Genomic DNA, 53,867 nt, shown 5'->3' on the forward strand with positions numbered 1-53,867 from the left:
TTTTGCAGACTTCTCTCAGACTACCGTTGCGGGTCAAAACCGCATAGAACATGCAGATAAAATGATCGATCGACTTGAGTTTCTTGTAATACCTGTCTGCGTTTTGCTGCTCTACAACCTCATTAAAAACTTCCATCGGGATCAGCGATAAAAGCTGGGCAATAATCGGATGGCCGGACAAAAAAATATGCTTACTTTGCTTCATATTGTTATTTCTTGGTCGAAACAACAATAGAAAAAAGATGGGACAGCTCCAAAAAGCTTCCCATCTTTCATTTTGGTACTATTCCAAGATTAAATTATTTTGGACTCTCGCGTTCTCGGACGACAGTAACTATCAATAATGAAAACGCCGGCTGCAAAGTCGGCTTTTTTTTTGGCTACTCTCCAAGGGCTTCCAGACCTGTCAGGTTTTCAAAACCTGACAGGTCTCGTTGTTCTGCTTCTCAAGAAGCTGGACTTAGATTATCCTGTTCTTTAGAATATTTTTTCATTCATTCACCATGCGTTCCGATGGAAGGCTTTTCAGATGCCGAACTTCCATGTTTTACCGACCAATTGTCCCGATGGGACATTAAGAAGAGGGTTATTTTTCTTGTTATCCTGCTTTTCCAGAAGCTGGACTAAATCAAATTTTCTTTGCCTGAAAATAAGAATGTAGCATTTTCATTTGATATTTAGTTGAGCTTTAGATTCGGGTTCAAAAAAGCTTCAAATTATGAAATCGAGCATAGCGAAATTTGACACACAGAGGGTTTTTTATCCATCATGCGAGATTCCATATGGCCTTTAAAAAAAATAATAATCATATGAAAAGGGACATTTTTTTTAATTTTTTTTGTGCGTATGAGTTTGTCAGTTTCCTTACAGAAGGACCCGGAATTTAAAGGGCATTCTGGACTTTCAGCTTTCTGATGGAAATAATATCACAGATCAAAGTGGTTTGGGCTATTTGGTAGGACTTGGAGGGAAAGTGCAAAAAGAAAAGTTTTCGTTTTCGCTTTTTCCCAATTACAAAAGACACTGCGTCCTACCTTTTGAGAATAATGGAGATTCAAAAGATATTTTGTGAGAATTTAGGGTTCGACTTGGGTATCGGTTTTAACAGATGACATTCTTTTCTTTTGATGATAACTCCTTTCTATGAAATACATTTGGATTGGGATTCTAGTACTTGTTATGTTTTCTTCATGTAATCGAGAAGAGGATCAGCTGATTATTTCACCTCCTTGTTTTGAGGGCTGTTCTTATATTTTCAAGAAAATTTAGTTTTTCGAAAAGACTTAGTTTACTTTATTCCAATCCACTTTCTCTGCTGAAATCGGCAAATCCCTCACTCTTGTCCCAGTGCCGTTAAACACCGCATTTGCAATTGCCGCAGCAACTGGTCCCTGAGCGGCTTCACCGGCTCCCATTGGTGCAAGTTCCGGTCTGTTGATGATGTGTACTTCCACTACCGGAACTTCCTTTGATCTAAGAATCGGGTAGGAGTTCCAGTCGGTACTCAGTACACCATTTTCATCGAAATCTACTTTTTCCAGCAGAGTCCAACTGGCCGATTGGATCATTCCGCCTTCGGTTTGATTTTTCAGCCCATCAGGATTGATGCATTGCCCGGAATCAATTACTCCGGTTAGTTTCTCTAATTTGAAGGTTTTGGAAGTTTTGTCAACAGTAATTTCAGCTACAACAGCGAAGTAAGAAGCAGAATTTTTATACTTAGAAAATGCGACTCCAAAACCTTTGTTTGCTGCGTTTTGAGCAGAATTCCAACTTGTTTTTTGTCTGACAGCTTGTAAAACTGCCTTTGCACGAGCATCATTTAGATTCTTTAGCCTAAACTCGATTGGGTCCATTTCAGCAGCCAAAGCCAGTTCATCCATAAATGATTCCAGCGCGAAGATATTTCCATAAGCCCCCAATCCTCTCAAAGCTGAAGTTCTGAGTGGACCTTCGTAATTGTGGAGCAAAAGTCGCTTGGAAGGAATGGTATAGAGCGGAATTGCATTCCGATAAGAACCTCCGGAAAATCCTCCCTTTCGAAATTCAAGGGCCTTTTCCAGATGTCGGGCGGAAATGTAATGTCCTCCATTTCCATTGGGTCGGGTGCTGTGGGTGTCCGAAAATAAATTGGTTCCCCAAGCAATAATTTTCCCTTCCTCATCTATTCCTGCCTCAAGCTGTATCACCATGGCTGATCCGTAAGGTTCCCACTGATGCTCGTCTTCTCTCATCCATTGAAGTCGGACGGGTCTTTCAGGGAATGATCGAGCAATTAATGCAGCCTCTGCGGATACATCATCTGCTCCATTGTGTCCATAGCAGCCCGAACCCGGCATTCCGATACAGCGGATTTTTTCGGTTCCGATTCCCAATAAATCTGAAAGGGAATTCTGAAGAGGATAGACTCCCTGAGTAGGTGACCAGACCGTCAGGTTTCCAGACTTCCATTCTGCCACTGCACAGGAAGGTCCGGTAGAGGCATGCATGTGGTAGGGACGGTGATATTCCTGTTTGACTCTTTTGGAGGCATTTTCCAGTTCGGAATTAAAATCAGGGGAATTCTCTATTGTCTCCGGAGACATGGATTTGGCTTTCATGTCCTCAAAAAGCGAATCCTGAGAAACTTTGATTTTTGGAGTTTCCCATTCGGAAATAGCTTTCATCAGCATCCAAGCTTTCACTGCTTGATATTCTCGGGTTGCAATCACTGCTATAAAGCTCCCGTCTCGGATAACTTTTAAAACCCCTTCCAGCTTTGAAACTTCTGAAAAATCATACGTCCGTAGTTTTGCTCCATAGCTGGGTGGATGCAAAACCCTGGCGTGCACCATTCCATCGAGCCGGATGTCATGGACGAAGTGCGCCTTACCTCTAACCAAGTTTTTAATATCATCTCTCGCGATTGGTTTACCGACTAGTCGATGTTCCTCATGGCTTTTTGGAATAGCATTTCCGGTGATTTTTCCTTCGATATGTTTTCCTTCGAGCAGTTTCCAGTAGGAAATCTCCTTGTTCGATTTATTTTTGATTATTCCATTTTCAACGCTAAGATTTGCGACATCCTCTTTCCAAGTTTGCGAAGCCAAAGTGAGCATATAGCGTTTTGCTTCAGCTGCAGCCTGTCTGATGGCTTTTCCGCTTCCTTCCACTGAATTGCTTCCGGCAGTGTAGCCTTCATTAGCGGTCTGCCCGGTATCGCCATTGATGATGTGGCAAATCTCAAATGGCACATCCAGTTCTTCAGCTGCCATTTGGAGGAGAGTGGTTCGGATGCCCTGTCCCAATTCCTGCTTTCCGGTTAGGATAGTCACATGGCCGGCTGCATCCAGTCTGATCCAGGAATCGATCAACTCCTTGTCACCATGAGGCCGAACCGGAATTCCTGAGTAAGTTTCGGGCTGTGATTTGGCGCTTCCGGTACAGGAAAATAAAGGTATCAGTTGAAATCCGAGCACAAGTTGTCCGGATGATTTCAGGAATTTTCGTCTTGAAAAATCCATTGATTTTGTGTTTTCCATGACTCAGAAGGGTTGAGTTGATTCGGCTGCGATTTTCACTGCTTGAATAAACCTGGAATGGGTGCCACATCGACAAATGACCCGCTGAAGGGCCTCTCGTATCTCTTTGTCAGATGGATTGGGATTTTTTCGCAAGAGCGCGACCGCCGAAATTATCATTCCGTTGATGCAGTAGCCGCACTGAGCTGCCTGGGCTTCGATAAATGCCTCTTGAATTGGATGAAGTTTTCCGTCTTTTTCGAGACCTTCCAGGGTTACGATTGATTTGGACTGAGCAGATTGGCAAGATAACAAGCAGGAAGGCTCGGCTTCTCCGTCCAAGAGTACCATGCAGGCTCCGCATTGCTGGAGGCCACAGCCGAATTTTGTGCTGTTGATTCCAAACTCTTCACGGAGAATGTACAGTAAAGGCTCTGAAGGGTCTGTCGAGAAGGACTTATTCTCAGAATTGACATTTAGCTTGATTGGCTCCATCACTTTTTTTTGTGAAAATGGTTGATTTTCAAAGTAAAAAATCAAATCGCCAATAACAATTCAAGAAAGGATTGATGGTTGGGATGGGTTATGAATTACCATCCAAAGCTTGGTAAAGCTGAATAGCGTAGGAATAAAAACAAAAAAAAGCATCCGCTTTGGCGAATGCTTTTTAAAATGAGGTCGAGAGCGGATTCGAACCGCTGTACGAGGTTTTGCAGACCTCTGCCTAGCCACTCGGCCACTCGACCCTAGGTTTTCGGATGGCAAATGTAAGACTATTCTTTACTTGATCAAACAAGGAATTTTTGAAAAATTGTTCCAAGTGATTTTTGGACCCCCCAAAAAATGGGCTGGATAATCTTTTTTCAGGTCGGAAAAGCTGATAATCAGGAGTGTATGAATTGGAATCAAAAAATCCATTATTTATATCAATTCTAAATAAATAAAGCTTTTTAAAAAAATCTATAAACCATTGAATATCAATATTTTAATAAGACATATTTTACCTTTTGGATCATTTATTCCATCGGGAATTCTTATTTGAATAATTAGCGTCGGGTAGTACCTTTGCAGGGGTTAAAGAGAACCTTAAAAACTATTTAATTAGCTAATATATGTCATCTAAACGCTCGTTAGTAGGGATTCTATTGAGTTCCCCGACACTGGCAGTGCTGTTTTTCTTGCTGATTGGAGTTTCAGCGCATGCCGCAGATCCAGCGGTGGTGAATAGTCCTGAGGCCATTGAAGTGGGAAAAACTGTTTTCAATGCTAACTGTAAGACTTGTCACAAATTGGATCAAAAATATATTGGTCCGGCATTACGTGGTGCAACAGATCGGAACAGCGCAGAGTGGGTTAAAACTTGGATAAAAAATTCTGGAGAAGTGATCGCTTCAGGCGATTCTTATGCAGTTGCTTTGTACAAGGAATACAATAATTCCATAATGCCGGCTTATACTTTCCTTAGTGATGCCGAGTTGGATGGGCTTCTTTCTTATATTGAATACGGTGACGTTGTAGATCCTAATGCAGCAGCAGCGACTATTGGAGGAGAAACAGGAGCAGTCGGAGCAGGTGGAGGAATTCCAAGCGAATACCTAACTGTAATTCTGGGAGTTTTGATTTTGGTACTCCTACTCATTTTGGTCGTGCTTGGATTGATCATCTCAGTATTGACCAAGTATATCAACAGGCAAGATCTTCCTGAGGATGACAAAGAATTCGTTTCTCAGAAATTTGAGCTGGGTAAAGTTTTTAAAAGTGACGCCTTTATTATTGTCATAACTGCTCTTGTTATTGCTTTGGTAGCAAAGACCGCGATTGACGGATTATATTCTGTAGGGGTGCAGCAAGGTTACGCACCTGCACAACCCATTGCTTTCTCTCATGCGCTTCATGCAGGACAATACGAGATTGCCTGTCAGTATTGCCACACCGGAGTAGAAATCGGTAAATCAGCCAACATTCCTTCCGCCAATATTTGTATGAACTGTCATACACACATTCAGAATGTGGGGGGTAAAGAAGGAATCTCTCCTGAAATCCAGAAAATCTACAATGCAGTCGACAACAATCAGCCAATCGAATGGGTGAGAGTACACAATTTGCCTGATTTAGCCTATTTCAATCACTCACAGCATGTGGCTGTAGGCGGTATTGAATGTCAAACTTGCCATGGTCCCATTCAGGAAATGGAAGTAGTCGGTCAGCACAGTTCTTTGACTATGGGTTGGTGTATTGATTGCCACAGACAGACTGAAGTCGCTACCCAAGGCAATGCCTATTATGATAAGTTAGTTCAACTTCACTCAGATTCCAAAGATGCTTTGAAAGTCAAAGACATCGGTGGTCTGGAGTGTGCCAAGTGCCACTATTAATTCCTTATCCTATTTGCTAATTCATTCCTAGAAATAAAAATGAAGGAAAATAAAAAAACCTACTGGAAAGGGCTCGAGCAACTCAGCAACGATCCGGAGTTTGTAAAGCATGCCGACGGGGAGTTTGCAGAACTACCTAAAACGCTTGGCGAAGATGGTAGTGCATCCCGAAGAGATTTTCTCAAAGTAATGGGTTTCAGCTTGGCAGCGGCTTCTTTGGCAGCTTGTGAGGCTCCGATCAGAAAGGCAATCCCTTATGTCAATAAGCCGATTGATATCAACCCTTCTATTCCAAATTATTATGCATCGACATTTGCCTCCGGCGGAGACTATGCGGCGGTAGTGGTGAAAACAAGAGAAGGCCGTCCGATCAAGATTGATGGAAACGAGCTTTCTCCCATTAATAAAGGAAAAGTAAATGCAATCGTGGAAGCCTCCGTGCTTTCGCTATACGATAAGCAAAGGCTAGCTGGACCTATGATCGGTGGCGCAGCTGCGGAATGGGCTGCTTTGGATACAGAGGTGAAAAGCAAATTGGCTTCTGCCGGTACTGTCAAGATTGTAGCGAATACCATCCTTTCTCCATCTACCGAAAAAGCACTTCAGGAATTTGCAGCGGTGTTCGGTGGAGCGGAATTGATCATGTATGATCCGATTTCAAATTACGGTATTGCAAAAGCTGCCGAGACCTATTTTGGATCTAGTGTAATTCCTTCCTATCATTTCGATAAGGCTAAGACGATCGTTTCTTTTGGAGCGGATTTCCTTGGAACCTGGATTTCTCCAATCGAATTTGCAGGAGCTTACGCTAAAACGAGAAAAATCAGCAAGGAAAAACCTGAAATGTCCAGGCATTATCAGTTTGAATCCAACTTGTCCATGACAGGTGCAAATGCTGATTACAGAACGCCAATCAAAGCTTCTCAAAGCGGACTGGCTGTTTTGGCTCTTTATAACGCTATCGCAAGTAAGTCTGGTGCAGCTACAGTAAATGCTCCTAAAGTAGAAGTTGCGAACTTGGACAAAGCAGCAACTGATCTCTTGGCTTCAAAAGGAGCTTCTCTTGTAGTTTCCGGATCAAATGATCCAAACGTTCAGATAGTCATCAACGCAATCAATGAATTGCTTGGAAATAACGGTGTAACGGTTGACTTCGCAAATCCTGTTTTCTTCAGAAGAGGAAATGACGAGCGAATGAATCAGTTCGTGACCGAATTGAAATCAGGTCAAGTAGGTGGAGTCGTTTTCTACAACTGTAATCCAGTTTACGATCATGCTCGTGGTGCTGAAATCGCTGAAGGTATTGGTAAGGCAAAAGTTAGTATTTCTACAAATGGAACGTTGGATGAAACCTCATCTCTGGTTCAGATTGTAGCTCCAGATCACCATTTCTTGGAGTCCTGGAATGACTTTCAGCCCAAACAAGGACATTTCTCATTGTCCCAACCGACAATATCCCCACTTTTCAACACAAGACAAGCACAGGAATCCTTTTTGGTATGGGCTGGCTCTACTACCACTTACTACGACTATCTTCAGGCTAACTGGAATGCCACTTTATTTCCTTTAGCGGGAAATGGTGCAACTTTCCAGGAATTCTGGGATCAGGCACTGTATAATGGCGTGGTGTCTGTTGAAACTACGCCTAGTGCAGTTTCAGCAATCGGAGATGCTTCAGTCGCCGCTTCGACAGTTGCTCAAACTTACAAAGCCGATAATGAAGGTCCTGAATTAGTGATCTATTCCAAAGTCGGAATCGGAAATGGTACTTTCGCCAACAATCCGTGGCTTCAGGAAATGCCTGATCCAATCACAAAAGCTACTTGGGACAACTACCTGACTGTATCTCAGAAATGGGCAGCAGATAATGGAGTGACCATGTATGAGGAAAATACCCAAAAAGCTTCCATATCTGTAAATGGTAAATCTTTGGTCGTTCCAATTTTGGTTCAACCGGGACAAGCCAATGGTACTTTCGGTTTGGCGATTGGCTATGGTAGAACCAAAGCCGGTAGAGTAGCAGACGGAGTAGGTGTTAATGCATATGATTTGCTAGATGCCTCCAAAGGTTTTATCAATTTTGACATCACCACCGGAGTCGAAATTGCCGTGACAGGAGATTCTTACAAAATCGCTCGAACTCAGACTCACCAAACTTTTATGGGACGCGAAAATGTGATCCAGGAGTCTGTACTTTCTGCCTACCAAGCCGATGCCTCAGCAGGTCGCTATAAGCCGGAAATCTATAAGGATGGCGAGTTTATAAAGCCGTCTAAGCTTTCCCTTTGGAAAGGTCATCAATATAGCCAGCACCACTGGGGGCTAGCCATCGATATGAATTCATGTATCGGTTGTGGTGCTTGTACTGTTGCCTGCCAGGTAGAAAATAACGTAGCAGTAGTCGGAAAGCAGGAAGTACTCAACAGAAGAGAAATGGCTTGGATCCGAATCGACCGCTATTATTCTTCAGACGCTCCGGCAGACGATCTATCAGGAATGGAAGTAGCAGCGGAAAATCCTGAAGTGACCTTCCAGCCGATGATGTGTCAGCAGTGTAACAATGCTCCCTGCGAGACGGTATGTCCGGTGGCCGCTACAACCCACTCGTCTGAGGGTCTAAACCAAATGACTTATAACAGATGTATTGGTACAAGATATTGTGCCAACAACTGTCCGTATAAAGTGCGTCGATTCAACTGGTTCAAATACCACGACAATAAAGACTTTGCCGGAGTGAACATTGCTCAAAACGATGATTTGGGTAAAATGGTCTTGAATCCGGATGTAACTGTGCGGGTGCGGGGTGTGATGGAAAAGTGCTCCATGTGCGTGCAGCGAATTCAGGCTGGCAAGTTGACTGCAAAACGTGAGAAGCGAACCGTTCAGGATGGAGAGATCAACATGGCTTGTGCTGTGGCCTGTCCGACAGACGCGCTGGTATTTGGTGATATGAATGATCCAAACAGCAAAGTTTCCAAACTTCTGAAGATCGAAGAAACTACTTCCGCATTGAAGGAAGTAGGCGAGGAGCGAGCATATCATGTCTTGGAAGAAATCAACGTTAGCCCTAACGTTTGGTATTTCACCAAGATCAGAAATAAAGAAAAAAACGAAGCGTAATCATAATTTTATAAACTATGCAGGTTACTTCATCCGTACGCCAACCCTTAATTACCGGAGGTAAAACCTACCATGATGTGACACATGATGTGTCCCGTCAGGTAGAGGGAAAACCTTCCATGCTTTGGTTTTTGGCATTCCTCACCGCAGCAGGAGTTCTGGCACTTGGTTCTATCGCCCTCATCGCCACACTCTGGGAAGGGATTGGTATGTGGGGTCTTAATAAGACTGTAGGCTGGGCTTGGGATATCACCAACTTTGTATGGTGGGTTGGTATCGGTCACGCCGGTACCTTGATCTCAGCGGTATTGTTGCTTTTCAGACAAAAGTGGAGAACATCTATCAACCGGGCAGCGGAGGCGATGACTATTTTCGCTGTAATCTGTGCCGCGATGTTCCCTGTGATTCACATGGGTCGCCCTTGGTTGGGAGCCTATTGGGCACTTCCATTACCAAATACCTTCGGTTCACTTTGGGTTAACTTTAACTCCCCGCTTCTTTGGGACGTTTTTGCGATCTCTACTTATTTCTCAGTCTCATTGGTATTCTGGTACATCGGATTGATTCCTGATTTTGCTACCATCAGAGACAGGGCAACAGGGTTAAGAAAAACCATTTACGGAGCATTATCATTCGGATGGGATGGCGCTGCCAAAACCTGGATGCGATATGAGTCAGTTTCCTTGATTTTGGCCGGTTTGGCTACACCACTTGTACTTTCTGTACATACGATTGTATCCTTTGACTTCGCTACATCAGTGATACCGGGATGGCATACCACGATCTTCCCGCCCTACTTCGTTGCAGGTGCGATTTTCTCAGGTTTTGCCATGGTATTGACCCTGATGATCATCACCCGGAAAGTATTCAAACTGGAAGATTACATTACAATTGGGCACATTGAATTGATGAATATTGTCATCATCATCACAGGTTCGATTGTAGGCATCGCTTACATCACAGAATTCTTCATCGCATGGTATTCAGGAGTCGAGGCTGAGCAATATGCCTTTATCAACCGAGCTACCGGACCTTACTGGTGGGCATATTGGTCGATGATGACGTGCAATGTAATTTCTCCTCAACTATTCTGGATCAAGAAAATAAGAACATCCATCATTGCCACCTTCATTTTGTCTCTGGTGGTAAACATCGGAATGTGGTTTGAACGATTTGTGATTATCGTGACATCGCTTCACAGAGATTACCTTCCTTCTTCCTGGGCGATGTTCTATCCAACTTGGGCTGACGTGGGAGTTTACCTTTTCACCTTTGGATTGTTCTTTACCCTGTTCTTCTTATTTGCGAAGTTCTTCCCGGTAATCAACATGGCTGAAGTAAAGTCTGTATTGAAATCTTCATCTGAAAAAGTGCATAAATAATCATGGAAAAAGACACACATTTTATCTTGGGAGTGTACGACGATGAGGACGTATTGCTTCAGGCAGTAGAGAAAGTAAGAAGTACCGGTGTAAAAATTCATGAAGTATTTACTCCTTACCCTGTACATGGATTGGAGGATGTACTTGGATATAAGAGAAGCCGTCTTCCGATTGCCGCCTTCCTATTTGGAATTTTGGGAACATCCCTAGCGATGACCATGCAATTCTACATGATGCGCTTCGACTGGCCAATGATCATCGGTGGTAAGGATTACGCTGCTTTCCCTGATTTTATTCCGGTAGGATTTGAAATGACAGTTCTCTTAGCTGCATTCGGGATGGTCGGTGTATTTATGATCAGCTCCAACCTGAAGCCTTGGGCTCAGCCTAGAATCTTTGATGAAAGATCCAGTGATGATAAGCATATCATGGCGATCGATCTTGCGAATAACAGTACGATGGAAGAGGAAAAGATCAGAGAGATCCTTGCTTCATCCGGTGCTACTGAGATCAATAAAAAAAGTTTTGAATAGAAAATCCGGATATATGAACATTGCTAAAGCATTAATTTTCGGAGGTTCTGCATTGGCCCTATCAGTATTGGCAGGATGTAAAGCCGGTGGTGAAAACCAAGGGCTCGAATATGCACCTCAAATGTACCATTCAGTGGCCTATGAACCTTTGAGTCAGATCAAAGATGAATCCCAAGGCAGTTGGCTTTCTAACAGGGAAGACGGTAAAGGGGAGTTTTATAACTCAAATGAGCATAATCCTCACGGTATGAACATGAGAGAGCCTGTTGCAAACACGGTACCGAGAAATAAACAAGGTTACCTGCCATACAGACTGAAAGCTTTCGAATTGGAGCAAGCTGCTTTGATTGAAAATCCCGTGGAATCTTCGGATGAGGTACTGAAATCAGGAGAAGCCCTTTACTTGCAGTATTGCAACGCTTGTCATGGAAAAGGTGGCGAGGGTGATGGCAAAGCCGGTGAAGTAATCGGTGGTGTTGCCAACCTTAAAGGTGGAGCCTATGTAAACCTCCCTGAAGGTCATATCTTCCATGTCATCACCAAGGGAAAAGGAAGAATGGGCGCTCACGGCTCTCAGATTCCTGAAGAAAGCAGATGGAAAATCGTTCACTATGTTAAACAAGTTATCCAAGGTCAAACTTCAGCGGCTGTACCTGCAGCAGCAGTAGATTCAACTACGGTAGCACAAGTAACCCCAGCTAATTAATCATGGCTCATCACAGCGAACAACATTACAACTTGGAGCAGCGGTTTGATTTTACTGCGGCTACAAAGAAGTCTATCATGACTGTATTGGTCATTGGTGCGATTCTTTTGGGAATTGGAATTATTCTGGGAATAACTGGAGGAGGCCACGAAGAAGCCGGCGAAGCAGGTGGACATGCTTTCCATTGGTATGAGCGGCTTTATGCTAACCTATGGATCAATAACGTGTTTTTTACAGGAATTGCGATTGTAGGAGTTTTCTTTTTTGCCATTCAATTTGCAGCACAGGCTGGTTGGTCGACACCCCTATTGAGAGTGATGCTTTCATTCGGCTACTGGCTCCCTTTTGCCGGATTACTAATGTTGGCGACTTTCTTCATAGCCAATCACGACTTATTTCACTGGACTCATGCTTATCTTTTTGATAAAAACGATCCGCAGTATGACAGTATCATTGATGGAAAAGGAGCATTCTTTTTCTGGCCAATGGAAAAAGGAACTTTCCCAATCTTCTTTATTGTGAGAATGGTGCTGTTCTTCGGACTCTGGGTATTTTTCTTTAAAAAATTCCAGCAGATCAGTGATCAGGAAGATCAATTGGGAGGAAATTCCCATTGGTTCAAAATGAGAAGCTGGTCAGCATTCTTCCTTATCTTCTTTGCGGTTTCTTCATCGATTTCTGCCTGGGATTGGGTGATGTCTATCGATACGCATTGGTTTTCAACCTTGTTTGGGTGGTATGTATTTGCATCCTGGTTTGTTTCAGGATTGGCTGCTATTACCCTGTTGACCATCTTCCTGAAAGGCAGAGGATACTTGGAAATGATCAACCAAAACCACATTCACGACATGGGTAAATTCGTGTTTGGTTTCTCTATTTTCTGGACTTACCTCTGGTTTTCGCAGTTTTTGTTGATCTATTATGCCAACATACCTGAAGAATCAGTTTATTTCATTGAAAGACTGACCAGTGACGTGTATGGACCGTTCATTTTCGTAAACATCGGTCTAAACTTCTTCCTTCCCTTCCTTGTTCTTATGACAAGAGATTCAAAACGGCATGGAGTCTTTTTGAAGCTTGTTTGTAGTATTCTTCTAGTTGGACACTGGATCGATTTCTTCCTGATGGTTCAGCCAGGTACTTTAGGGCACAATGGAGGTATTGGATTTATGGAAGTTGGAATGTTCCTGGTATTTGGTTCAGTGGTAGCGTTGGTTGTGTTAGGAGGTCTGGCTAAGAAAAACCTGATTGCCAAAAATCACCCGATGCTTGAGGAAAGCTATCATCATCACATTTAATTAATTATCCGAAAAAACTAAGATATGTACGGATTTCTGATTGGAGTAGGGGTTCTTCTGTTATTTTCCATCATTTGGATGGTATACAGAATTCAAACTTTGGTTTCTGTTGTAAAGGGTTCTGATAAAAAGATCGCTTCGGGAAGTAATAAAGTTAATGCGATTCTATTTATCGTATTTCTTGTTGGTACCGGGATTTTGATGTTCTGGTATTCAATAAAAGAGTTTGATAACTATCAGTTGCCTGTGGCCTCTGAACACGGAGTCATTACTGATAAATTATTTTGGATTACAATGGCCGTTACAGGCGTTGTATTTCTCATTACCCATATTTTGCTTTTCGTATTTCCTTACAAATATCAATACAAGGAAAACAGGAAGGCTACTTTCTACCCGGATAACAACAATCTTGAAATCATTTGGACTATTGTTCCAGGGGTGGTCTTGGCCGGATTGGTTATTTCAGGTTGGATGGCCTGGTCGGATATCACCGCACCCGCACCTGAGAAAGCTCACGTAGTAGAAATCATGGGCTATCAGTTTGCTTGGGAAGTGAGATATCCTGGGAAAGACAATGTCCTGGGAGATTATGATTACAGACTCATCACAGCTTCAAACTCTCACGGAGTGGATTTTACCGATAAAAATTCCATCGATGATTTTCCTTCTCCAAAAGTGGTGATTCCTAAAGGAGAGCCGGTGCTGTTCAAAATCAGAGCTCGTGATGTTTTGCACTCTGTATTTGCTCCGCACATGCGATTGAAAATGGATGCTGTTCCCGGGATGCCAACCCGTTTTTGGTTTGTGCCTACCAAGACTACCGAGGAAATGAGAGCGGAATTGAAGGATCCGGAGTTTGAATATGAGATCGCCTGTACTGAAATATGTGGGCGTGGGCACTTCTCTATGAAGAAGGTGATAGAAGTGGTAGAGCCTGAGGCTTACCAGAAGTGGTTGGTAGAACAGAAAACTTTCATTCAGAATAATCCTGCTCTCGCAGAAGGATTGACACCTGAGATGAAAGAACTGGCAGAAATTCAAATTAGAGAAAGCAAAAAATAAAATTATAAGTTATGGCAACAGCAACTGTAGCACATCATGACGAAACAGCTCACGAGCACCACGAGCATCATGATAATTTTATAACAAAATATATCTTCACTCAGGATCATAAGATGATTGGGAAGCAATTCCTGATCACAGGTATGTTCTGGGCGATAATTGGAGGGTTCCTTTCCATCTTGTTCAGACTTCAGCTGGGTTTTCCGGAAATGGATCTGAGTTTTCTCCGCCCACTGTTAGGTGGTTGGATAGATGAAGCTGGTAAGCTTGACCCTACCTTTTATCTTGCGCTCGTTACCATGCATGGTACTATCATGGTATTCTTTGTATTGACTGCAGGTTTGAGCGGTACATTCTCCAATTACCTGATACCGCTCCAGATTGGGGCCCGTGATATGGCTTCAGGATTTATGAACATGCTTTCTTACTGGTTCTTCTTTGTGTCCGGTGTGATTATGTTCATTTCCCTTTTCATCAAAACCGGTCCTGCCGGTGGTGGATGGGTAGTTTATCCTCCATTGTCTGCGCTTGAGCAAGCTATTCCAGGATCTGGTCTTGGAATGACCTTGTGGCTGATTGCCATGACCTTTTTCATTGCATCTTCCCTCCTTGGCGGTATCAACTATATCACTACAGTTATCAATTTGCGAACCAAAGGGATGTCTTTTTCCAGACTTCCATTGACGATATGGGCTTTCTTCCTGACTGCAGTTATTGGCCTTCTTTCATTCCCTGTTTTGTTTGCTGCAGCATTATTGTTGGTTTTTGACAGAAGCTTTGGAACTTCATTCTACCTTTCTGATATCTATATCGGAGGTGAAGCGCTTCCAAATACAGGAGGTAGTCCGGTGCTTTACCAGCACTTATTCTGGTTCTTAGGTCACCCTGAAGTGTACATCGTATTGCTACCCGCCTTAGGTATTACTTCGGAAGTAATCGCAACCAATTCCAGAAAGCCAATCTTTGGTTACAAGGCGATGATTATTTCAATGTTGGGTATTACCATCCTTTCATTTATTGTGTGGGCGCACCACATGTTTGTGTCAGGGATGAATCCATTCTTGGGATCAATCTTCATGTTCCTTACCCTGATCATTGCAGTGCCTTCCGCTGTAAAGGTTTTCAATTACCTGACTACGCTTTGGCGAGGTAATTTGATCTTTACCCCAGCCATGTTGTTTTCCATCGGTTTGGTGTCCTTTTTCATCTCTGGTGGATTGACAGGTATTTTCCTTGGAAATTCTGCAATTGATATTCAATTACACGATACCTATTTCGTTGTTGCCCACTTCCACTTGGTAATGGGTTCGGCATCCTTCTTTGGTCTGATGGCTGGTGTTTATCACTGGTTCCCTAAAATGTTTGGTAGAATGATGGATGCGAGACTGGGTTATGTGCACTTCTGGTTGACTTTTGTCGGGGTGTATCTGGTGTTCTTCCCAATGCACTACATTGGAATCGCAGGTTTCCCCAGAAGGTACTACAATTGGACCAACTTCGAGTTTACCAATATGTACACTGATTTGAACATGTTCGTATCGGTAGCGGCTATTATCACCTTTGCTGCACAGTTTATCTTCATCTTCAACTTCTTCTACAGTATGTACAGAGGAAGAAAAGCTACCCTTAATCCTTGGAGATCAAATACATTGGAGTGGACTACTCCTTTGAAGCCTGGACATGGTAACTGGCCTGGAGAAATTCCAACAGTTTACAGATGGCCTTATGATTATTCTAAGCCAGGGGCTGCCGAGGATTTTATACCTCAAACCGTACCTCTTTCTGCTACCCCAGAGTCCAATCTTCCGCATGAGCAGGAAATGGTGAAACTCGAAATGGAAATCATGAAAGAAGAATCGGATGTATTGGTAGCAAATGAATCAAAGCACTGATAAAGCAGTAAGCAGCTTTCGCCGGGTTTCTACACTCACGGTGATCGCTGTTTATTTTCTGATATTGGTCGGGGGTATAGTACGAAGTACAGGCTCAGGAATGGGTTGTCCCGATTGGCCAAAATGTTTTGGGAGTGTGATTCCGCCGACCAGCGTGGATCAGCTCCCAAAAAATTATCAGCAGATTTACCTTCAACAACGAATAGCTAAAAACGAAAGGTTTGTAGCCACACTTGAAAAAATTGGATTTGTAGAAACAGCGAATCGAATAGCAAACGATAAATCAATCTTGATCGAGGAAGAATTCAACGCTACTAAAACGTGGATTGAATACATCAACCGACTGATTGGTGTTGTCATTGGATTGTTTATCCTGTTGACTGTCTGGAAATCTTTCAAGCTTTGGAAGGTGGATAAGTGGATACCTATCAATGCGATGGTTTCATTGGTGCTTGTTTTGTTTACAGGTTGGATTGGTTCTATTGTAGTTTCCACTAATTTGTTAACCTGGATGATTACCTTTCACATGCTCCTTGCACTCGCCTTAGTTTGGTTACTGCTTTACATCAATCATCGGTCAGAAAGATTGCAATCCAGTCACAGTGTGAAATTGGATGTCCCCGAAAAAGTACAGTGGGTATTAATTCTTGGGACGTTTCTGATGTTGATTCAGGTAGTTCTTGGTACGCAAGTGAGGGAGCAAATCGATCAAGTGGCAGCATCACTCGGAGATATGCTTCGTGGTGAATGGGTGAAACGGTCTGGTATTATTTTCCTAATCCATCGCTCTTTCTCGTTAGTTCTCTTAGGTGTACATATTTTGTATTTCTTCTGGGCCTTTCGATATTCTGTCAGAAAATCTAAAGTAAATCTTTGGACTCAAGTCTTGATGTTGGTTCTTCTATTGGAAATAGGTTCAGGTATAGGTATGGCTTATTTCGGTATTCCGGCATTTCTTCAACCCATTCACTTATTATTGGGCTCTTTACTTTTGGGAATCCAGTTTATGTTGATTCTTCAATTGCGAGACCATTTACAGTTTAAGTTAAACACAAATTAAAATGAGGACAGTTGACGTAACTGACCGTTCTATATCAGTCTTTATCTTTGAGCGAATAAAAGCTTATTCTGATTTGATAAAGCTTAGGTTGTCCGCCTTAGTGACCTTCTCAGCTGTATTTGGCTATATTCTTGGTGATCGGGGCGTAAGTTTTGGTTGGGCGGGATTTCTTGGTTTAGCTTTAGGTGGGTTTCTAATTTCCGGAGCTTCCGGAGCGGCCAATGAAATCATGGAGCGTGACTTGGATAAGCTCATGAAGCGAACTCAAAACAGGCCGCTTCCGCTCAAAATCATTTCGCTTCAGGAAGCCTATTGGTTTACTTCTTTAGTAGCCATATTAGGGATTACGCTGCTTTGGATTTTCACCAATCCATTGACTACTTGGCTGGGGATTCTCAGCATGATTTTGTATGTGTTTGTTTATACTCCATTGAAAAGAGTGGGTCCAGTTGCCGTTTTTGTAGGTGCTATTCCCGGTGCAATGCCTCCCTTATTAGGTTGGACAGCTGCTACAGGTTCTATTTCCTATGAAGCAATGATCATTTTTGGAATTCAATTTATCTGGCAGTTTCCTCATTTCTGGGCCATTGCTTGGGTAAGTGATGAAGATTACAAACGGGCCGGATTTAAACTTCTTCCAAGTGGAGGCGGGCAGGACTTGAATACTGCGATTCAAATCATGATTTACACTTTGTTTTTGCTTCCGTTAGGATTGTTACCGAGTTACTTTGGGCTTACGGGATTGAATTCCGGAATCGTTGCGACTGTATGTGGTGTTTTGTTTCTCGCTCAGACTTTCTCATTGATGCGAGACTGCTCAAGAAAATCTGCTTTGAAAATTATGTTTGGCTCTTTTTTATACCTCCCAATTGTTCAGATAGCATACCTTCTTGATAAATTACCTTAAGCCATGGAAAAGGAATTAAAATACGTCGATATGGTAGAGCAGCCGATCTCCATGCACCCGAAGAAATTTGCTCTTTGGCTGTTTATGGTTTCGGTAGTTATGGTTTTTGCCGGTCTGACCAGTGCCTATATTGTTCGTCAGGCAGAAGGTAACTGGCTGGAATATGAGTTGCCCAGTATCTTCTGGGTTACTTCCGGGATTGCTGTAGCAAGTAGTTTGACGCTCCATTGGGCATATTTCTCTGCCAAAAAGGACAATTTCCTTAATCTTAAAATCGGGATGCTCCTGACGGTGTTGTTGGGAATTGCCTTTCTGGTAGGTCAATGGTATAGCTGGGTGGCCATGGTGGATCGGGATGTGTTCTTTGTGGGGAATCCCTCCGGATCGTTTTTGTATGTATTTACAGGACTTCATGCAGCTCACCTGATCAGTGGTGTGATATTTCTGATTATTGTATTAATTTCGACACTCAAATTAAAAGTGCATTCCAAAGCTATGGATACGATGGAAATGGCCACGACTTATTGGCATTTTCTGGGTGGTTTATGGTTGTACCTTTTTATGTTTTTGCTTCTTAATCATTAAATTAAATCCTGGTACTAATTACTAATTTATGTCTGCGCATTCTACTGCTATTGGAGTAAGCTCGAAAAGAGGCGTTTGGGGAGGAGGAAACGAACCCCTGAAAGCAAGTTATGGAAAACTCATGATGTGGTTTTTCCTGCTTTCCGACATCTTCACCTTTGCTGCATTTTTGATCAGCTATATTGCGATCCGAGTAAGCTATCCTGCTTATGAAGGCCCTGCGACTGATTTTGTGGGTTCAAATGAATATTGGCCTGTACCTGAATTGGTATTTGATGCCTTGCCTTTTTTGCATGGAGTTCATGCCCCATTAATTTTTGTAGGAATCATGACATTTATCTTGATCGCCAGCTCTGTTACCATGGTGTTGGCGGTGGAAGCAGGACACAGAAACGACAGGAATGATGTGGTGAAATGGATGCTTTGGACTTTGCTGGGAGGTATTACTTTCCTTAGCTGTCAGGCATGGGAGTGGAATCACTTCATTCATGGTACGGATGGAGGAACAGTTTTGACCTACGTCAATTCCCTTAGTCAAATTGTCACTGAGACAGTCTATGGAGCAAATCTCGTGGTAAACGAATATGGTCCCGCCTCTTTTGCTCAGTTGTTCTTTTTCATCACCGGATTCCATGGATTTCACGTGACCATTGGTGTTTTTCTTTTGTTCCTTTGCTTTTATCAGGCGGCAGTGGGTGTTTATGATAGAAGAGGACATTATGAAATGGTCGAAAAAATCGGCCTCTATTGGCACTTTGTAGACTTGGTCTGGGTGTTCGTGTTCACTTTGTTCTATCTGATCTAAGCAGTTTTAAAATCTTTGAAATATGGAAATTCAGGAAAATAAGTCAACCCTAGTCGTAGAGAAGCGCGACGAACAAAAGATTAAAAAGATCTGGAAAACGGCATTTATCCTTTTGGCGATAACAGTTGTTGAATTTATAATGGCTTTCACCATGGACAGAGGAATAATTCTTTATTTCCTTTTCATCGCGTTGACGATCTGGAAAGCGAAGTACATCATGATGGAATTCATGCACCTTGGAGATGAAGTGAAGCCCTTGTTTTATTCGATCATTGTACCCTTAATTTTCTTGCTATGGTTAGTGATTGCTCTTGTAAAAGAAGGATCTGATATTTTCTTGATGCGTTGGTAAAAAAAAATTGAAAAAAGGAGTGAAATGGAAGGTTGAAGTGAATCACTTCAACCTTCTTTTTTGTTGATGACATTATATGAGAGGATTGAGGTTATTACAAGGAATGGTGCTGGTATGCATCTTGCTGATTCCTGTTTTGGTGTTTATGTTTCTGAGGGGCTTTGGCACCAATGAGTATGATCTTCCTGTTTTCTTCCAAAAGGGAATTGACAACCCATTTATGGAGTGTCCGGTGGCGGATACAACACAGCATTACATTCCTGATTTCACCTTCACAAATCAGGAGGGGGTGGCGATTGGAAGAAGTCAAATGGAAGGTAAAATTACCATTGTTGACTTCTTTTTCACTTCCTGTCCAAGTATCTGTCCGGTGATGTCCAAAGAGATGGAGCGTGTCAATGACATGTTTAGAGACGAACCCGGTGTTCAGATCATGTCCATCAGTATTGATCCGGAATTTGATACCCCTGCCATTCTCAAGGAATATGCAGACGAGCACGGCGCTAATCCAGGAAAGTGGCATTTTCTTTCCGGTCCTAAGGAAGAAACCTATCAACTTGCCCGTTGCGGATTTGTGATTCCTACCATTGATGGCAATGGGGTCCCCGATGATTTTGTTCACAGTGATAAATTTGTTTTGGTGGATAATTTGGGGCGAATTAGAGGGTACTACAGCGGAACAAACCGTGAAGAAGTTGACTTATTGATGTTGGAGACCAAAGTATTGTTACATGCAAGCAAATAAAGAATTAACGCTTCAAAATGAAGCAAAAGTAAAAAACTGGATTATCGGTATTTCGATTGCGATTCCATTAGCGGTAGCAGTTTTACTGTTTATGCCCGCTAAGATTACTACACTGGGTGATTGGGTGTACTTTCTGCCACACCTGAATGCCGTGATCAATTCGGCTGCATCGGTTGCATTGATTGTCGGATTAATCTTTATCAAGCAAAAAAAGTACAGCTATCATGGAGCCACGATGACAGTTGCATTTGTCTTGGGCGCTATTTTCTTGGTCTCGTATGTCATTTACCATGGATCAGCTGAGAGCACCAGTTTTGGAGGTGAGGGGTCCATCCGTACGGTGTATTATTTTCTGCTGATTACCCACATACTATTTGCTGCAATTGCGCTTTTTCCGATCCTGTTTGCCTATTACTATGGTTACACTGATCAGCGCGAGAAACATCGAAAAGTGGTTAAATTTGCCTATCCAATTTGGTTGTATGTATCTGTCACTGGAGTAATCGTATATCTGATGATCAGCCCCTATTATGTGAATTGATTCTTTAATGGATCGCGTGAAAATTAAACCTGAATTAAAATGAAACTTAAATCTCTTTTACTAGTCATTCTCCTCTTAGGATTTCAGGCGGTAAGCTTTGCCCAATGTGCCATGTGCAGGGCTTCGGTCGAAAATAACGTCAGCAATGGAGATACCAGCATCGGTGCCGGGCTGAATAGCGGAATCCTTTACCTCTTTGTCATGCCTTATCTTTTGGCAGCGGTCATCGGATATTTATGGTACAGATCTGCCAAAAAGAAAAAAGCCAAACTCGCTCTTCGTTAAGAGATCGCAAGGCAAAGTTTGATACCAGACTTTGCTTTTTTATTTTTAGGATAAATGAGCTTCAAAACCCGAAGGTTGATCATTTTGGTCAGCGTAATTTCACTCCTTATAGCATTGGTTTTAAATTTTTTCGTTTTCCAAAAAAGCGAAGAGGAGAAATATTTTGAAGCCATTCAGTCTAAAATCCAAAAGGTCGATCGGCAGTTTGATGAGGACTTCATTCAGGTATTGATGAATGTCAGGCCGGAGGACTCCATCACGTTTGAGCAAGTCAGTAGCCCTGCCCACATTCATCCATTCTTTGTGTTGGATACTTCAGGAAAGTTACTTTTCTGGTCAGATTTTACTACCACGCTTGATTTCTCCGAGTTAGACTTAAATCGGGAGTTTCAGTTAATAGAGGATCCGTTTGGGACTTTTTTTGTAAAAATCCGCAAGATCAAACGAAATACCACAGACTATTACCTTGTACATGTTTTGCGTCTAATATGGCCGGGCAACATTGAAAATGACTATTTAAAAACAGGTCCTAATCCGGAGTTTTTTGGGAATGATCGATTTCAGCTTTATAAAGATCCTGCCGATGGAGCCTTTCAGGTAAAATCTGTAGCAGGTAAACCTCTTTTTGGAATCAGTTTTCAAGTAGGATATGAGCCCATCGGGAGGGTTTCCAATACTGCTTTGCTGATTTTCATCTGCTCGATCTTTTTACTTTATTTTCTATTGAGCTTTGATTTTTTGAGGAAAAAATGGAAAAACGGACATCCTTGGCAAACGATAGGCTATGGGTTTTTGGCTTTGCTTACGATCCGGCTTTCCATGTTATTTCTCAATTTCCCCGGGGATTTCTTCGAGACATCACTTTTCGATCCGGCTAATTATGCCTCATCTTGGCTCAATCCCAGTTTGGGAGACTTATTTCTGAATACGGTTTGTGTTGGTTTTATTTTGGGATTGACCATTTTTCAGCTTTCTTCCAAAAAAGCAATCCAGCAGTTCTCCGCATGGAAAATCAAAAACCGCTTTAAATTGGGAATAATGATTGCCCTGCTATCCAGCACCTTGTTTTTTAGCCTTGTCTGGTTTTTGCCGCGGGACTTGATTTTCAATTCTCAATGGGTGCTCGATATCCGCTCGATTCCTACCTTCGATCTATTCAAAGGATTAAGCATCTTGATACTATTCCTCTGGGGTTCTGTTTATGTGCTGATTTCGCTCACCCTGATGAGCCTTTTATTTGGGATAGAAAAGGACAAGGGAATCTATCTCAAGTACATCGCTGGCTGGGGATTGCCTTTTCTCGTGGTAGCATTTTATATAAATTTTTGGTTTGGATTGGCCTTGCTGATACATTTCATTTTTTTGCTCAGCATTAGTTGGTTTGAGTTGTTTCAGAATGTATTCAGGTTGGGCTTGGATACTTTTTTGACCTTCTTTTATGCATGTTTGATCACTGCCGGGATCATTGGTGTCAGTACCTTTCAGTCAGAGCAAGAGCGCATTGTTCAGTCCAAAACCAGATTTGCCAATCAGAATTTGATTGAAAATGATGTGATGACGGAGTTTTTTCTGGAGGATATTTTTACCCGGGTAAAAAATGACCTCTTTATCCAAAACCGCATGGTGGATCCACTACTCTCCAAGGACCCTGTGGAGACGAAGATCCGGAAAATTTACCTCGATAATTATTTCGATCAATTCGAAGTAGTCATCCGGATTTACTCCGCTTCCGGTCAACAAATTCAAGGTCCGGCCGAACGGAAAAATCTCCGGGAACTCAGACAGGAATATGTCAAAAGTGATTTTGCTACCAGTGTTCGTGATCTCTATTTTATCCGGGGAAAAGAGACTACGGCTAGCAATAAATTCGTAGCCTTTATTCCCGTTTTAAGGGATGATAACCTGTTGGGGACTGTCTTTTTGGAACTTAACCAACTTCGCATCCAACCCGGAAGTGTGTATCCCAAGCTACTCCTGGATCGGAAATATGCAGAAAAGCTTGATCCGCTAAATTACGATTATGCCGTTTTCAGAGACAATGAATTGCTTCGGAGTTCCGGTACTTTCAACTACAATCAGTCCAATTTTATCGCTACTCTGAGCAAAAATCAGCTGTTTGAAAGTGGGGTTTTGTTCGAGGGCTTTCATCATTTTGGCTTGAGAAATGGTCCTGAAATCATCATTATATCCTCTCCTACGATTCCTGTTTCGCAGTTTTTTGGAAACATTTCACTTTTCTTCGTGGCCTTTGTCTTTTTGACGTTCCTTGCGATTCTGCTCAATACCCTCTTCAAAGGATACCGGAATTTCGAGTTCAATTATTCCACCAAACTTCAACTGTACCTGAATTTTGCCTTCTTTTTTCCGATCATCATCATCTCTATTATCACTATTGGTCTTTTGGGAGGGAGCTACCAGGACGATCTCAATCGGCAATACATCGAAAAGGCCCGATTAATTCGAAGTAATCTTGGTGTATTCTTCAACAATCAGAATCCTGCCAGCGTAGATCGGGACCTCCTCAATGAGGAAATCAATTCTCTGGCCAATACCATTGCCAGTGATATCCACCTCTTCACTCCGGATGGATACCTGGAATCGACCAACCGACCGAACATTTTCGATAAGAAAATCCTCGCTCCATGGATCAATCCTGCGGCAATGTCGGGAATCATGGAGCAGAACCAGATCCAGCTATTGGTAAATGAAAGAATAGGAAAATTGCGATATCAGACCGTTTACCTGGCCGTTCCTTCCCAAGTGGATCAATCGAACATCGGGATTTTGGCAATCCCGTTTTTTGAGTCAGAGACTGAACTGAATTCGTTGATTTCAGATGTATTGAGTAATATCTTCAATGCCTTTGTTGTGATTTTTATTCTCTTTTTGATTGTCTCCTCATTTGTTTCCAGGAACCTGACTTTGCCCTTTAAGCTGCTTACGCAAAAACTTAAAGCGACTAACCTCGAGAATAACGAGCCGATGTATTGGGGGTCAAAGGATGAAATCGGACTGTTGGTCAATGAATACAACAACATGCTCTCTAAGCTGGATGCCAGTAAGAAGGTACTCGCCTCCACTGAGAAAGAGTCTGCCTGGCGGGAAATGGCCAAGCAAGTAGCCCATGAGATCAAAAACCCGCTAACCCCGATGAAGTTGACGCTGCAGCATCTACTCCGCTTGGATCAGGAAGGGAAACTGGAGGATCAGGATAAGCTGCGCAAATCATTGGAAACCCTGATTCATCAAGTGGATGCCCTGAGTGGCATTGCTTCTTCTTTTTCGACCTTTGCTAAGATGCCCTTGCCCAAAAATGAGCTCATGAACTTCAAAACTGTTTTGTTGCAGGTATTGGAGCTGTTTAAAAATGATCAGCGTGTGAGGTTGGATTTCCTGGATGATTCCTACACCGAAGAAATCCAAATCATGGGTGATGACAAGCTTTTTGGTCGGGTGATCGCCAATCTTATCATTAATGGGATTCAGGCAGCTGAACCTGGAACTACTCCCCATATTAAAATCTGGCTGTGGATGACGGAGCAATCGGTTTTTTTGGAAATCGCCGATAATGGAAAAGGAATTCCTCCTGAATTGAAAGACAAAATCTTCATTCCCAACTTCAGTACCAAGTCCACAGGTTCCGGTCTTGGCTTAGCAATAGCCAAAAGTGGAGTGGAAACAGCCGGCGGCAAGATTTGGTTTGATACTGAAGTAGGAAAAGGCACGACATTTTACCTCACCTTTCCTTTGGTCGAATAGTTTTGGGTTTTTAACTACATTGAAACAAAAAGGCCGAAAGATCTGATGCGTATTTGGATAGCTTCCTGGTTTTTGGTTTTTGGCTTGAGCGGGACTATTCGTGCTCAGGAAAAATGTCGCTGGGTTTCGGTAGATTATTTTGAAAATCCGACAGAGTTGGACTCACTTTCTGCGATTCAGGAGAGTATTCGGGTATCTGACCGACAAGGCAAAACGTATCCTTTTACCTATAATCTCTCCAACAGAACGCTTCAGGTGACCATTGATCCTGCTTTAGCGATTGATTCAATTCAGGTCTGCTATCGAACTCTGGCCATCCGCCTCGATCAGACGTTTGCCAAGCGCACGCTGACAGCGGATTATGATTCCACAGCGATTTTCAAAGACAATCGAGTACAGGCAAGGACCGATTTTGATATCCGGGAGGAACTTTTCCCAAGTAGTACACTCTATAAAACCGGAAGCCTGACCCGTGGAGTATCATTTGGAAATACTCAAAATGTATTCGTAAACTCTGCCCTAAACCTTCAATTGGAGGGTGATATCGGAGAAAACCTCAAAATCAGAGCGAGCATAACGGATCAAAATGTCCCATTTCAACCGGAAGGGAACACGCAACAGATTCAGGACTTTGACAATGTGCTGATCGAGCTTTACAATGATAATTTCAGCTTGGCCGCGGGTGATGTAGTCCTTCAGCAGCGTCAATCCGAATTTCTCAGATACTATAAAAACGTGCAGGGCCTTCAGTTTACTTCCAAATACAAATTGAAAAAAGGCTGGGAGGCAAGTTCACAGGGCTTTGCATCCGTTGCCAAAGGCAAATTTGCCTCCATCCAATTACCCATCCTCGAAGGTGTTCTGGGACCTTACCGAGTCAGCGGTCCAAATAATGAACGATTTGTGATCATTATGGCTAACTCTGAACGGGTTTTCCTGGATGGAAAGCAACTTCAGCGCGGCTTTAATGCCGACTATGTGATCGATTATAATCAGGCCGAAATCACCTTTACCCCTAAAGTCCTGATCACTCAATATTCCCGGGTCCGAGTAGATTTTGAATTTGCAGAACGGAATTATTCCCGATCTATTTTGGGTGCAAATCACTTGCAGACAAACGGTAAAGTTGATTTTTATGTCAATCATTATCAGGAAAAGGACAATAGAAACCGACCGCTTTTTACAGAGTTTACCCAAGCAGAACAGGCGCTTTTGGCAAATGTGGGGGATAGGATAGAAAATGCCGTCATCCCACGGATCGACTCTGTGGCCTACGATCCTACCCGAATTCTTTATGAAAAGGTGACGGAGCTGGATGATTTTGGCAATTTGCAGATTTACTTTCGATACAGTACTGATCCGGAATTAGCCCATTTTGCCCTTTCCTTTTCCCAGGTGGGACCAAATCAAGGGAATTATAAGCGATCCTCGCAACTTTCTAACGGGACAGTATTTGAGTATGTACCTCCTGTCAGCGGTCAGCCTCAGGGGGATTATTCGATTTTGACCCAGCTTCCGGCTCCCGATAGCAAGCAAATGACTACTGCCGGTACCCGTGTGAAGTTGGGAGAATATGAAAAAGTCTATACAGAGGTAGCGCTCTCCTCAGTGGATAAGAACTTGTTTTCCACTATAGACGAGGAAGATAATCAAGGACTAGGGTGGAAAGTGGGACTCCAGTCAGAAAACAGGGAACTTGGGATTTTTAAGGGATATAAATTCAAAGGACTGGCTGAGTTTGAGTACAATTCCACAAACTTCAACTTCATCGATCGGTTCCGTTACATTGAATTTGACCGTGATTGGGGAGTGACGCAGGAAATCCTTGAAATGCCTGCTGCTGAGCGATTTTTTCTTACTCAAATCGGCTTGGAAAAAGATACCAAAAACACCTTCAACTACAAGCTTTACCTGAGAAATCGGGAAAATGTCCTCAGTGGTTCACAGCACACGGCCAATTGGACTACTCAATTGGGAAAGCGATTTTTGGTACGACAGGAGTTTTTTACGCTAAACAGTGAGCTGGATACCTTGAATTCGAGCTGGACTAGATACTTGGGCAATGTTAGTTTTCAATCTAAAATCCTGGTTCCCGGATACCAGTTTTCTCTGGACCGAAATGCCCTTAAAAAGACTGAATCGGACTCTGTACTGAGTACAGCTATGAATTTTAAGGAGCATTTGATTTACCTCAGAAGTAATGATTCGCTGCGCTATTCTTTTTTGGTAGATGCGGCATGGAGAGAAGATAAGTCGCCTGTATTCGGCCGACTGGTAGACGATACCCGTGCTTTCACTTCCAACTTTACTTTCCAAAAGCAATGGACCCAGCACCGTCTCAGCAGCACCTTTACCTATCGGGAGTTGGAATATTTGCAGCGTGACTTACCAACGGAACTTACAGTAATGGGCAAAGTGGATTATTCCGGAAGCCTCGGCAAGAATCTGATTCGAAATGAAATCAGCTACGCCATAGGAAACGGACGGGAACTTCAACGTGAGTTTGTATTCCTCCCTGCTCCCAATGGAGATGGTACACACACTTGGAGGGATGACAATGGAGACGGCATCCAGCAGCTCAATGAATTCTACATTGCAATCAATCCCGAAGAAAAGCAGTACATTAAGATTTTCGTGCCTACCGATACCTATGTTCAGGCCTATACCAGCTTGCTCAATTATCGGATTCAGGCCAGATTTCCGGAAGCTTGGAAGGAGGGAGGGCGCTTTCTTGCTTTTCTCCATAAATTCTCCAATACCTCCAGCCTAAGTGTGGAGAAGAAAGTGACGTCTGATGTTTTTTTGGATCGGGTCAATCCGTTCATAGGGTCGATTGATCGGGATCAGATTCTTTCACTTCGACAGATCATTCGAACAAGTTTCTTTTTTAATAGAGCTTCCGCAAAGTATGGTTTTGATCTTTCACTCTTTGATTCTCAGCTGAAACAGCTGCTATCGGGAGGATTCGAAGACCAAATTCAGAAAGATTGGAAATTGAATACCAGATATAACTTCAATTCAATTCTTACTTTGAGAATTATTGGAAGTACCGGAAATAGAACTTCAGCTTCTGATTTTCTAGAAAACCGAAATTACACGATTCAACAATCTACCCTAGGTCCTGAATTGGCTTGGCAACCCTCCCCGTTTTTCAGGACGACAGGGTCCTATTTCTTTACAGGGAAAGCGAATATTCAAAATGTTGAGTTTGATGAAAGGGCCCAAACTCACCAAATCGGGCTGGATATGCGCTATGCAAAAGCAATAAAAACTACCCTGACAGGGAATCTTCGCCTGATTCAGATCGACTACAACGGAGAAGTCAATTCCCCCGTCGGTTATGAAATGCTTCAAGCCTTGACCCCAGGTACTAATGTCACCTGGTCCCTAAACTGGCTGCAGAAGATCGGCGAAGGACTTCAATTGAATCTGGTCTATGAAGGCCGAAACTCTCAGGGACTAGATCGGATCGTCCACATCGGACGGATGCAAGTCTCCGCGCTGTTTTGATAAAAAAATGTAACTTTGCTTACTGTAGATAGTTGTCATACTAACTATTAAAACACGAATCAAATGAGCAAAAGTATCCTCGTAACAGGAGGCACCAAAGGGATAGGAAGAGCGATTATCGAGCGTTTTGCAAAGGAGGGGTTTGATATCTTCACCTGTGCCAGAAGCGAAAAGGATCTGGAAACGCTAAAAGCTCATTTGGAGGATGACTATCCTGAAATTCAGGTTTTGGCTTTGTCCGCAGATCTTTCCAAAAAGGAAGAAGTAGTCAAATTTTCTGATGCGGTGAAAGCAGTCGGTCTGCCCGATGTCCTTGTCAATAACACCGGAATTTTTCTTCCCGGATCCATTCACAATGAGCCCGAAGGAAACTTTGAGTTATTGATGCATACCAATCTCTTCTCGGCTTACTACCTCACCCGCGCCTTCGTCAACGAAATGATCGCCCGCCGCTCAGGGCATATTTTTAGCATGGGGTCTATTGCGGGATTGACTGCCTATCCCAACGGAGGAACTTACGCGGTGACCAAGTGGGCGATGCTGGGGATGACCAAATGCCTGCGTGAAGAGCTCAAACCTCATCAGATTAAAGTAACTTCCATCCTTCCCGGAGCGACGTTTACTGCAAGTTGGGAAGGTGTGGATCTTCCCGTAGAGCGCTTTATCCCTGCAGAAGATGTGGCAGAAAGCGTCTGGGGTGCTTATAACCTTTCACCCCAAACTGTTCTTGAAGAAATAATTATACGCCCCCAACTAGGAGATTTATAAGCTATGGAGTCACTGATCAAGTCCCTCGATTCACTGTATTGCGATAGTCTGTCGCGCTATTCCAGACGAAAAACGATTCCTGTCCGGGTCGGAGATATCACCATCGGTGGTGACAATCACATCGTCGTACAATCCATGACTACCATAGATACCATGGATACCATCGGCTCTGTCGAGCAGGCTATCCGGATGATCGAATCGGGTTGCGAATTGGTCAGGATCACCGCTCCCAGTATCAAAGAGGCGGAAAATCTCAGAAATATTAAAGCTGAGTTGCGCAAAAGAGGCTACCAAACTCCGCTTGTCGCGGACATTCACTTCACACCCAATGCTGCTGAGTTAGCGGCACAAATCGTGGAAAAAGTCCGAATTAACCCCGGCAATTACGCCGATAAGAAGAAATTTGAAGTCATCGACTACACTGATGCCAGCTATGCGGAAGAGCTGGATCGAATTCGCGATCGCTTTTTGCCTTTGGTGAAAATCTGCAAAGAAAACGGGACTGCGATGCGAATAGGCACCAATCATGGTTCGCTTTCGGATCGCATTATGAGCCGCTATGGGGATACCCCGTTGGGAATGGTGGAGTCAGCACTTGAGTTTTTGCGGATCTGTGAGGATGAAAACTATCACGAAATCGTCATTTCGATGAAGTCATCAAATACGCAAGTGATGGTACAGGCTTATCGTCTTTTGGTTCAAAAGCTAGATGAAGGCGGATTCAAACCTTATCCATTGCATTTGGGAGTGACCGAAGCAGGAGAAGCTGAAGATGGTCGAATCAAATCTGCGGTGGGAATCGGAACCTTGCTTGAAGATGGTTTGGGAGATACTGTTCGCGTGTCCTTGACTGAGGATCCGGAGTTTGAAGCGCCGGTTGCCAAAGCCTTGATTGATCGGTACACGGATCGAAAAAATCATACTCCTATAGCAGAAATCGACCATTATCCGATTACTCCCTTCGAATACAACAAGCGTCACGTTTCAGAGATTTACAATTTTGGAGGGCATAATGTCCCTCGCGTTATCACGGATATTTCCAAAATCGAAAAAATCACCGATCGGGAGATGAAAGCCGTGGGTCATTTCTATTTGCCTGAATTGGACAAGTGGAAAATGAACGATCAGGGTTGTGATTTCGTCTATTCTGGTGTAAATCCGATTCCATTTATGCTCCCAAATGGGATGAAGGAAATTCAGGATTTTTCAGTTTGGCAAAACACGACCGATGCCATTAACAAGTTTCCACTTTTCACTTTGGGTGAATATAAGGTCGCAGGGCACTTTCACAGTGAACTGAATTTCCTCGAGATTTTCGATACTGAAATTGATTTAGCGATTCCTGTATTGGTAGGAAGAAAAGATACCGTTTTGATGCTCAAGACAGACAACACGCATACCATGCCTGCTTTGCGGCGGGCTTTTGTCAGTCTTTTGGAAGCTAAATCTGAAGTTCCTGTGGTAGTCAAAGTAAGTTATCCGGATCAATCGGCTGATTCCACCACACTCTATGCGGCTACCGATGTGGGAGGATTGTTGATCGATGGGCTCGGGGATGGCATTATGATTTCTTTGGAAAAAGAAGCCAAATACACCCGTCTGGAGATTTTGGATCAGATCAAATTGCACAATTCGGTGAGTTTTGGAGTCCTTCAGGCTGCGCGAACGCGGATGTCTAAGACCGAATACATTTCCTGCCCATCCTGTGGCAGAACGCTGTTTGATCTTCAGGAGACTACAGCAATGATCCGTAAACGTACTGATCACCTGAAAGGCGTAAAGATCGGAATCATGGGCTGTATCGTCAACGGACCGGGAGAAATGGCCGATGCAGATTACGGTTATGTAGGTTCAGGCAAAGGAAAAATCACGCTTTACAAAGGCAAAGAAGTCATGAAAAAGTCAGTTCCTTCGGAAAAGGCCGTGGACGAACTGATCAATATCATCAAGGAAGACGGCATGTGGAATGAGCCGGAAACAATAGGATGAAGATAATTTTAAAATAAGCATATTTCAAAAATTCCCAAGGTAGCTGCGCAGATAGTTAAAAGATATGGCTAAAGCCGAGATATCTCGCGAAGCATATCTCAACAGTATCTCGCGTAGCATATCTCCAAAATATCTCGCGAAGCATATCTTCTAAAAAATTAAACTTAACCTTCACTCAATCTGTTTACGAACCAAAGTCAGAAATCATGTCAGAGAAAAACCAAGTCAAAGAATTCTTCAAGTTGGGTGAGGTAGGAAATTACTTTTTGAATGTGTTCAGAAAGCCTGATCCGAATAAACCGACAAATTTCAACTTGAGAATGATGCACGGGATCAACAAGATTTCCATCATCGTGTTTCTTTTTGCGATTATCGTCTGGACGATCAAGCGGTTTATTTAAGCATTAAAACCACTACGCTCACAGTTGTCTGAAATGAACATAAAGTTTAAATCACTGAGCTTTTAACAACCGACAGAAGCGCTATTTTTTTGACAGAATATCTCTAATGGTAGTTGAAATTGCCTCTTAAAATATTTCAATACCTTGAGAAGCCAGAACACTTTGGTCTTCCGTCTTCGGTCTACCGTCTTTTTAGCTTTTCTTTTTGCCAAAAATCCGCTGGAAGGGCTCTACATTTTGTCCGATAAAATCCTCCGGGAATTTTTCCTCGTCAGGCAGACCTACAGGTAGGTTTTCATCGTCAGAGGGCCAATAGTTAGTTCGAAAGATAAAATCCCAAATACTTAAGGTAATCCCGTAATTGAATCCATTGGGATGACTTTCCGGGAGATTTCTGGCATGATGCCACAGGTGCATTTGAGGACCGTTCAGGATGTATTTGAAAGGGCCCAGAGGAATTCTGAGATTGGCGTGTCCTAGTTGCCCCGTGACCAAAGTAAAAATATGTACGACAAAGAAGTCGGTAATTCCCACACCGATCATCGCTAAAGGAAGGTATTCTAAGGTCCGGTAGATCACATTTTCCATCCAATGGTAGCGAAGTAAAGCAGCAAAGCCCATTTCTCTGGTGCTGTGATGGACTTTGTGAAACTCCCACATCCAGCCCACATGATGGTACATTCGGTGGATATTCCACTGCATGAAATCTCGGACAACGAAAATCAAGACGATTTTTGCCCAAAACGGCCAGGTTTCGATGTGAATTGCCACCAGATTGGTAATCCCAAAAAGGCCAAGGAAATCATTGAAAACCTCTACGGCCACCATGGAGAGGGCATTATAGGCGATCAGGGCAAACAGGAAGTAGTTCCAAAACAGGTAAAACAAATCCATCCAAAAGTCCTGTCGGATGGCCGGTTGATCTTTTCTCCAAGGGAAAACCAATTCCAAAACCCAAATCACCAATGAAGCAGCAATCAGCCAATAAAAGTAGTTGTGCCAGCCCGGATTCAATATTTCATTGATCAGGTAATTTGCATAGCCATAGTAACCATCCACAATCGCCTTGAAGTATTTTTCCATCGGTCAAATTTCGAAAATCATTCGATAAACTACTTGATCAACAGGCTTGTTTGAGACAATTATTTCTGTTGATCATTTATTTTCTTAACTTTTTTCAGCCTAAAATAATCCTCTATGATCACTTTTATTTATCCATTTCTTTTAGCCGTAATGATTGGTTTTTTCTCCCGACAGCCTGAAAATTTTTACGCTGTGGATGATTTTCAAAAAGTCAAAAAAATCGATACCCATACCCATCACAATTCAGAAAGTACTGCATTGGTCGATGCTGCCGTCGAGTCCAATTTTTACCTGCTGACGGTGAATGTGGACGTCCCGACTTATCCTCCTTTACCGGAACAAGTTCGGCTTTCTTTATTGCATAAAAGCAAAAATCCGGCTCATATTGATTTCCTTTCCACTTTTTCACTTGAAAACTGGTCTGATCCGAACTGGGTCGAACAGGAAATTGAGCGGATTAAGGAAACATTTGATCAAGGTGCGATTGGAATCAAAATCTGGAAAAATATCGGAATGACCTACAAAGATGAAAAGGGAGACTTCATTATGGCAGATCATCCCCGCTTAGAGCCGATTTTTCAATTTGTACAAGATCAGGGAAAGACGCTTATGGCTCACCTGGGCGAACCCAAAAACTGTTGGCTTCCACTTGAGGAAATGACCGTCAACAATGACAGAACCTATTTCAAAGAGTATCCCGAATATCACATGTATTTGCATCCGGAATATCCAAGCTATGAGCAGCAAGTGGAGGCACGGGATAACTTATTGGAGAAATTTCCGGAAATCCGCTTTGTGGGAGCGCACTTGGGAAGTGTGGAATGGGATGTGGATGAACTTGCCAAGCGGCTAGATCGCTTTCCAAACCTGGCCGTAGATATGGCTGCTCGAATCGGACATCTTCAATTTCAAAGTCAAAAGGATAGGGAGAAAGTAAGAAACTTTATGATCAGCTATCAAGACCGGCTGATTTATGGGACTGATTTGGGTATTTCGGGAATTCCTGATTCAGAGCGGGTAAAAACTAATGCTATAGCAACATGGGAAGCCGATTGGAGCTATTTTGTCACCGATCAACTGATGGAAAACCGGGTGATAGATGGTTCATTTCAAGGCCTGAAATTACCAAAGGAGGTCATTGATAAAATTTACTTTCACAATGCGGTGAAATGGTTCAGACCAAATCTTAGTAAATAGTTTTTGGCTTATCCGTGATCTTGAACCTTGTCAAAGAAAAAACATTGAAACTGTTTTTTGGAAAACTTCCCCTTTTAAAGGCTTGGGGAAGATTCTAAGGGGAAAATAAAATATGTGTGTTCGGATAGCTGCACGTAGTCAAATAAAGAATGGCTAGATCACTAGTTTAACATTACTGTTGACAGTGGACCGTCGTCTGTGGACGTGTATCCGCCCGGTTTAAACCAAAATTCTTTCAACGTGCATCTTTGCGGATACACATAAAATAAAATCTACTTTAATTCCGATCAAAAAATAAACCCAATTCTCGCTACCAGGCTGTGAAACAGATAAGATGTTTCTGTGATGGAACTGTATCCCGGCGGTAGACTTGTACTCGTAAAAGGCCTTGGGGTAGGGTTGAATTCGAAAAAACCCTGAAAAAATCCCAACTCTTGCCGTTTGTAGGCCAAACTCATCGTCAGGGATGTCTTTTTTCCTTTTTTGGATGGAAATTTCATCCCAATCGACGGACTTAGCAACAAGCCTCCTTGGTATCGGCTTTCGTACCACTCCGTCTTTTCCTTTTTTTCAAGCAAAGCAAATCCTCCGCCCATGTCAAATCCTCCAATAAGCTGGGGTTTATTCGCCTTACCAAGAAACCCTCTCCAGCCAAATGCAATCGGAAATACACTGATCCAGTCATATTGATCCAAGCCTACGGAAATTCCGATTACCTGATTTTTTGAAATTTTGGCTCCATGAAAGGTGAGGATCGAAAGATCCACACGGTTTTCACTCTGACCGTCCCATGAATCTGTCTTTTTACCGAATAATACCCCAAACTCTGTCTGGTTGTAATAGGCTTTTCCCTGTCCAAAAACGGATTGAACAAAACTGAAAAAAATGACCAATACCAGAAGTTGGACTTTCATTTTTCGATGTGAATGAGGCCTTAGAGCGCTTGTTTGGGAAACATTACTGGACAGTCACCGGATTTTTCACATCAATACAGCTCAGCTTCACCAACTTGGAAGGAGTGCTGTAATCAAACTGACAAACCCCATCAGGTCCGATTACAATCAAGGACTTTGGCCCAGGAATGATATCCACAGATTTCATCGATTCCAAAAACTCCATTTGGTTTTGATCGATGGTCATCACATCGCTCACTTTGAAGCTTTTCAGGCCGTGTTTTCCCTCTGCGATATATAGATTGTCCTCCGAGAGTCCAAGTCCATGCGGATTGAGCATGGGATAGGATTTCATTAAATAAGGCTTGTAGGGATCTTCGATATTGACGACCTGAAGTTGGTTGATGTTATTGACGCATAAATTGCCGCTGCGCAACGTGACAAAGGCAAAGTCCTCATTCACCACTACAGGATCACAGGCCACCAAATGCTCGTAAACCGCCATTCTCGTCGGACTGCCGGGCGTGGAGGCATCATAAATGTGCATTCCTCTGTTGGATCCGATGAAGAGTTTGTTTTGAAATGGGAAGATAGTCTCAATGCCCCAGCCCAGATCGATAGGCTTGACAAACTTGGGGTCTTTGGCATCCCTCACATCAAACACACGCATGGTGGATTCGTCCACAGCGTAGAGGTGCCCGCTGGAAAGCGTAAATCTTGCCATCGATCCACCTGTTCCGTAGCTCTGTGCCGCTGCGGAGAAGTTGGCTGCAAATCCTACACTGCCATTCATAGTGAAAAACTCACAGTTGGCACAGCCCCGAAAGGCATTGTCTGTGGTAATCACCGAATCACGGAAGGTGATGATCTGTCCGGTATCGTGGCGGTACATGTGAGTAAATACGTCCTCGACGCGCTTGACCAAGGTGATGTTATTGATATTGCTGATGTCAAAGGCCAGAAGATCCACATAATTGTCCGCGTAGAGGATGTTGCTGTTGACAGCCAAGTCCACGTTCCCTTCGATGGGAATAAAGTTCTTGTTGACGGGATTGGCCGGATTGGTATTATCCAGGATATGGATGCCTTTGGTGGGCTCGTTGATTAGGAGATAGTCGCCATAGAGGTAGATTTTACCGGGATTGTCCAGTTCTTGTGGAGGAGCTACCGTAATGGTTTTGGCCCTGATATCACTCATTTCCAGAAAAATCGGCACCATGGCTCGGTAGGTGTGGGTTGTCATAACCTCATCCTGACAGGAAGTGAGGGAAACTGCCCCAATCATCAAGAGCAGCAAGGAAATGAGCTGTTTAATGTTTTTCATGTTCATGTGGGTTAGGGTTGAAAAAAATGGAATTAACTGAATGACGTAAGCCTACCGAACTTTGCTACAGTCACTTCAGAAAATATCCAAATTTATTTTTTTGAAATCGGATTTTTGTCCCTAATTCAGAATCCAATTTAGAAAATCAGCGATATTGTTCTTTTGTGATAGATCGTTTAGTCTTTTCATTATTTTCTGCTAATTGAATCTAAATTCCGAATTATTATGACCCTCGAATACTTGCGAGATTATTGCCTTTCACTTCCCGGAGTGACTGAAGACACTCCTTTTGACGCGACGACTCTTTGCTTCCGAGTGGGAGGAAAGATCTTTGCGATTATGGATATGGAGGTTTTTGAGTATGCCAATCTCAAGTGTGATCCAGAGCGAGCCATTGAACTGCGTGAGCGATATGCTGGGATTACTCCGGGCTATCACATGAATAAAAAACTCTGGAATTCGGTAAGCATGAGGGGAAATGTGCCGGATTCCCTTATTTTGGAACTTGCGAAACACAGCTATGAGTTGATCCGAGATTCCTTACCTCGAAAGGAGAAAGACAGACTGAAGTCGTAGCGATCAGTAGGTTGTGTCAGGCAGAACGAAATCGAAGTTTATCTAGAATTACAGAGCTTATTGAGCCTCATATGATATTGGGTTGCCTTATAAATTTACTACTTTTCAACCTTTTAATTTTACAATTTTTCAATCTTCCAATTTTTCAATTAATATCAAATCCCAAATCTCAAATCCCAAAATGTCCTACTTCTCCATCCGCAAGGTCTCCAAAACGTACGAGTTACATCCTGCACTTAAGGAGTTTTCATTAGCATTGGAAAAAGGGCAGTTTACAGCCATTGTCGGAGAGAGCGGATCGGGGAAAAGTACCTTGCTTCGGATCATGGCTGGCTTGGAAACTCAAACAAGCGGAGAGGTTTGGCTAAATGATCGGCAGATCGAAAACCCCAAACAAAAGCTTGTCCCTGGATATGACGAGATCAAACTGATCCATCAAGACTATCATCTTCAGCCCAACTCAACGGTGGAGGAGAATATTTCTCGCCCATTGCTCAACTATGATAAAGCCTATGCCCGTGATCGGGTGGATCGGCTGTTGTTTGACCTTGGGCTTGAAGGATTCAAGGATCGACACCCCCGTCAGCTGAGTGGAGGGCAGCAGCAGAAAGTCGCCATCGCAACAGCTCTCGCAGTGGAGCCGGATGTGCTTTTGCTTGACGAACCGTTCAGTAGTTTGGATTCGATTCAGAAACATAGATTAATTTCCGAACTGAAAGAATTGTTTTTAGAATTGGGAACCACAGTAGTTTTTGTAACCCATGATCTCGATGATGCGTTGCGTCTAACAGACAATTTGATCATTTTCCAGAAAGGCAAAGTAGTCCAGAAGGGAGGTTCCCAGGAGCTTTGTGAGCATCCAAAAACCCGCTATGTGGCCCGACTTTTTTCCACGATCAATCTGATTCCCGATCGATTCAATTCCTACCTCAGACCATCAGATGTCAGACTGCGGACCAAAGGAGAACTAATGGGCCATGTGATCGATCAGCGTTACTTGGTTCATTACAATTCCCTTTCCATTCGCTTAAAAAACGGAGGGCAAGTTTGGGAAGTCGACGATCCGTTTCGGAAGTATAAAATCGGAGATCGGGTTTACCTTCATTTTGATGAGGAAAAGGTTTTGATGCTGAAGTCTTGATTTTTTTAACCGCAAGGAGAGAGAAAAGTGAGGATCAATCTTCAATTGATCCTCAAATGATTAAACGGAAACAATCCTTTTCAAGAACACAAAGTTAAAAAGCTAAAGCTTTTTAATGTCCTCGGGAAATTCACCTGAGTTTTAAAAAATCATTAGGCTAAAAAAAAATGAGTAGTTAGTTGCAATCCACTTACAGCTGACTACTTACTTTTTACAATTCCTAACAGGAATCATTAATGGTTTTTGTAAACTGATCACTGACCACTGCTAACTTATTCCTCGTGTTCCCCATGCTCCCCATGCACGTGTCCATGAGCGATTTCTTCTTTAGAAGCTTCACGCACTTCAATAATTTTCCCTTCGAAATGAAGTTCAAAACCTACTAGTGGATGATTGAAGTCAAGCAATAAATTTTCGCCCAGATCTTTCATCACTTTTGCCTGCATGCTGTAACCGTTTTCATCCATCAAAGGAAGAAATTCGCCTTCTTTGAGCATATCATGTGAGAATCCACGCTCTCCTGAAAACTGTTCTTTCGGCAGGGTGATCAGCAATTCCTCGTCGGGTTCCCCATAAGCTTCTTCCACAGAAATCACAAATGAGAAGTCCTCTCCATCTTCTTTGCCACTAAGCAGTTCTTCAAATTTTTCAGGAAGACCGCTTTGCCCAAAAATGAAGTAAAAAGGATCCTCTTCATCACGGATTTCCACACTGAAAGGGGCGGATTCGATATCGTCCTCGTTTTTGCTGACTTTGAGCTCGTAGGTCAGGCCTACTACCCTATTTTCCTGGATATTCATTTAGTTGGGGGTTATTTGGTTAGGCCGTATTTCAGGCGAATTCGTAGTCGTTCTTTTAATACCGTCCATTTGCTCAGTGGAGTGGAGGATTTGAGGGGTTTTGCTGCGCGGAAGACAAAGTACTGATAGTCTTTCTCTGCAAAGAAAAGGGAATAGGTTTCCATCTTTTCGAGGTAAAATCCAACATTCGTGATGCTTTTGATTAAGTCTCCCGAATCCAAAGGTTGGTCGATTACTTGGAGTTTTTCCGGCTCGTTTTCAATCATCCACTGAAGGTATCTTGGGGAAGGGATATGGATGAAAATCACCGAGTCCGAATGCGCATGTTTGCTGATATTTTGGAAAAGCCGGGGATGCTGATCCACCGGAATATGCTCTAGCACGTCGGGGAAGACAAAGAAATCAAAGGTCTCGCCCTTTTTGTCAAAGTCAGACATGTCCGAAACTTCAAAGCTCAGATTGGTCTGTGCTTTCCAGAGAATTTTGCCTTTTTCGATGCTTTCCGGCGAAATGTCAACGGCCAAAACTTTTCCACCTGGAACTTGTGTAGCCAGCAAATAGGAAACCGTTCCGATTCCGCAGCCTACTTCTAATATCTTATGATTAGACTTCAAACCTGCAGCTTTCACCTTGTCCAAAATGCTCAAATGTCTGGAATTGATCCCCGTTTTTTGTTGCTTTTCGGCAAACTGGTCGTAGAAGCTGACGACTTCTTCTTTTTGATCGGTCTTAGACTTTTCCATTTGATTTTTTATAATTGAAAAATACTCCAGCGATCAAAGTCAAGACAATCAGGTATTGGAAAATTACCATTGGGGTCTTGGTAGAATAGTAGCTGGAGGGAGCGAAAGTAAATACCACTTCATGTTTACCGGCAGGAATCTCCAGACCCCGAAGCAGGTAATTTACCCGGAGTATTGGAGCCTCCTTACCGTCGATGGTGGCTGTCCATCCCTTAGGATAGTAAATTTCTGAGAAAACTGCCATTCCACCTTGACTCATGGAAGCTTGATATTTCAGTTCATTTGGAGCATTAGAAGTCAGAGAAATCTGACCTTCACCAGCCGGGATTTGTCCATATTCCTCAGTATTGAGGGTTGCTTGAGTTTTTGTATTTATATCCCCAAGTGCCTCAATTTCCTCCTGGTTTGCAGAAACTGCTACGATTTCGCTTGGAATCCAAGCTGGGCCGTTGGCCTCCGGATTTTCAAAAACAGCATTCGCCTCGGCTCCAGCAATCAGGTATTTGGTGTTGAGCATATTGATCACACCGATGCTTTCCCAGTCGAAATTTCCCTCTTGGGCCTTGGCAATAAAGGCTTCCAGTTCGGGTTGAATCTGATAGTCCACCAAATCCTGATAGCGTCTGAGTTTGGCTCCGTGATAGCCGCCCAAACTGTTGAATCGATAGCTGGTTCGAGCCCCTTGGGTCAATCCTTCGGTCAAAGGAAGTACCCGGAAATAGCCTTGGTCTCCGGCGATTGACTTTTCTGCAGGAGTCTCCGCAAAGAATTGACGGGAAGGGTTGCCCTGGAATGATTCCGTATTCAAGTAGCGTCGATTGATCGTCCAGACATCCAGTGTGATCAAAGCGATCAAGCCAAGTCCAAGGATCATGTCGGAGATTTTTCCTTTCAGGTAAAAATAAATCAAACCCATCGACACCGCGATAAAGGCAAAGCTTTTCCAAGCCGAAGCAGAAAGCATGGACTTTCGGTCAATTTTGATAGCCGAAGCCAGCCAATCCGGGAAATTCGCATCAGCAGGTCCCTCAAATCTGAAAAATGCACCTGAAGCAACAGCTAAAATCAAAACCAATCCTCCTACAATTCCTCCCGAGATAAGCAGCGGCTTCAATTCTTTCTTCTGCGCCAGCTTCTCCAGTGAAATCATTCCTAAAATCGGAATCGCGAAAAGCGTCATGCCCAAGGCCATGGACACAGCCCGAAACTTATTGTAGCCCGGTAAAATATCGAATAGTAGGTAGTTGAACCATGCGAGGTTTTTGCCCCAACTGAGCATCAAGGATAAAACGATGATGGTTCCAAAGGTGATCAGACTTTCTTTTGGCGCAGCCCAAATCCCCAAAATCGCAAGAAAGACCAGGATCACACTGCCGTAAATCGGCCCGCCGGTGAAGGGTTGATCCCCCCAATAGGTTGGCGCGCCCTTAACGAATCCATTGATTTGTGCAGGGTCCATACCTTGTGAACGCAGCGCTTTTTCTGAAGCGGAGTCCTTCGGAAGTGGCGTATTGCTGCCTCCTCCGTAGAAGTCGGGGATCAACAAGGTCAAGGTTTCCAGCTTTCCATTGGACCAGCCAAAGGCATAATCCTTGTCCAAGCCGGAAGATTTTGCCTCCAAAGTTGAATTTCCGCGGGTAGAGTAGGGGCTATATTCTAATGCGGTTGCGAGTCTTCCGAGGTTTCCACCCACTGCCAATACTGCTCCCAAAACCAAAAAACCAATGGTTTTGGAGAGGCCGGGGATTCCTTCTTTTTTCCAGTCAAAAACCATCCGAACTACCACGTAGATGACTGAAATGATCAGCGTGTAATAGGTGATTTGCAGGTGATTAAATTTGAGTTGGAGCAAAAGTCCCAAAGCGAGAAGTGCAGCGCCGAGGATCCGTTTGCGCTCAAAAGCCAGATGAATACCTGCTAAAATCAACGGAATCAGGCATACTGCCCAGATTTTGGCATTGTGACCGGCTTCGAGAGAAAGTAAATTATAGGTGTTGAATGAGAAAGCAATTGCCCCGCCGATGGCGAAAACGGGCCGGACGCCGAAGCTTAAAAGTAAAATATACATCCCCAGCATCCCGAAAAATAAGCCATTGATCGGGTGGGGAAGTCCTAGTGTCAAGACAGAAATCACCGCATTGGTGATGTCGCCCGGGAACTCCAAGCTGATGAAATAGGCCGGCATGCCGCCAAACATGCTATTGGTCCAAAGGAGCTGTTCCCCCGTGTTCTCCCGATGATCCAAAACGGCTTTTGCCGAGCCTTCCCATTGCAAAATATCTCCCTGAAAAATGATTTTCCCGTCAAAAATCATCGGAGAGAAATACAATACTACGATGAGGTAGAAAAGGACGATTCCCAAGAGATGGGGAAGCAGGTCTTTTTGAAAATTGAATTGCATGAAAAGGAAGGATTTTTTCTGCGACAAAATTAAGCCTGCAAATTAGGGATTTAATGGGAAAGAGCGAGAAGATATCATTTCAATAGGTTCCCACAGATTTACAGATTTTGTTCTTCATTAATGATTCCCGCAGATGCTCGCAGAAAAAGTCGCTGATTATCGCTGATTTTGGATGGATTTTATTGCTCCCGTCTTCAGTCCCTTGTCTTCCTTCTTATTTCGCACAAATTCACCTTCTCAAAAACCCTTAATTTCATTACTTTTGCACCAAATAGAAGCAGAACCGAATGTTTGATAATTTAAGTTTAAAGCTTGACCGGGCTTTCAAAACCCTGAAAGGAACCGGTAAAATCACCGAAATCAACGTCGCATCCACCGTAAAGGAAATCCGAAGAGCCCTGATCGATGCCGACGTCAACTATAAAGTAGCCAAGGAAGTCACCGATACGATTCGAAATGAAGCCTTGGGTCGGGATGTCTTAATTTCCGTTTCACCAGGTCAACTTCTCGTCAAAATCACTCAGGAAGAGTTGACCAAGCTTATGGGCGGTTCCAAGGTAGACATCAAACTGAGCGGAGATCCGGCTGTAATTTTGATTGCGGGTTTGCAAGGTTCGGGTAAAACGACCTTCACAGGAAAGCTTGGAAGCTTGCTGAAAAGACAGGGCAGACAGGTTCTCTTGGTGGCCTGCGATATCTACAGACCTGCTGCGATTGATCAGTTGAAAGTATTGGGTGAGCAGATTGGAGTGGAAGTCTATGCTGAGCCAGAAAATAAGAATGCCCTTCAGATCGCCAACAATGCGATCGCCTATGCGAAGAAAACCGGCAAAAAGACGGTAGTTGTCGATACAGCGGGTCGTTTGGCAGTCGATGATCAGATGATGAAGGAAATTGAGGAGCTGAAAAAAGCCCTTAATCCTTCTGAGACACTTTTTGTGGTCGATTCCATGACAGGTCAGGATGCGGTAAATACTGCGAAGACCTTTGATGAGCGATTGAATTTTGACGGAGTAGTCCTGACCAAACTCGATGGTGATACCCGAGGTGGTGCGGCGATTTCCATTCGTCACGTTGTGAATAAGCCGATCAAGTTTATCTCAACGGGTGAAAAAATGGAAAATCTGGATGTCTTCCATCCGGATCGTATGGCCCAGCGAATCCTCGGAATGGGTGATGTGATCTCCTTGGTAGAGCGTGCACAGCAGTCCTTTGATGAAGATGAGGCCAAGCGAATCAATGCCAAAATCCGTCAGAATAACTTCAATTTCGACGATTTCCTTTCGCAGCTCGAGCAGGTGAAAAAGATGGGAAATATCAAAGACCTGATGGGCATGATCCCGGGAATGGGAAAAGCGATGAAAGGCTTGGATATCGATGATGATTCCTTCAAGCCGATCGAAGCGATCATTCGCAGCATGACTCCCAAAGAGCGTCAGCAACCTGACATCATTGATGGAAGAAGAAGAAAGCGAATTGCTGATGGTTCGGGAAGGACGATCGTGGAAGTGAACAACCTCATGAAGCAGTTTGACGATATGCGCAAACTGATGAAGCAGATGAACAAAATGGGAGGTGCCAAGCAAGCCATGAGCCGGATGATGCCTCCGGGTGGAGGAAGAAGATAAGGGGAAGCACAAAGTTTCGATTAATGTCTCACTGAGCGGAGTCGAAGTGTCAATAAAAGTTTTTTAATCAAGAAATAATATTGATCGCTGATTTTCAATTTTGGGCAATGGTTTTTATAAAAAAAGGTCATTGCCATTTAAATCAATATATCACCTAAGTTATTGATTTAAAAAATAAGCATTTGTAAATCAATAATTTATAAAATATTCAACTTAAAAAGTTGGAGGTCTTTTTTTTTTTTGCTTTATTTCAAACACATAAAACAACTAATTATATGAGAAAAATTCTATTTTTTGGTGGCTTACTTTTTGGCCTCCTATTTTTCCAAGCAGAAGCGAATGATCTTAGATACTTTTGTACTGAGACATGGTCTAACGGTTCTGAGACACATACCAGCGAGTATCATTGTTACAGTCCTGAGTCAGCGGGAACTTGTACAGCGCAATGTATGATAGGAGATGGTTGTTCCAGGGAATGCTGTGTGGATGAACCTACTATTGCCGGCTAGTTTAAGAATAAGGAGAGTTTTTTATTCTCCTTACCCTACACTTGGTGATAAATGTAAAATAATGAAGAATCTATCGATAATTATCCTGCTGTTTTTTTTGATTGGATGTAAAAGCTATGAAAGTGGAATCGAGCGTAATACTTTTTCAATCGCTCCAAATCCCGCAGTCGTAGAAATAGCTAAAATTTTCAAACAAATCAGTCCGATACAGTTAAAAGGCACTGATCTACCATTGACAGTTTATCGGGTTTTACCACACTCCGGAGGTTATTATATGCTCGATGGTAAAAAGCAAAGTGTTTTGAGTACTGATGGAGATGGGAAAATTTTAAAAGTCCTCAATGCGGTTGGAGATGGTCCCGGAGAGTATAGGGAAATCTGGGATATAAAAATTAATCCGAGAAATGAGGATCTCTATATCTTGGATAGGAAATTGGCGAAAATGCTCGTTTATTCTGCTTCCTTGGAATTTATAGAAGAGGTCCCGATTAAGAGAGAATTTGTAGGGACTTTACTTTCTTTTGGGTTTATCAATGGGGATGAGGTGCTGTTTCATACCAGCGGAACATCAGGGTATAAATTTTTAAAATATGGGGTTAAGTCCAAGAAATTTGAATTTAAAGTCCCAATTGATAGAGAATTTGAAGGACTTGGATTTGGGAATGATAGGTCCATGTCTCTATTGAATGATCGGATCTCATTGATATATCCATTGAGTAACAAAATTGAGCGATATGATCAGAATCTCCAAAGGGGCGAAGACTTGTTTGTTGATTTTCAAAACTTCATGATTAGTGAATCAGACCTAAAGCTGGTTGCAAATGATCAAAATAGAATGTTTGACTTGATCCAAAATGACGAAAATAAAAAAACTCACTCTTTCGGACTTGTTGAAACGGATCGAGACTATGTAATATCTTATTATTTAGGATCGTTTCGAGATGGAGATCATTTGAAATCACTAGTGGATAAGGTTACGGGAGAAAGTACAACTTGGAAATCTATAACAATAGATCAACTTGAAGTTGATTTATTGTTAATTGGTAAAAGTAAAAGTGATGAATTGATTTTTACTCTAAATTCAGAACAGTTGGAGAGAATGACTCCTGCTCAAATTCAGGTTCTTTCAAAGAAATTAAAAACCCCAATTGATCAGAATAAACCTTTGTTGATTTTTTGTACTCCAAAGTGAGGGTTTAACCTTACCTGATCAAGCGTTCTACTGGGACGTGGAAGATTTGTCCCAAGATTGGATTATCAACCAAATGTTCCACTTGGAAAAGGGCGATCTGTAGTTTTTTGGTTTTTCAAAATGACCGTAAGTAATTTCGTTCCAGCGGAACGACGCGTTGGTAGCTAAGATGATTCACCAGGCGGGGATCGTTCCGTAGGAACGTTTGGTGAAAAACAAACAAGTTTCAATCGTAAATCACCATGCGTTCCGCTGGAACGCGGGTTGTATCTTCATACCTGAGGTTACCGACCAGATGTCCCGCTGGGACATGGGTTTTTATCAGATGGTATGTACTAAGCTAAGTTTTCTAGGAAATTTGCGGTTTGGCAATACTTCCAGATGGAATTTACTTTAATCCGAGTCTCGTTCCAGCGGAACGAATGGTTGGTAGCCGAGGTGATGCAAGAGGCGGGGATCGTTCCATAGGAACGTTTGGTGAAAAACAAACAAGTTTCAATCGTAAATCACCATGCGTTCCGCTGGAACGCGGGTTGTATCTTCATAGCTGAGGTTACCGACCAGATGTCCCGCTGGGACATGGATTTTTAGTTGACAGCTTGTTCTTGGCTTCATTGCTACTCGGTTCTCGTTCCAGCGGAACGAATGGTTGGTAGCAAAAAGTGTAATTGTAGGTAGGGTTCGTTCCGTAGGAACGTTTGGTGATTTTTTCCGAAATCAATAATTTGTAGAAACAAAATTTTTCAGCCATGGCAAATACCTACACACAAATTCACATCCATTTAATTTTCGCCGTCAAGTATAGAAAGGCCTTAATTCATTCAAGTTGGAAGGAAAGATTGCATCAATATTTTACCGGAATGATTCAAAAAAACGATCATAAAATGCTCCAGATTAATTCCATGCCTGACCATATTCATATGCTGATCGGCTTAAGACCTGATCAGGCACTTTCTGCTTTAGTTCAGAATATTAAATCAGAAACCAGTAAATGGATAAATGAAAATAACTTCTGTGAGGGAAAATTTCATTGGCAGGATGGCTTTGGAGCATTTTCGTATTCAAAAAGCCAACTTTCAAATCTCATAAGATATATTATCAACCAAGAGGAGCATCATCACAAAAAAACCTTTCTTGAGGAGTATAAATCCTTTTTGAAAGCCTTTGAAGTGGATTGGGAGGAAAAATATATTTTTGAGGATCTCAAGTAGCACCATGCGTTCCGCTGGAACGCGGGTTGTATCTTCATAGCTGAGGTTACCGACCAGATGTCCCGCTGGGACACGGGTTTTTATCAGATGGTATGTACTAAGCTAAGTTTTCTAGGAAATTTGCGGTTTGGCAATACTTCCAGATGGAATTTACTTTAATACGAGTCTCGTTCCAGCGGAACGACAGGTCGGTAGCAAAAGGTGTAATCGGACGCAGGGATCGTTCCGTAGGAACGTTTGGTCTTTTAGAAAAGGGCGATTTTTCACCATGCGTTCCGCTGGAACGCGGGTTGTATCTTCATAGCTGAGGTTACCAACCAGATGTCCCGCTGGGACATGGGTTTTTAGTTGACAGCTTGTTATTGGCTTCATGGCTACTCGGTTCTCGTTCCAGCGGAACGAATGGTTGGTAGCCGAGGTGATGCAAGAGGCGGGGATCGTTCCATAGGACCGTTTGGTAAAAACGAAAAAAGACCACATTTACCATGCGTTCCGCTGGAACGCGGGTTTCAGCGTTTATTATTTAGGTTACCAACCAGATGTCCCGCTGGGACATGTGTCGCAGGTGAGATGGGATTTTACCCGTAGACTTTGTTTCTGACAAGCTATCTTATTCGGGTTTGGATTAGTTTTGAAAGCGAATTTTTATCGTATGATTAGAATCTGAACTCGCTCATTTTGCGGCCAAAATCCACGATTCCTGATCCATCGTTCCAGCGGAACGAATGGTTGGTAGCCAAGATGATTCACCAGGCGGGGATTGTTTCGAAGGAACGTTTGGTGAAAAACAAACAAGTTTCAATTGGATGTCACCATGCGTTCCGCTGGAACGCGGGTTGTATCTTCATACCTGAGGTTACCAACCAGATGTCCCGCTGGGACATTCAGAGTCCAGGTATTTCGCTTGAATGAATTTACTTTAATCCGAGTTCCAGCGGAACGACGAGTTGGTAGCCGAGGTGATGCACGAGGCAGGGATCGTTCCGTAGGAACGTTTGGTGAAAAACAAACAAGTTTCAATCGTAAATCACCATGCGTTCCGCTGGAACGCGGGTTTCAGCGTTTATTATTTAGGTTACCGACCAGATGTCCCGCTGGGACATGGTAATCTTGATTTCAATTTTCTAAAGTCTTTGTAACTAAGGTCTTGTGTCTCAAGTCTTGCCTCTAACGAATCAATAAAGCGTCTTATCATTTCCCTTTTCTTTCCAAAGCTCAAAGGCGTTAAGACTTTCCTCTCTCAGAAGAGACAACATAGGAATCTTTCTTTCAGCAGGCTTCACCTCAATTTCCTTATAAATAAACTCATCGTCAAATCCGGCATCAGCCGCATCTTCTTTGGTACAGGCAAAAAATACTTTTGCAGGTCTTGCTCAAAAAATAGCTCCCAAACACATGGGGCAAGGTTCGCAGGAAGTATATACTTCGCATCCTTCCAGCTGAAAATTATCGAGGTTTTTGCAGGCATTCCGGATTGCGACGACTTCTGCATGTGCCGTGGGGTCTTTGGTCTTGAGGACCATGTTTGAGCCTTGACCGACGATCTTTCCGTCTTTGACAATCACGCAACCGAATGGTCCACCATTACCAGATAGCATACCTTTTTTCGCCAATTCGATGGCTTGTCGCATGAAGTTTTTCTGATTTTGGGTCATATCTGAAATGAATGAAGTTTTCAAAATGAGCTCTACTAACACCGGAATTAGAAAATATTTTTTAGAATATTAAACAATATTGTAGCGTTTAAGACTACTTTTCGTAGTGTAGTTAAGTATATTAATTCATCGTATTCTAACCAACAATCAAATGAAAGCAAAACTTCTTCCAATTCTAATGCTACTCTTCGGCTTAATTAGCTGCAATGATGAGGATTTTAGTCCAGAAGCTAAGATTCAGGGAACCTTCGAATTAGTTTTAAGTGTAATTAATCAATCCACAGACGAGATAGAATTTGATTTTTATAATACATATGAATTGAGATCGGATGGCACCTTCTATCGGGAGGATGTCACTAGAAATGTCGGTTCAGACGAAGTGCTGGGCTTTAGAACCTATGGTGACGGTACGTACACCATCTCGGATGAGATAGTCACGTTCCAATATGAAAATTTTTATTCAATGCAAATAGAAGACATCCCATATTTGCCGAAAGACCAGCTGACTTTCAGTGAATCGGGGAAGAATTCTGATCAATACAGGGTTCTTAACAATTACACGCAGCTGGAATACATTTGTCCTAGCAATGCCTTGTGCTCTTCTATTATACCACCCTATACGAAGATTGATTGAAAGATCGATTGAAGCTTAAAGGAGGCTGTTTTCTAAGTGAAAGCAGCCTTATTTATTTTGGTAATTTGCCTGAAAAATGGCTTCGACTTCGTTCAGCCTAAAACAAAACTGCCCACTGCGACTGCCCACTGCCCACTGATTCAACTCATCCACTTACTCAAAAACTCCAAAAACTGCTCCTTGTAATTCTCTCCGACCGCAATCTGATGATCTCCGATTTGAATAACATTTTTGGCGACCGAATCGATATGATCCAAGGCTACAATAAAGGAGCGATGTACTCGCATGAATTTTTCCGAAGGGAGTAATTCCTCCATGTTTTTCATGCTGGTGAGCGAAAGCAATGGATTTGCTTTTGACTTGAGGTGAACTTTGACGTAGTCCTTGTACGCTTCCACATGGGTGATGTCTTTGAGCATCACTTTGACGAGCTGGTATTCTACTTTCAGAAAAATGAATTCTTGAGTTGCGGTAGGTTCGGCAGATTTGGCAACGGGAGTATTATGGATTCGGTCAAAATATTGGTATGCCTTGGTCGCTGCGGCCAAAAAATCCTCGTAACTGTAGGGCTTGAGCAGGTAGTCGAGTGCTTCCACTTTGTAGCCTTCGATGGCAAACTGGTTGTATGCCGTGCAAAAAATAATGCGGGTTTTGTCATTGTTCTTTTTCCCATCGAGGATTCTGGCCAATTCCATCCCGGACAAGTCAGGCATTTGAATATCCATAAAGATCAGTTGAACCTCATTTTGGTTCAAAAAACTCAACGCTTCGATGGCATTTGAAAACCTTCCCTCCAGCTTCAGGAAGGCGGTCTGACTGATGAATTTGCTCAGCAATTCGAGCGCTAATGGCTCATCGTCTATGGCTACACATTTCAGTATCATGCGAGATTAATCGTCAGGTTGACCCAATATTCCTGTTTCGCTTCGTCTTTGCCAAATTTCAAGCGGTGTTTTTCCGGATAGATCAGGCTTAATCGACGCTGGGTATTAGTCAGTCCAATACCATTTTCGTGGGCTTCGGGACTGTCGGCGTTGACTGGGAAGATATGGTTTCTGGTTTCGAAGAAGACCGTGTCACCCATGACTTCCAGTTTGATTTTGATTTCACTTTCCTTTTGAGAACTTACGCCGTGTTTGAAGCAATTTTCCAAAAATGGCAATAACAGCATCGGTGCTATGACCAAATCTTCCTTTGGATTTTCGATTTCAATGGTAAGTTTGACCTTTTCAGTCATCCGCATTTTCATCAGCTCGATGTAATCCTCGATGAATTTGACCTCTTTGCTCAGTAGCGTTTCATTCTTTTGGTTCTCATATAGCACATAGCGCATCATTCGGGAGAGTTTCAAAAGAGCCTCCTGAGCCTTTTTTACATCCAGGTTAGTAAGTGCGTAGATGTTGTTAAGCGTGTTGAAGAAGAAGTGCGGGTTGATCTGGGCTTTGAGATAGGAGAGTTCTGTGTTGATTCGCTGCCGGTCAAGTTCCCGACGAAGGGTTTCATCTTTTTGCCACTTCTGTACTAAAGCCAAGGAAGTACTCAGGCCTATAGATACCAAAAAAAGCAACATTTGAAATACATCTCCTGGCAGCCACCTTTTCCTGTGTGGATCGAAGGGTTTGCCTGGGTTGAATACTTCGTGCATTTTTTCGGAGTAAAGTGTGAACTGCTCGAAGTAGATAATCAGTCCATAGAAAAAGACTGCACCAAGAATTACTATCAAAAGATAGAGGTAGTTTTTTCCGGGAAGGAGAATCTTAGGGACTATTAAAGAAGCATTGGTATAAAAAATTGAAATCAACAGTAAAACAAGAAAAACCTGCTTCCACCAAAATTGAACAGGAAGCTGGATTTCCCCCATTCTCCAGGAGAGCGGGGATAGCAGCAAGAGTACAATACAGAGCATAAACCAGCCCAGGATGTGTACAAGAACCGAAAGCCTTTTTTTAGGGGTAAATGATAGCATACGATTGATTTTCAGTGCTCAAACTAAGTCAAATTACTTCTATCCCTCAAACACAATCTACCAAAACAGAGATTTAACCTATGGAAAGCCTGTTTACAAGGATAAACCCTCAAGCCGTTGAATTCTCAAGGTTCGTCCTGATTTTGGTGGGATTTGTCGATGAAGTATCCCTTCTGGTCTATTACATTTTTTAGGGCCAAACAATGCCCTCAACTTTGGGGTATCAGTAGGTAGAAGTCCCTATTGGAAAACAATGACATGAAAAAATTACTCAATCTAATTATCGCCTTTACCATTTTCGGAGGTACTGCTTCTTATGCGCAGCAGACTGAAGAAAGAAAAGAGCCTGCAAGGATCATCGGCGTGGCCAAAGACCTAAAAACAGGTGAGCCTGTAGGCTATGCTACTGCGGCACTATATAAATCAGGAACTGATCTCAGTACATCCGGAGCGGTGGCAGATGGGGATGGGGTTTTCTTTATTACCGGATTTGATACTGGTACTTACGAATTGCAGATTAGCTTCCTTGGCTACGAGACCGTGAAGCGTACAATTACTATCAACTCTGTCGATGCAGATATCAACTTGGGTGAAATCGGTATGACGGACGAAGGTTTGGCTCTTGAGGAAGTGACCGTTCAGGGACAGCGCGAACTGATCGAAGAGCGAGTGGACAGAACAATCTACAAAGCAGAAAATGACAAAACAACCGCAGGAGGTGATGCAACGGACGTATTGAGAAGAGTACCGATGCTTTCAGTCGATTTGGACGGTAATGTTTCCATGCGAGGAAGTAGCAATATTTTGGTGTTGATCGACAACAGACCTTCAGCTATTGCGGCTTCGTCCATTGCTGATGCATTGAAGCAGATCCCCGCAGATGAAATCAAAGCGGTAGAGGTAATCACTTCTCCATCTGCTAGATTCGATGCAGAAGGTACCTCAGGGGTAATCAACATTGTAACAAAAAAGAATAACCTTCAAGGTGTTACTTTAAATATCAATTCGGGATTTGGATTGAGAGGTTCAAACCTTGGACTTCAGGGAAGTGCCAGAAAAGGTAAATTGGGATTTAGCTTGGGAGGTTTCGGTCGATCAGGGTACAATCTTCTTGGTAGATTCGAAAATGAGCAGATCATTACCAATCCTGACAATTCTATCTCCCGGGTGATTCAGTCTGCAGACACGGAAAGAAGAGATATTTTCGGCAGATATAATTTCGGAGTGGATTATGATATCAACGAGTACAATTTCATTACCGGTGCCATCAACTTCGGTATTAGAAATTCAAATAATGAGCAGACTAATTTTTTGACTGAAAACTTTCGAAATAATGACCTGATCAGTAACAGACTCAGAAACACAGATACCAAAGATTTGAGCAATTCTGTGGACGTGAGTTTAAACTACACCAGATCTTTCGAGAAAAAGGGAAGAGAGTTGAGTTTGTTGACACTTTATAGCCGAAATAACCGGGAGAACTCTTTTATTAATACACTGTTCACAGAGGACTTCAGCACGATTGATTCCCGATTGAAAAATGACAACCCAAGCCGAAATGAAGAATTTACCGTGCAGTTGGATTATGTGACTCCTTTGGATGAGAAGGGAAATCAAATTCTGGAATATGGGGCAAAAAATATATTGAGAAAAGCGTATTCTGACTTTGCCTATTTTGAAGCAGAAGGTGCTGATGGGGAATTTGTAGAAGATCCGAATCCTGCCAGAAACAATGACTTTAGCTACGATCAAAATGTCACTGCGGGTTATCTGTCTTACACCTTCGCCTTCTTGGAGAATTACACCTTAAAACCTGGCGTACGATATGAATACACCACCATCAATGCTGACTTCAGAACAGAATTTGTGGCTGATATTCCTTCTTATGGTACTTGGGTACCGAGCATCAATGCTTCCAGAAAGTTGAAGAATGGAAATATGATCAAGGCCGCTTACAACAGAAGAATTCAAAGACCTTCGCTTCGTTTCCTGAATCCCAACATTGAAGCTTCCAACCCGCTTCAGATATCACAAGGTAATCCTGAACTCGATCCTGAATTAACTGATAACTACGAGTTGGGCTATAGCACATTTATCAAAGGAACGACCTTGAATTTCACCACTTTCTACAGAAATACCACAGGTTCTATTCAGGCTATCCGAGACGTGCTTGACGGAGGAATTATCTCTACGACTTTTGAAAATATTGGTCAGGAGCAGACAGTAGGAGCCAATATTTTTGCAAACGTGAATATCAACAATAAATTCTCCCTGAATGGTGGGTTTGACTTGTACTACGCCATGCTGGACAACGGTCTGACAGATCCTCAGTTTGCAGCAAGCAATGAAGGGTTTGTGGTAAGTGGTCGAATTTTCGGAAACTATACCCTTCCAAAAAGCTGGCAAGTGCAGTTGTTCTCCTTTGCAAGAGGACGACAGGTACAACTTCAGGGAACCTCAGGTGGATTTGCGGTGTACGGATTGAGCATGAACAAGCAATTTGCAGAAAAAAGAGGAAGCGTTGGTTTCGGAGTGGAAAACTTCCTTGCCAAGGAATTCATCATCAGAAATGAAATCGTCACACCTACCATTATCCAGAATAGTGTAAATGCAACCCGAAACATGAACTTCAAAGTGAATTTCAGCTACAGAATCGGAAAGCTTTCCATGGATCAGCGTCCAAAAAGAAGAAAGTCAATTAATAATGATGACTTGAAAGATGGTGGAGGGGATGGTGGCCAAGAAGGACAAGGCGGTGTGGCACCCGTTAGAAACAGATAAATCAATAAGACCCTGACTTGAAAAATCAGGGTTTTTTACTCCTAGTCTCCTCTGGTGACCAAAAAAATCAATAGAAAATAAATAGATAGATTGGGTAACAAAAATCCCGGACTTCATAGGTCTGGGCATTTTTGTGCGTGAATTAAACTAATGATATTACTTACTTAAAGCCTAATGAATGTAAGCTAGACTAGCGGGTACAAAAAACCCGGCTCAAAGATGGAGGCCACTGAAAAAGTCCTTTAATGGTTAATTGTTAGTAAAAAAAGGTGTAAGAAAATTACTTTTCTACACCTTTTTTTGTATCTTTTTGTGTATAAAATACTCAATTTCATGCTGTTACATCAACAAAAGATTAAGTTCAGTGAGTATGGCTCCATTTATGATTTGATAGTGCCAAAGGACAATCTTCTTCGAAAGATTAATGACATCATAGATTTTAGTTTTGTTTACCAAGAGCTGGTTAATAAATACTGTACTAATAACGGACGTATGGCTCAAAGCCCTGTTCGGATGTTTAAGTACCTGTTGCTTAAAACCATCTATACCTTGTCAGAT

40 protein-coding genes, 1 tRNA gene and 2 pseudogenes are annotated in these 53,867 nt (G+C 42.7%); 30 read left to right on the forward strand and 13 right to left on the reverse strand.

The window, feature by feature from the left end; genetic code table 11:
- The 4 genes from C4S61_RS18170 to C4S61_RS18185 all read right to left on the reverse strand — a co-directional run.
- Window positions 1-205, reverse strand: a 205-nt coding sequence (locus C4S61_RS18170; RefSeq protein WP_146064439.1) for a DUF4372 domain-containing protein, incomplete at its 3' end; no start/stop codon positions are given.
- A 1,078-nt stretch (window positions 206-1,283) separates the two neighbouring features.
- The gene (locus C4S61_RS18175) at window positions 1,284-3,521 is read right to left on the reverse strand and encodes a xanthine dehydrogenase family protein molybdopterin-binding subunit (RefSeq protein ID WP_103926221.1); all 2,238 of its coding nucleotides are present in this window, start codon (window positions 3,519-3,521) and stop codon (window positions 1,284-1,286) included.
- Window positions 3,522-3,524: 3 nt separating this feature from the next.
- Window positions 3,525-3,995 carry a (2Fe-2S)-binding protein gene (locus C4S61_RS18180; RefSeq protein ID WP_103926254.1) on the reverse strand — a complete coding sequence of 157 codons (471 nt, stop codon included), beginning with the start codon at window positions 3,993-3,995 and terminating at the stop codon, window positions 3,525-3,527.
- 180 nt (window positions 3,996-4,175) lie between these two features.
- Window positions 4,176-4,246 (reverse strand) — tRNA-Cys (locus C4S61_RS18185).
- 366 nt (window positions 4,247-4,612) lie between these two features.
- On the opposite strand from C4S61_RS18185, the gene C4S61_RS18190 reads away from it, so the two are divergent.
- The 21 genes from C4S61_RS18190 to C4S61_RS18290 all read left to right on the forward strand — a co-directional run bounded on the left by C4S61_RS18190 (window position 4,613) and on the right by C4S61_RS18290 (window position 31,575).
- Window positions 4,613-5,875, forward strand: coding sequence for a c-type cytochrome (locus C4S61_RS18190; RefSeq protein WP_103926222.1), 1,263 nt, complete (start codon window positions 4,613-4,615; stop codon window positions 5,873-5,875).
- Window positions 5,876-5,914: 39 nt separating this feature from the next.
- The gene (locus C4S61_RS18195) at window positions 5,915-8,995 is read left to right on the forward strand and encodes a TAT-variant-translocated molybdopterin oxidoreductase (RefSeq protein ID WP_103926223.1); all 3,081 of its coding nucleotides are present in this window, start codon (window positions 5,915-5,917) and stop codon (window positions 8,993-8,995) included.
- Between the two features lie 17 nt (window positions 8,996-9,012).
- Entirely contained in the window at window positions 9,013-10,377 is a 1,365-nt protein-coding gene (gene nrfD, locus C4S61_RS18200; RefSeq protein WP_103926224.1) for an NrfD/PsrC family molybdoenzyme membrane anchor subunit, read from the forward strand.
- Window positions 10,378-10,379: 2 nt separating this feature from the next.
- A complete protein-coding gene (locus C4S61_RS18205; protein WP_103926225.1) occupies window positions 10,380-10,910 on the forward strand; it encodes a DUF3341 domain-containing protein in 531 nt (176 codons plus the stop codon).
- A 13-nt stretch (window positions 10,911-10,923) separates the two neighbouring features.
- A complete protein-coding gene (locus tag C4S61_RS18210; RefSeq protein WP_103926255.1) occupies window positions 10,924-11,616 on the forward strand; it encodes a c-type cytochrome in 693 nt (230 codons plus the stop codon).
- Window positions 11,617-11,618: 2 nt separating this feature from the next.
- On the forward strand, window positions 11,619-12,914 hold the full coding sequence (locus C4S61_RS18215; protein ID WP_103926226.1) for a quinol:cytochrome C oxidoreductase: 1,296 nt from the start codon (window positions 11,619-11,621) through the stop codon (window positions 12,912-12,914).
- 24 nt (window positions 12,915-12,938) lie between these two features.
- Window positions 12,939-13,976, forward strand: a complete 1,038-nt coding sequence (locus C4S61_RS18220; protein WP_103926227.1) for a cytochrome c oxidase subunit II — start codon at window positions 12,939-12,941, stop codon at window positions 13,974-13,976.
- An 11-nt stretch (window positions 13,977-13,987) separates the two neighbouring features.
- Complete coding sequence (locus C4S61_RS18225; protein ID WP_103926228.1) at window positions 13,988-15,868, forward strand: cytochrome c oxidase subunit I; 1,881 nt, start codon at window positions 13,988-13,990, stop codon at window positions 15,866-15,868.
- The gene (locus tag C4S61_RS18230; RefSeq protein WP_103926229.1) at window positions 15,852-16,928 is read left to right on the forward strand and encodes a COX15/CtaA family protein; all 1,077 of its coding nucleotides are present in this window, start codon (window positions 15,852-15,854) and stop codon (window positions 16,926-16,928) included. Before C4S61_RS18225 ends, C4S61_RS18230 begins: the two co-directional genes overlap by 17 nt.
- A gap of 1 nt (window position 16,929) precedes the next feature.
- On the forward strand, window positions 16,930-17,835 hold the full coding sequence (gene cyoE / locus C4S61_RS18235; RefSeq protein WP_103926230.1) for a heme o synthase: 906 nt from the start codon (window positions 16,930-16,932) through the stop codon (window positions 17,833-17,835).
- Window positions 17,836-17,838: 3 nt separating this feature from the next.
- On the forward strand, window positions 17,839-18,420 hold the full coding sequence (locus tag C4S61_RS18240; protein ID WP_103926231.1) for a cytochrome c oxidase subunit 3: 582 nt from the start codon (window positions 17,839-17,841) through the stop codon (window positions 18,418-18,420).
- A 28-nt stretch (window positions 18,421-18,448) separates the two neighbouring features.
- Entirely contained in the window at window positions 18,449-19,225 is a 777-nt protein-coding gene (locus C4S61_RS18245) for a cytochrome c oxidase subunit 3 (RefSeq protein ID WP_103926232.1), read from the forward strand.
- A 22-nt stretch (window positions 19,226-19,247) separates the two neighbouring features.
- The gene (locus C4S61_RS18250; protein WP_103926233.1) at window positions 19,248-19,577 is read left to right on the forward strand and encodes a cytochrome C oxidase subunit IV family protein; all 330 of its coding nucleotides are present in this window, start codon (window positions 19,248-19,250) and stop codon (window positions 19,575-19,577) included.
- A gap of 76 nt (window positions 19,578-19,653) precedes the next feature.
- The gene (locus C4S61_RS18255; RefSeq protein ID WP_103926234.1) at window positions 19,654-20,322 is read left to right on the forward strand and encodes an SCO family protein; all 669 of its coding nucleotides are present in this window, start codon (window positions 19,654-19,656) and stop codon (window positions 20,320-20,322) included.
- Window positions 20,309-20,863, forward strand: coding sequence for a DUF420 domain-containing protein (locus C4S61_RS18260; RefSeq protein ID WP_103926235.1), 555 nt, complete (start codon window positions 20,309-20,311; stop codon window positions 20,861-20,863). The genes C4S61_RS18255 and C4S61_RS18260 overlap by 14 nt, the downstream gene beginning before the upstream one ends.
- 39 nt (window positions 20,864-20,902) lie before the next feature.
- Entirely contained in the window at window positions 20,903-21,148 is a 246-nt protein-coding gene (locus C4S61_RS18265) for a hypothetical protein (RefSeq protein WP_103926236.1), read from the forward strand.
- A 54-nt stretch (window positions 21,149-21,202) separates the two neighbouring features.
- Window positions 21,203-24,907: a sensor histidine kinase gene (locus C4S61_RS18270; RefSeq protein ID WP_103926237.1), complete on the forward strand. Its 3,705-nt coding sequence runs from the start codon at window positions 21,203-21,205 to the stop codon at window positions 24,905-24,907.
- A gap of 45 nt (window positions 24,908-24,952) precedes the next feature.
- Entirely contained in the window at window positions 24,953-28,417 is a 3,465-nt protein-coding gene (locus C4S61_RS18275) for a hypothetical protein (protein WP_235010094.1), read from the forward strand.
- A gap of 63 nt (window positions 28,418-28,480) precedes the next feature.
- Window positions 28,481-29,185 carry an SDR family oxidoreductase gene (locus C4S61_RS18280; RefSeq protein ID WP_103926239.1) on the forward strand — a complete coding sequence of 235 codons (705 nt, stop codon included), beginning with the start codon at window positions 28,481-28,483 and terminating at the stop codon, window positions 29,183-29,185.
- 3 nt (window positions 29,186-29,188) lie between these two features.
- Entirely contained in the window at window positions 29,189-31,174 is a 1,986-nt protein-coding gene (gene ispG / locus C4S61_RS18285) for a (E)-4-hydroxy-3-methylbut-2-enyl-diphosphate synthase (protein ID WP_103926240.1), read from the forward strand.
- A gap of 206 nt (window positions 31,175-31,380) precedes the next feature.
- Entirely contained in the window at window positions 31,381-31,575 is a 195-nt protein-coding gene (locus tag C4S61_RS18290) for a DUF6728 family protein (RefSeq protein ID WP_103926241.1), read from the forward strand.
- A 192-nt stretch (window positions 31,576-31,767) separates the two neighbouring features.
- On the opposite strand, the gene C4S61_RS18295 is transcribed toward C4S61_RS18290, so the two are convergent.
- A complete protein-coding gene (locus C4S61_RS18295) occupies window positions 31,768-32,658 on the reverse strand; it encodes a sterol desaturase family protein (RefSeq protein ID WP_103926242.1) in 891 nt (296 codons plus the stop codon).
- 114 nt (window positions 32,659-32,772) lie between these two features.
- On the opposite strand from C4S61_RS18295, the gene C4S61_RS18300 reads away from it, so the two are divergent.
- On the forward strand, window positions 32,773-33,855 hold the full coding sequence (locus tag C4S61_RS18300; protein ID WP_235010096.1) for an amidohydrolase family protein: 1,083 nt from the start codon (window positions 32,773-32,775) through the stop codon (window positions 33,853-33,855).
- Window positions 33,856-34,142: 287 nt separating this feature from the next.
- Here the strand turns inward: C4S61_RS18300 and C4S61_RS18305 are convergent, their stop codons facing one another.
- Window positions 34,143-34,769, reverse strand: a complete 627-nt coding sequence (locus tag C4S61_RS18305; RefSeq protein ID WP_103926243.1) for a hypothetical protein — start codon at window positions 34,767-34,769, stop codon at window positions 34,143-34,145.
- 43 nt (window positions 34,770-34,812) lie between these two features.
- Window positions 34,813-36,072, reverse strand: a complete 1,260-nt coding sequence (locus C4S61_RS18310; protein WP_235010098.1) for an LVIVD repeat-containing protein — start codon at window positions 36,070-36,072, stop codon at window positions 34,813-34,815.
- 225 nt (window positions 36,073-36,297) lie between these two features.
- Here C4S61_RS18310 and C4S61_RS18315 point away from each other — a divergent pair, with 225 nt between their 5' ends.
- On the forward strand, window positions 36,298-36,648 hold the full coding sequence (locus tag C4S61_RS18315; RefSeq protein ID WP_103926244.1) for an MmcQ/YjbR family DNA-binding protein: 351 nt from the start codon (window positions 36,298-36,300) through the stop codon (window positions 36,646-36,648).
- Between the two features lie 181 nt (window positions 36,649-36,829).
- Window positions 36,830-37,789 (forward strand): ABC transporter ATP-binding protein, encoded by a 960-nt coding sequence (locus C4S61_RS18320; protein WP_103926258.1) that lies wholly within the window; start codon window positions 36,830-36,832, stop codon window positions 37,787-37,789.
- Window positions 37,790-38,061: 272 nt separating this feature from the next.
- On the opposite strand, the gene C4S61_RS18325 is transcribed toward C4S61_RS18320, so the two are convergent.
- From C4S61_RS18325 to C4S61_RS18335, 3 genes are read right to left on the reverse strand one after another with little or no spacing between them, the layout of a single operon-like run.
- Window positions 38,062-38,589, reverse strand: a complete 528-nt coding sequence (locus C4S61_RS18325; RefSeq protein WP_103926245.1) for an FKBP-type peptidyl-prolyl cis-trans isomerase — start codon at window positions 38,587-38,589, stop codon at window positions 38,062-38,064.
- Between the two features lie 11 nt (window positions 38,590-38,600).
- On the reverse strand, window positions 38,601-39,332 hold the full coding sequence (locus C4S61_RS18330) for a class I SAM-dependent methyltransferase (RefSeq protein WP_103926246.1): 732 nt from the start codon (window positions 39,330-39,332) through the stop codon (window positions 38,601-38,603).
- Window positions 39,319-41,733 carry a YfhO family protein gene (locus C4S61_RS18335; protein ID WP_103926259.1) on the reverse strand — a complete coding sequence of 805 codons (2,415 nt, stop codon included), beginning with the start codon at window positions 41,731-41,733 and terminating at the stop codon, window positions 39,319-39,321. Before C4S61_RS18335 ends, C4S61_RS18330 begins: the two co-directional genes overlap by 14 nt.
- Before the next feature lie 287 nt (window positions 41,734-42,020).
- Here C4S61_RS18335 and ffh point away from each other — a divergent pair, with 287 nt between their 5' ends.
- The 3 genes from ffh (at window position 42,021) to tnpA (ending at window position 46,273) form a co-directional block, all read left to right on the forward strand.
- Window positions 42,021-43,361: a signal recognition particle protein gene (gene ffh, locus C4S61_RS18340; RefSeq protein WP_103926247.1), complete on the forward strand. Its 1,341-nt coding sequence runs from the start codon at window positions 42,021-42,023 to the stop codon at window positions 43,359-43,361.
- A gap of 570 nt (window positions 43,362-43,931) precedes the next feature.
- Window positions 43,932-45,062, forward strand: a complete 1,131-nt coding sequence (locus C4S61_RS18345) for a 6-bladed beta-propeller (protein ID WP_160111271.1) — start codon at window positions 43,932-43,934, stop codon at window positions 45,060-45,062.
- A 749-nt stretch (window positions 45,063-45,811) separates the two neighbouring features.
- Window positions 45,812-46,273, forward strand: a complete 462-nt coding sequence (tnpA, locus tag C4S61_RS18355) for an IS200/IS605 family transposase (protein WP_103926250.1) — start codon at window positions 45,812-45,814, stop codon at window positions 46,271-46,273.
- Between the two features lie 1,175 nt (window positions 46,274-47,448).
- Here the strand turns inward: tnpA and C4S61_RS18360 are convergent.
- Window positions 47,449-47,928: pseudogene (locus tag C4S61_RS18360) on the reverse strand (nucleoside deaminase).
- Between the two features lie 151 nt (window positions 47,929-48,079).
- On the opposite strand from C4S61_RS18360, the gene C4S61_RS18365 reads away from it, so the two are divergent.
- On the forward strand, window positions 48,080-48,562 hold the full coding sequence (locus tag C4S61_RS18365; protein ID WP_103926251.1) for a hypothetical protein: 483 nt from the start codon (window positions 48,080-48,082) through the stop codon (window positions 48,560-48,562).
- Between the two features lie 140 nt (window positions 48,563-48,702).
- On the opposite strand, the gene C4S61_RS18370 is transcribed toward C4S61_RS18365, so the two are convergent.
- Entirely contained in the window at window positions 48,703-49,446 is a 744-nt protein-coding gene (locus C4S61_RS18370; RefSeq protein WP_103926252.1) for a LytR/AlgR family response regulator transcription factor, read from the reverse strand.
- A complete protein-coding gene (locus C4S61_RS18375) occupies window positions 49,443-50,528 on the reverse strand; it encodes a sensor histidine kinase (RefSeq protein WP_235010100.1) in 1,086 nt (361 codons plus the stop codon). Before C4S61_RS18375 ends, C4S61_RS18370 begins: the two co-directional genes overlap by 4 nt.
- A gap of 258 nt (window positions 50,529-50,786) precedes the next feature.
- On the opposite strand from C4S61_RS18375, the gene C4S61_RS18380 reads away from it, so the two are divergent.
- On the forward strand, window positions 50,787-53,309 hold the full coding sequence (locus C4S61_RS18380; protein WP_103926253.1) for a TonB-dependent receptor domain-containing protein: 2,523 nt from the start codon (window positions 50,787-50,789) through the stop codon (window positions 53,307-53,309).
- Between the two features lie 333 nt (window positions 53,310-53,642).
- A pseudogene (locus C4S61_RS18385) lies at window positions 53,643-53,867 on the forward strand (IS5/IS1182 family transposase); the annotation flags it as partial.

The sequence above is a fragment of the Algoriphagus boritolerans DSM 17298 = JCM 18970 genome (assembly GCF_900108085.1).
In the GTDB taxonomy this organism is placed as follows: Bacteria; Bacteroidota; Bacteroidia; order Cytophagales; family Cyclobacteriaceae; genus Algoriphagus; species Algoriphagus boritolerans.

What these genes read in the sequence shown, in the direction of transcription:
- C4S61_RS18320 (WP_103926258.1), top strand. Translation starts at nt 36,830, where the DNA reads ATGTCCTACTTCTCCATCCGCAAGGTCTCCAAAACGTACGAGTTACAT.
- C4S61_RS18380 (WP_103926253.1), top strand. Translation starts at nt 50,787, where the DNA reads ATGAAAAAATTACTCAATCTAATTATCGCCTTTACCATTTTCGGAGGT.
- C4S61_RS18330 (WP_103926246.1), bottom strand. Translation starts at nt 39,332, where the DNA reads ATGGAAAAGTCTAAGACCGATCAAAAAGAAGAAGTCGTCAGCTTCTAC.
- C4S61_RS18230 (WP_103926229.1), top strand. Translation starts at nt 15,852, where the DNA reads ATGAATCAAAGCACTGATAAAGCAGTAAGCAGCTTTCGCCGGGTTTCT.
- C4S61_RS18220 (WP_103926227.1), top strand. Translation starts at nt 12,939, where the DNA reads ATGTACGGATTTCTGATTGGAGTAGGGGTTCTTCTGTTATTTTCCATC.
- C4S61_RS18250 (WP_103926233.1), top strand. Translation starts at nt 19,248, where the DNA reads ATGGAAATTCAGGAAAATAAGTCAACCCTAGTCGTAGAGAAGCGCGAC.
- C4S61_RS18245 (WP_103926232.1), top strand. Translation starts at nt 18,449, where the DNA reads ATGTCTGCGCATTCTACTGCTATTGGAGTAAGCTCGAAAAGAGGCGTT.
- C4S61_RS18295 (WP_103926242.1), bottom strand. Translation starts at nt 32,658, where the DNA reads ATGGAAAAATACTTCAAGGCGATTGTGGATGGTTACTATGGCTATGCA.
- C4S61_RS18270 (WP_103926237.1), top strand. Translation starts at nt 21,203, where the DNA reads ATGAGCTTCAAAACCCGAAGGTTGATCATTTTGGTCAGCGTAATTTCA.
- C4S61_RS18300 (WP_235010096.1), top strand. Translation starts at nt 32,773, where the DNA reads ATGATCACTTTTATTTATCCATTTCTTTTAGCCGTAATGATTGGTTTT.
- tnpA (WP_103926250.1), top strand. Translation starts at nt 45,812, where the DNA reads ATGGCAAATACCTACACACAAATTCACATCCATTTAATTTTCGCCGTC.
- C4S61_RS18310 (WP_235010098.1), bottom strand. Translation starts at nt 36,072, where the DNA reads ATGAAAAACATTAAACAGCTCATTTCCTTGCTGCTCTTGATGATTGGG.
- C4S61_RS18305 (WP_103926243.1), bottom strand. Translation starts at nt 34,769, where the DNA reads ATGAAAGTCCAACTTCTGGTATTGGTCATTTTTTTCAGTTTTGTTCAA.
- C4S61_RS18315 (WP_103926244.1), top strand. Translation starts at nt 36,298, where the DNA reads ATGACCCTCGAATACTTGCGAGATTATTGCCTTTCACTTCCCGGAGTG.
- C4S61_RS18375 (WP_235010100.1), bottom strand. Translation starts at nt 50,528, where the DNA reads ATGCTATCATTTACCCCTAAAAAAAGGCTTTCGGTTCTTGTACACATC.
- C4S61_RS18290 (WP_103926241.1), top strand. Translation starts at nt 31,381, where the DNA reads ATGTCAGAGAAAAACCAAGTCAAAGAATTCTTCAAGTTGGGTGAGGTA.
- C4S61_RS18255 (WP_103926234.1), top strand. Translation starts at nt 19,654, where the DNA reads ATGAGAGGATTGAGGTTATTACAAGGAATGGTGCTGGTATGCATCTTG.
- C4S61_RS18225 (WP_103926228.1), top strand. Translation starts at nt 13,988, where the DNA reads ATGGCAACAGCAACTGTAGCACATCATGACGAAACAGCTCACGAGCAC.
- C4S61_RS18325 (WP_103926245.1), bottom strand. Translation starts at nt 38,589, where the DNA reads ATGAATATCCAGGAAAATAGGGTAGTAGGCCTGACCTACGAGCTCAAA.
- C4S61_RS18205 (WP_103926225.1), top strand. Translation starts at nt 10,380, where the DNA reads ATGGAAAAAGACACACATTTTATCTTGGGAGTGTACGACGATGAGGAC.
- C4S61_RS18370 (WP_103926252.1), bottom strand. Translation starts at nt 49,446, where the DNA reads ATGATACTGAAATGTGTAGCCATAGACGATGAGCCATTAGCGCTCGAA.
- C4S61_RS18240 (WP_103926231.1), top strand. Translation starts at nt 17,839, where the DNA reads ATGGAAAAGGAATTAAAATACGTCGATATGGTAGAGCAGCCGATCTCC.
- C4S61_RS18180 (WP_103926254.1), bottom strand. Translation starts at nt 3,995, where the DNA reads ATGGAGCCAATCAAGCTAAATGTCAATTCTGAGAATAAGTCCTTCTCG.
- C4S61_RS18335 (WP_103926259.1), bottom strand. Translation starts at nt 41,733, where the DNA reads ATGCAATTCAATTTTCAAAAAGACCTGCTTCCCCATCTCTTGGGAATC.
- ffh (WP_103926247.1), top strand. Translation starts at nt 42,021, where the DNA reads ATGTTTGATAATTTAAGTTTAAAGCTTGACCGGGCTTTCAAAACCCTG.
- C4S61_RS18175 (WP_103926221.1), bottom strand. Translation starts at nt 3,521, where the DNA reads ATGGAAAACACAAAATCAATGGATTTTTCAAGACGAAAATTCCTGAAA.
- C4S61_RS18345 (WP_160111271.1), top strand. Translation starts at nt 43,932, where the DNA reads ATGAAGAATCTATCGATAATTATCCTGCTGTTTTTTTTGATTGGATGT.
- C4S61_RS18215 (WP_103926226.1), top strand. Translation starts at nt 11,619, where the DNA reads ATGGCTCATCACAGCGAACAACATTACAACTTGGAGCAGCGGTTTGAT.
- nrfD (WP_103926224.1), top strand. Translation starts at nt 9,013, where the DNA reads ATGCAGGTTACTTCATCCGTACGCCAACCCTTAATTACCGGAGGTAAA.
- C4S61_RS18260 (WP_103926235.1), top strand. Translation starts at nt 20,309, where the DNA reads ATGCAAGCAAATAAAGAATTAACGCTTCAAAATGAAGCAAAAGTAAAA.
- C4S61_RS18265 (WP_103926236.1), top strand. Translation starts at nt 20,903, where the DNA reads ATGAAACTTAAATCTCTTTTACTAGTCATTCTCCTCTTAGGATTTCAG.
- C4S61_RS18280 (WP_103926239.1), top strand. Translation starts at nt 28,481, where the DNA reads ATGAGCAAAAGTATCCTCGTAACAGGAGGCACCAAAGGGATAGGAAGA.
- C4S61_RS18210 (WP_103926255.1), top strand. Translation starts at nt 10,924, where the DNA reads ATGAACATTGCTAAAGCATTAATTTTCGGAGGTTCTGCATTGGCCCTA.
- cyoE (WP_103926230.1), top strand. Translation starts at nt 16,930, where the DNA reads ATGAGGACAGTTGACGTAACTGACCGTTCTATATCAGTCTTTATCTTT.
- C4S61_RS18275 (WP_235010094.1), top strand. Translation starts at nt 24,953, where the DNA reads ATGCGTATTTGGATAGCTTCCTGGTTTTTGGTTTTTGGCTTGAGCGGG.
- ispG (WP_103926240.1), top strand. Translation starts at nt 29,189, where the DNA reads ATGGAGTCACTGATCAAGTCCCTCGATTCACTGTATTGCGATAGTCTG.
- C4S61_RS18195 (WP_103926223.1), top strand. Translation starts at nt 5,915, where the DNA reads ATGAAGGAAAATAAAAAAACCTACTGGAAAGGGCTCGAGCAACTCAGC.
- C4S61_RS18365 (WP_103926251.1), top strand. Translation starts at nt 48,080, where the DNA reads ATGAAAGCAAAACTTCTTCCAATTCTAATGCTACTCTTCGGCTTAATT.
- C4S61_RS18190 (WP_103926222.1), top strand. Translation starts at nt 4,613, where the DNA reads ATGTCATCTAAACGCTCGTTAGTAGGGATTCTATTGAGTTCCCCGACA.